The sequence below is a fragment of the Aquirufa sp. Wall-65K1 genome, assembly GCF_054558475.1.
Genome location: NZ_JBPXKD010000005.1, coordinates 1 through 57671, shown reverse-complemented (window position 1 = coordinate 57671; position 57671 = coordinate 1). Strand labels below are relative to the sequence as shown.

48 protein-coding genes are annotated in these 57671 nt (G+C 37.8%); 26 read left to right on the top strand and 22 right to left on the bottom strand.

The features are described 5' to 3' along the window. The first annotated feature begins 110 nt into the window (after positions 1-110). Positions 111-2558 carry a TonB-dependent receptor gene (locus ACST15_RS09425; RefSeq protein WP_459454404.1) on the top strand — a complete coding sequence of 816 codons (2448 nt, stop codon included), beginning with the start codon at positions 111-113 and terminating at the stop codon, positions 2556-2558. A 353-nt stretch (positions 2559-2911) separates the two neighbouring features. On the opposite strand, the gene ACST15_RS09420 is transcribed toward ACST15_RS09425, so the two are convergent. Next, entirely contained in the window at positions 2912-4060 is a 1149-nt protein-coding gene (locus tag ACST15_RS09420; protein WP_459454403.1) for a formylglycine-generating enzyme family protein, read from the bottom strand. A gap of 251 nt (positions 4061-4311) precedes the next feature. Here ACST15_RS09420 and ACST15_RS09415 point away from each other — a divergent pair, with 251 nt between their 5' ends. The 6 genes from ACST15_RS09415 to ACST15_RS09390 all read left to right on the top strand — a co-directional run bounded on the left by ACST15_RS09415 (position 4312) and on the right by ACST15_RS09390 (position 10888). Further along, on the top strand, positions 4312-4746 hold the full coding sequence (locus ACST15_RS09415; RefSeq protein WP_459454402.1) for a QcrA and Rieske domain-containing protein: 435 nt from the start codon (positions 4312-4314) through the stop codon (positions 4744-4746). A gap of 88 nt (positions 4747-4834) precedes the next feature. Next, entirely contained in the window at positions 4835-5302 is a 468-nt protein-coding gene (locus ACST15_RS09410) for a QcrA and Rieske domain-containing protein (protein WP_459454401.1), read from the top strand. Between the two features lie 13 nt (positions 5303-5315). Then, positions 5316-6251, top strand: a complete 936-nt coding sequence (locus ACST15_RS09405) for a DUF5777 family beta-barrel protein (RefSeq protein WP_459454400.1) — start codon at positions 5316-5318, stop codon at positions 6249-6251. 21 nt (positions 6252-6272) lie between these two features. After that, the gene (locus ACST15_RS09400; RefSeq protein WP_459454399.1) at positions 6273-6809 is read left to right on the top strand and encodes a YceI family protein; all 537 of its coding nucleotides are present in this window, start codon (positions 6273-6275) and stop codon (positions 6807-6809) included. Continuing rightward, positions 6810-7889, top strand: a complete 1080-nt coding sequence (locus ACST15_RS09395; protein WP_459454398.1) for a hypothetical protein — start codon at positions 6810-6812, stop codon at positions 7887-7889. Positions 7890-8044: 155 nt separating this feature from the next. After that, a complete protein-coding gene (locus ACST15_RS09390; RefSeq protein WP_459454397.1) occupies positions 8045-10888 on the top strand; it encodes a sulfatase-like hydrolase/transferase in 2844 nt (947 codons plus the stop codon). 100 nt (positions 10889-10988) lie between these two features. Here ACST15_RS09390 and ACST15_RS09385 read toward each other — a convergent pair whose 3' ends face one another. Beyond that, positions 10989-12593, bottom strand: a complete 1605-nt coding sequence (locus ACST15_RS09385; protein ID WP_459454396.1) for a beta-N-acetylhexosaminidase — start codon at positions 12591-12593, stop codon at positions 10989-10991. Positions 12594-12871: 278 nt separating this feature from the next. Here ACST15_RS09385 and ACST15_RS09380 point away from each other — a divergent pair, with 278 nt between their 5' ends. From ACST15_RS09380 to ACST15_RS09360, 5 genes are read left to right on the top strand one after another with little or no spacing between them, the layout of a single operon-like run. Further along, positions 12872-13795, top strand: a complete 924-nt coding sequence (locus ACST15_RS09380) for a bile acid:sodium symporter family protein (RefSeq protein ID WP_459454395.1) — start codon at positions 12872-12874, stop codon at positions 13793-13795. A 2-nt stretch (positions 13796-13797) separates the two neighbouring features. Beyond that, entirely contained in the window at positions 13798-14568 is a 771-nt protein-coding gene (locus ACST15_RS09375; protein WP_459454394.1) for a sialate O-acetylesterase, read from the top strand. Positions 14569-14585: 17 nt separating this feature from the next. Then, positions 14586-14912 (top strand): cupin domain-containing protein, encoded by a 327-nt coding sequence (locus ACST15_RS09370; protein ID WP_459454393.1) that lies wholly within the window; start codon positions 14586-14588, stop codon positions 14910-14912. Between the two features lie 54 nt (positions 14913-14966). Then, a complete protein-coding gene (locus ACST15_RS09365; RefSeq protein ID WP_459454392.1) occupies positions 14967-16790 on the top strand; it encodes a family 16 glycoside hydrolase in 1824 nt (607 codons plus the stop codon). 18 nt (positions 16791-16808) lie between these two features. After that, positions 16809-18761 (top strand): c-type cytochrome, encoded by a 1953-nt coding sequence (locus ACST15_RS09360; protein ID WP_459454391.1) that lies wholly within the window; start codon positions 16809-16811, stop codon positions 18759-18761. A 34-nt stretch (positions 18762-18795) separates the two neighbouring features. Here the strand turns inward: ACST15_RS09360 and ACST15_RS09355 are convergent, their stop codons facing one another. After that, entirely contained in the window at positions 18796-19833 is a 1038-nt protein-coding gene (locus tag ACST15_RS09355) for a sodium:calcium antiporter (RefSeq protein WP_459454390.1), read from the bottom strand. Positions 19834-20009: 176 nt separating this feature from the next. Here ACST15_RS09355 and ACST15_RS09350 point away from each other — a divergent pair, with 176 nt between their 5' ends. From ACST15_RS09350 to ACST15_RS09340, 3 genes are read left to right on the top strand one after another with little or no spacing between them, the layout of a single operon-like run. After that, positions 20010-20840, top strand: a complete 831-nt coding sequence (locus ACST15_RS09350) for a ThuA domain-containing protein (protein ID WP_459454497.1) — start codon at positions 20010-20012, stop codon at positions 20838-20840. Positions 20841-20870: 30 nt separating this feature from the next. Continuing rightward, positions 20871-21704, top strand: coding sequence for a sugar phosphate isomerase/epimerase family protein (locus ACST15_RS09345; protein WP_459454389.1), 834 nt, complete (start codon positions 20871-20873; stop codon positions 21702-21704). 1 nt (position 21705) lies between these two features. Beyond that, complete coding sequence (locus ACST15_RS09340; protein WP_459454388.1) at positions 21706-22869, top strand: CPBP family glutamic-type intramembrane protease; 1164 nt, start codon at positions 21706-21708, stop codon at positions 22867-22869. Positions 22870-23231: 362 nt separating this feature from the next. Here the strand turns inward: ACST15_RS09340 and ACST15_RS09335 are convergent, their stop codons facing one another. Continuing rightward, positions 23232-24095: a bile acid:sodium symporter family protein gene (locus ACST15_RS09335; RefSeq protein ID WP_459454387.1), complete on the bottom strand. Its 864-nt coding sequence runs from the start codon at positions 24093-24095 to the stop codon at positions 23232-23234. Positions 24096-24257: 162 nt separating this feature from the next. Here ACST15_RS09335 and ACST15_RS09330 point away from each other — a divergent pair, with 162 nt between their 5' ends. Together ACST15_RS09330 and ACST15_RS09325 are read left to right on the top strand one after the other, a co-directional pair. After that, positions 24258-25547 carry a purple acid phosphatase family protein gene (locus ACST15_RS09330; RefSeq protein WP_459454386.1) on the top strand — a complete coding sequence of 430 codons (1290 nt, stop codon included), beginning with the start codon at positions 24258-24260 and terminating at the stop codon, positions 25545-25547. Between the two features lie 161 nt (positions 25548-25708). Then, positions 25709-27070 (top strand): Gfo/Idh/MocA family protein, encoded by a 1362-nt coding sequence (locus ACST15_RS09325; RefSeq protein ID WP_459454385.1) that lies wholly within the window; start codon positions 25709-25711, stop codon positions 27068-27070. Positions 27071-27213: 143 nt separating this feature from the next. On the opposite strand, the gene ACST15_RS09320 is transcribed toward ACST15_RS09325, so the two are convergent. Beyond that, positions 27214-28776 carry a RagB/SusD family nutrient uptake outer membrane protein gene (locus tag ACST15_RS09320; protein ID WP_459454384.1) on the bottom strand — a complete coding sequence of 521 codons (1563 nt, stop codon included), beginning with the start codon at positions 28774-28776 and terminating at the stop codon, positions 27214-27216. A gap of 29 nt (positions 28777-28805) precedes the next feature. Then, a complete protein-coding gene (locus ACST15_RS09315; protein ID WP_459454496.1) occupies positions 28806-31937 on the bottom strand; it encodes a SusC/RagA family TonB-linked outer membrane protein in 3132 nt (1043 codons plus the stop codon). A 500-nt stretch (positions 31938-32437) separates the two neighbouring features. On the opposite strand from ACST15_RS09315, the gene ACST15_RS09310 reads away from it, so the two are divergent. Next, positions 32438-33871 carry a Gfo/Idh/MocA family oxidoreductase gene (locus ACST15_RS09310; protein WP_459454383.1) on the top strand — a complete coding sequence of 478 codons (1434 nt, stop codon included), beginning with the start codon at positions 32438-32440 and terminating at the stop codon, positions 33869-33871. 290 nt (positions 33872-34161) lie between these two features. On the opposite strand, the gene ACST15_RS09305 is transcribed toward ACST15_RS09310, so the two are convergent. Together ACST15_RS09305 and ACST15_RS09300 are read right to left on the bottom strand one after the other, a co-directional pair. Then, a complete protein-coding gene (locus ACST15_RS09305) occupies positions 34162-35385 on the bottom strand; it encodes a L,D-transpeptidase family protein (RefSeq protein WP_459454382.1) in 1224 nt (407 codons plus the stop codon). Positions 35386-35498: 113 nt separating this feature from the next. After that, on the bottom strand, positions 35499-36236 hold the full coding sequence (locus ACST15_RS09300) for a sulfite exporter TauE/SafE family protein (RefSeq protein WP_459454381.1): 738 nt from the start codon (positions 36234-36236) through the stop codon (positions 35499-35501). Between the two features lie 140 nt (positions 36237-36376). Here ACST15_RS09300 and ACST15_RS09295 point away from each other — a divergent pair, with 140 nt between their 5' ends. After that, positions 36377-37264: a DUF4382 domain-containing protein gene (locus tag ACST15_RS09295; RefSeq protein WP_459454380.1), complete on the top strand. Its 888-nt coding sequence runs from the start codon at positions 36377-36379 to the stop codon at positions 37262-37264. 64 nt (positions 37265-37328) lie between these two features. Here the strand turns inward: ACST15_RS09295 and ACST15_RS09290 are convergent, their stop codons facing one another. The 3 genes from ACST15_RS09290 to ACST15_RS09280 form a co-directional block, all read right to left on the bottom strand. Continuing rightward, a complete protein-coding gene (locus ACST15_RS09290) occupies positions 37329-40637 on the bottom strand; it encodes a glycosyl hydrolase (RefSeq protein WP_459454379.1) in 3309 nt (1102 codons plus the stop codon). A 149-nt stretch (positions 40638-40786) separates the two neighbouring features. Further along, a complete protein-coding gene (locus ACST15_RS09285) occupies positions 40787-42058 on the bottom strand; it encodes a purple acid phosphatase family protein (protein WP_459454378.1) in 1272 nt (423 codons plus the stop codon). Between the two features lie 74 nt (positions 42059-42132). Further along, positions 42133-43377 (bottom strand): serine hydrolase domain-containing protein, encoded by a 1245-nt coding sequence (locus tag ACST15_RS09280; protein WP_459454377.1) that lies wholly within the window; start codon positions 43375-43377, stop codon positions 42133-42135. A gap of 155 nt (positions 43378-43532) precedes the next feature. On the opposite strand from ACST15_RS09280, the gene ACST15_RS09275 reads away from it, so the two are divergent. Then, entirely contained in the window at positions 43533-44930 is a 1398-nt protein-coding gene (locus ACST15_RS09275) for an aminopeptidase P family protein (RefSeq protein ID WP_459454376.1), read from the top strand. 6 nt (positions 44931-44936) lie between these two features. Continuing rightward, positions 44937-45302, top strand: coding sequence for a DUF1304 domain-containing protein (locus tag ACST15_RS09270; protein WP_459454375.1), 366 nt, complete (start codon positions 44937-44939; stop codon positions 45300-45302). A gap of 81 nt (positions 45303-45383) precedes the next feature. On the opposite strand, the gene ACST15_RS09265 is transcribed toward ACST15_RS09270, so the two are convergent. Further along, a complete protein-coding gene (locus tag ACST15_RS09265; protein ID WP_459454374.1) occupies positions 45384-45761 on the bottom strand; it encodes a hypothetical protein in 378 nt (125 codons plus the stop codon). Between the two features lie 219 nt (positions 45762-45980). Here ACST15_RS09265 and ACST15_RS09260 point away from each other — a divergent pair, with 219 nt between their 5' ends. Beyond that, positions 45981-46709, top strand: coding sequence for an NUDIX hydrolase (locus tag ACST15_RS09260; protein WP_459454373.1), 729 nt, complete (start codon positions 45981-45983; stop codon positions 46707-46709). Between the two features lie 2 nt (positions 46710-46711). Here ACST15_RS09260 and ACST15_RS09255 read toward each other — a convergent pair whose 3' ends face one another. The 3 genes from ACST15_RS09255 to ACST15_RS09245 all read right to left on the bottom strand — a co-directional run bounded on the left by ACST15_RS09255 (position 46712) and on the right by ACST15_RS09245 (position 49721). After that, positions 46712-47773, bottom strand: coding sequence for a hypothetical protein (locus ACST15_RS09255; RefSeq protein WP_459454372.1), 1062 nt, complete (start codon positions 47771-47773; stop codon positions 46712-46714). Positions 47774-48162: 389 nt separating this feature from the next. Then, positions 48163-48750 carry a hypothetical protein gene (locus ACST15_RS09250; RefSeq protein ID WP_459454371.1) on the bottom strand — a complete coding sequence of 196 codons (588 nt, stop codon included), beginning with the start codon at positions 48748-48750 and terminating at the stop codon, positions 48163-48165. After that, positions 48750-49721: a YHYH protein gene (locus ACST15_RS09245; protein ID WP_459454370.1), complete on the bottom strand. Its 972-nt coding sequence runs from the start codon at positions 49719-49721 to the stop codon at positions 48750-48752. Before ACST15_RS09245 ends, ACST15_RS09250 begins: the two co-directional genes overlap by 1 nt. A gap of 106 nt (positions 49722-49827) precedes the next feature. On the opposite strand from ACST15_RS09245, the gene ACST15_RS09240 reads away from it, so the two are divergent. The 3 genes from ACST15_RS09240 to ACST15_RS09230 are packed head-to-tail and all read left to right on the top strand — an operon-like array spanning position 49828 to position 51086. Then, the gene (locus ACST15_RS09240) at positions 49828-50370 is read left to right on the top strand and encodes an RNA polymerase sigma factor (RefSeq protein ID WP_459454369.1); all 543 of its coding nucleotides are present in this window, start codon (positions 49828-49830) and stop codon (positions 50368-50370) included. Next, entirely contained in the window at positions 50367-50633 is a 267-nt protein-coding gene (locus tag ACST15_RS09235) for a hypothetical protein (protein ID WP_459454368.1), read from the top strand. Before ACST15_RS09240 ends, ACST15_RS09235 begins: the two co-directional genes overlap by 4 nt. Before the next feature lie 3 nt (positions 50634-50636). Continuing rightward, positions 50637-51086, top strand: coding sequence for a hypothetical protein (locus tag ACST15_RS09230; RefSeq protein ID WP_459454367.1), 450 nt, complete (start codon positions 50637-50639; stop codon positions 51084-51086). 625 nt (positions 51087-51711) lie between these two features. Here the strand turns inward: ACST15_RS09230 and ACST15_RS09225 are convergent. Next, positions 51712-51966, bottom strand: coding sequence for a hypothetical protein (locus ACST15_RS09225; protein ID WP_459454366.1), 255 nt, complete (start codon positions 51964-51966; stop codon positions 51712-51714). Between the two features lie 97 nt (positions 51967-52063). Next, complete coding sequence (locus ACST15_RS09220) at positions 52064-52618, bottom strand: hypothetical protein (RefSeq protein ID WP_459454365.1); 555 nt, start codon at positions 52616-52618, stop codon at positions 52064-52066. 409 nt (positions 52619-53027) lie between these two features. Here ACST15_RS09220 and ACST15_RS09215 point away from each other — a divergent pair, with 409 nt between their 5' ends. Then, positions 53028-53180 carry a hypothetical protein gene (locus tag ACST15_RS09215; RefSeq protein WP_459454364.1) on the top strand — a complete coding sequence of 51 codons (153 nt, stop codon included), beginning with the start codon at positions 53028-53030 and terminating at the stop codon, positions 53178-53180. Between the two features lie 39 nt (positions 53181-53219). On the opposite strand, the gene ACST15_RS09210 is transcribed toward ACST15_RS09215, so the two are convergent. From ACST15_RS09210 to ACST15_RS09190, 5 genes are all read right to left on the bottom strand, one after another. Then, positions 53220-53666, bottom strand: coding sequence for a hypothetical protein (locus ACST15_RS09210; protein WP_459454363.1), 447 nt, complete (start codon positions 53664-53666; stop codon positions 53220-53222). Positions 53667-54522: 856 nt separating this feature from the next. After that, complete coding sequence (locus ACST15_RS09205) at positions 54523-55206, bottom strand: S1 family peptidase (protein WP_459454362.1); 684 nt, start codon at positions 55204-55206, stop codon at positions 54523-54525. A gap of 208 nt (positions 55207-55414) precedes the next feature. Continuing rightward, complete coding sequence (locus ACST15_RS09200) at positions 55415-56227, bottom strand: LamG-like jellyroll fold domain-containing protein (protein WP_459454361.1); 813 nt, start codon at positions 56225-56227, stop codon at positions 55415-55417. Between the two features lie 26 nt (positions 56228-56253). Continuing rightward, the gene (locus tag ACST15_RS09195; protein ID WP_459454360.1) at positions 56254-56598 is read right to left on the bottom strand and encodes a hypothetical protein; all 345 of its coding nucleotides are present in this window, start codon (positions 56596-56598) and stop codon (positions 56254-56256) included. A gap of 73 nt (positions 56599-56671) precedes the next feature. After that, positions 56672-57004: a hypothetical protein gene (locus tag ACST15_RS09190; RefSeq protein WP_459454359.1), complete on the bottom strand. Its 333-nt coding sequence runs from the start codon at positions 57002-57004 to the stop codon at positions 56672-56674. Positions 57005-57671 lie beyond the last annotated feature (667 nt).

Below are 57671 nucleotides of genomic sequence, written 5' to 3'. Positions count from 1 at the left end.
GTACCGGATTTAGTTTTGCATTGTCAAAGAGAGACATGCAACCCTTTTAATCTTGCATGCATCTACGACTCGTTCTCTGTTAACAACCAAAAAATAATTCAATCCGCCTAATGAAAACTTTTATTTTATCAAGCTTTTTAAGCATCATTGCCCCCCTCATTGCCTTTGCTGACAACGGACTTTCAGCAAAAATCCGAGATGAAAAAAACCAGCCTGTTCCATTTGCCTCAGTCCTATTAAGAAAAGCAAGTGACTCTACCGTAGTAAAAGGATTCATCACCGATGAAAATGGTGAATTGAAAGTTTCTGCACTTCCACAAGGCAATTTCACGCTAAAAATCCAATTCACGGGTTACAAAGCTTTTTCCAAAAAAATAGGAGAAGTAAATGCCAATACCCAATTGGATTTAGGAGTTATCACCTTAGAACCAATTTCAACGCAACTAAATGAAGTTGTGGTGAAAGCCACCAAACCCTTCATAGAAAGACAATTAGACAAGACCGTGGTCAATGTAGAAAACTCTGTGATGGCCGCAGGAAACTCAGCCATGGAAGTTTTAGAACGCTCGCCTGGAGTAATTGTTGATAAAGATGGAAATATCAGCTTAAGAGGTAAGCAAGGTGTTAAGGTGATGATCGACGGTAAAATATCCTATTTATCTGGAAATGACTTAAGTAATTTTTTACGTAACCTTTCAGCGGATCAAATATCCCAATTAGAGATAATGACTAATCCTTCATCTAAATATGATGCGGCCGGAACGGCGGGAATTATCAATATCAAAATGAAAAAAAATGTGAATATGGGTATGAATGGGTCGGTTAATGGGACCATTGGTCAAGGTGTTTATACCCGTTCAAGTGCCGGTCTAAACTTAAACTACCGAAATAAAGGTTGGAATATCTTTGGGAATGCCTCGTATTTTGGCCGTAATAATTTGCAGCAAAACAATATCACCCGTTATTTCCGAGCACAAAATGAAGTCTGGAACTCTACAACCGATTTCCCTTTCAATGGAACATATACTTCCATGAAGGTAGGTGCAGACTGGACGGTCAACAAAAAAACGACAATTGGTATACTATTTTCTGGAGGTTTGAATCAGACTAGCTTAAACAACGGATTAAATCAATCTATTCAACGCAATCTGACAACGAATGCCGTCATGAGTAGATTAGATACTTACAATACGATGGATAATCCCTTTCATAATTTTGCCAATAACATCAACTTCAAGCATACGTTTGATAGTACCGGCAAAGAATTAACCATCGATTTGGATTATGCCCGTTACGTAGATAAAAACCAGAATGATTATTTAACACAGTGGTATGGTTCTGAGTTTAAAAAAATCAAAAATGATTCCCTTTTACGTACAGGTGCATTTTCTAATATTGATCAATACTCCTTCAAATCAGATTATGTATTACCCATCAGCAAAACTAGCAAGTGGGGAATGGGGCTAAAATCCAGTTATGTAAAAACAGATAATGACCTTCAGTTTAGAGGTAAAACAGCCAGTGATGTTGATTATACCTTTCTTAACAAGCAAAGTAACCGCTTTATATACGAAGAACAAATCCATGCATTGTATCTAAATACAGAACGTAAATTAGGCAAATGGAGCTATCAAATTGGTTTGAGAGGAGAATGGACAATAGCTGATGGAAAATCCATGGCTTATGGAAATACAGCACCTGATTCTTCTTTCCACCGCGATTACAAACAATTGTTTCCAAGTGCTTTTGTCCAATACGAAGCCAGCAAAGATCACACCTTGGGTTTAAATTATAGCCGTAGAATTAATCGCCCTGGATATTCTGACTTAAATCCATTCGTATTCTTTCTAGACAATTATACTTACCAAGTGGGAAATCCAATGTTGATGCCACAATTAACCAATTCATTTGAATTAACGCATACTTTTAAAGGAGCATTCAATACCACCTTGGGATATAGCCATACGGATGATGTCATTACACAGTTATTAAGACAAGATACTGAAGCTCGAAAGACATACCAGACATCTGCGAATTTGGCTCAAAGAACATCTTATAGTGTAAGCTTCTCCTTACCAATCCCAGTAACCAAATGGTGGACCAGCAATACAGATATTCAACTTAATCGCAATGAATTATCTGGCAAAGTAGATCAAGCCCAAATTAATCCTATTGGGAATATGTTTTACATCAATACCAACCACACATTTAGCTTAAAGAATGATATTAAATTAGAGTTAGGAGGACAATACTTCTCAGGTGGATTGGAGCAAGCATTTAATTTTGGCCCAGGAGGTTCATTAAACATAGGTATTCAAAAATCAGTTTTGAATAAAAAAGGAACTATCCGTATTAATGCAAGTGATCTTCTATATACTCAAAACCCTATGGCTACCATTAAGTATAGTGATATAGATATAACGGTCAAAAATAGAAATGATACGCGCGTAGTTCGATTCAATTTCACTTATCGCTTTGGTAACTCGCAGGTTAAAGGAGCACGCAACAGAAATACGGGTTTAGATGATGAAAAAGGCCGCGTTAAAGGTGCCAGCTAATATTCAAATTATACGCTAATCAACTAATAATCAATTTTAAATTTGTTAATACTTAACAGCTTTTAACTCTTCAACCAGGATGAATCTAGATTTGTCCTGGTTTTTTTGTGTCCAGTTCCGTCAAGAATAAAGTGAAAAATGGCTAGCCTAGCATACCAAGCTCCCATTCATTTTCATTACCAAGCAATTATAGATTGAGAACCAGAAATTCTGAAATACGGGAATATCATGTATCACTTAATACAATCCACCTAATGAAAAACCTATTATTAAGCACCCTCTATCTTTTCCTTTTCCAATATTTGATGTTAAGCCTGATAAGTATAATTCCCAAGGCGATAGCCTATTAAAATCTATGGAATATCTTTTACGCAGCGAAAGCCCGTGTGCATAAGTCCTGAATCGGGGCTGGATTTCATGCGGGCAGAACTGCGATAAGAAGCACAATAGGAATCATTACATAAAAAGGACCCTCCTCTCATTACTTTTTTGGGAATACCTGGTTCATCAGGATCATAACTATTCAATGGTCCTTTGGGATTTTGTGCCAAGCTTCCCTTCTTTTTTAATGCGGCATAATAATCATGACGGTAATTGTCAAAACACCATTCCCAGACATTTCCTGCTACATCATATAAACCAAAACCATTGGGAGCAAATTGCTTCACAGGAGCTGTGGTATGTTGGTAACCATCTTTAGCTTCATCTTTGTAAGGAAATTTCCCTTGCCAGGTGTTGGCTTTAAATGGCCCAGATTCTACCGGCTCAGAACCCCAAGGAAACTCCATGCGTTGAAGACCTCCACGAGCAGCCCATTCCCACTCAGCTTCTGTAGGCAGGCGTTTCCCTGCCCATCGGGCATAGGCTTGGGCATCATCCCAGGATACCTGCACTACAGGGTGATTTTCCTTTCCTTCAATGGATGAATGTGGTCCCGCTGGATGTCTCCAATCGGCACCCCGAACAAATTGCCACCATTGACTGTAATCCGCCAAATTTACAGGACCAGTCGTGGGTACAAATACCAAAGAACTCGGAGCTAATAATGAATCAGGTGGCCTGGGTGTCCCTGCTGGCACTTGCTTTTTTAATTCCTCCCATGAAACAGCTTTTTCGGCAGTAGTGACATAACCTGTGGCAGCGACAAAAGCGGCAAATTGAGCGTTCGTTACTTCTGTTTCATCCATCCAAAATGCTTTGACTGAAACTCGATGAACAGGATATTCATCGCTTCGACCTTTTTCATCGTGGGCTCCCATTTCAAATATTCCAGCAGGAATTTTCTTCATCCCCAACCATGCAGATGGTTTTGCCTCTTTTTTTTTAATCATTTGAACTTTCACTATTCCCCTTTTAGAGGGCATAGGCACATGACAAGCTGCTAAGGAATCTTTTTGTCGCTGAGTTAATTGCGCCAAACTCATCGTAGTGGAAAAAAGTATCACCAGAATAAGTATGGGATATTTCAAACTTGGTTTAAATGCGTTTAGATCAAATAACATTTTGATGGATATGAAAGGGGGAATTTAACAGAAAGGAAAGACAATTGCCAATTAAATAACTAGATAATCTTTCACAAAACCACATTTTTAATCCTTTGCCCTCAAAGAAGAAAAATAAATAATCTCCACAAATGGCCTAATCCTAGCCATGAAGCGTTCGTTAATCGAAATCTTTTTTGATGTTGATTTTTATCAGGAAAAACATTCATTAGTTTCATTAGTTTTGAGATAATTAAACCCCTTAAAAGTATATGACTGATAAAATTAAACGTCATGAGTTCTTAAAATCCTTAGGATTTAAAGGCGCTTCTTTAGTAGCTGTTTATTGCGGAGCTTCTGCTATGAGTTCATGTAAAAATGAAACAAGTATTACACCCACTTCTTCGGTTGATTTTACATTAGATTTAAGTCAAGCTGCCTATGCTAAACTTAATACAGTAGGCTCGTATGTAGTCAATCAAAACGTGGTGGTGGCTCGGGTTTCTAGTACGACTTTTGCTGCTGTAACTCAAATTTGTTCACATGAAGGAAGAGCAGCCGTCATTTTTAGTAGTGGAGGCTTTTATTGCCCTGAGCATGGTGCGACTTTTGACACGGGTGGTAAAGGTTTAAACGCCAATGGAAACAGAGGTTTAACTACTTATAAAACAGCATTATCGGGAAATTCTCTGAGAGTTTACTCCTAAATCTATCTTTTTACTAGGATATATTATTATAATTCAAAAAGATTATTTAACATTAACCGTTTAATAACCCTTAATGTTCTATAATAATATGAAAAACAACCTTAGTAGAAATGAATTTTTGAAGTCATTGGGCTTCAAAGGAGCCTCGCTGATGGCAGTCTACTGTGCTGCATCAGGCCTAAGTTCTTGTTCAAAAGAAGAAAATGTAAGTCCAAGTTCTTCTTCCACGACCAAACCAGGGACCCCAGCAACGGGTGTAGATTTTACCCTGGATTTAACAAAAACCGATTATTCAAAACTGAATAATCCCGAAGGATTTGTCATTGCCAACCAAATCGTGATTGTTCGAGTAAACACAACCACATTTGCTGCTGTGACCCAAGTTTGTTCCCATGAGGGAAATGCTGCCATCAGTTATGCCAATGGTGGATTCAGTTGCTCCGTGCATGGTGCCAAATTTGACATTAATGGTAAAGGCTTAAATGCTGAAGGAGCCAGAGGTTTAACTACTTATAAAACAGCCCTCACCGGCACTAACCTAAGAGTATACTCTTAAAAAACAGACACATATGAAGAAATTTACCTTCCTGCTACTCTTCTTAAGTGGTATGGCTACTACCTCTATGGCTCAAGATGATTTGATGGCCATGCTTGATAAGGAAGCCTCTAAAGAAAAAGTATATACCCAAGCAACTTTCAAAGGGTCGCGCTTAATCAATGGTCAAACCATTGAAACAATTGCCAAAAAGCACCTAAATTTTTGGATTTCACACCGATTTGGTGCGGTAAATTCTGGATTTTTAGAAAACTTTTTTGGTTTAGATGAAGCTAGAATCAGACTAGGGGTAGAATATGGCATTACGGATCAATGGTTATTAGGTGCAGGTCGCTCATCCATTGAAAAAAGTTATGATTTCTATACCAAATACAAAATTTTGAGGCAATCTAACCAAATGCCCATCAGTGTTGCAGCTTATGGAAGTTTAACAATTAATACCATGCCAACAGGTTATACGATGCCTTCAGGCACGCTGATGCGGTTCTTCAATGATCAACAGCGACAAAGCTATGTGGGTCAAGTATTGATTGCTCGTAAAATGAATGAGAAGCTTTCCATACAAGTGATGCCTACTATGTTGCATAATAACCTAAGCGAGTCTCCGTTTCATGAAAATGACATGGCCTCCATTGGATTTGGTGGACGCTATAAATTGAGTAATCGATTGAGTATATCAGCTGAATATTACAAGAACTTGGTAGACAAGAATGCTTATTTAGCTAAATCAGGACAAGTTTACCCCTATCAAGATTCATTTGCCTTAGGTTTTGATATTGAAACGGGAGGTCACGTATTTCAATTGCATTTTTCTAACTCACGAGGAATGATTGAAAAACATTTTATTGGTCAAACAACCGGAACCTGGGGAAATGGAGATATTTTTTATGGATTCAATATTGCCCGAACTTTCAGTTTTGACCCAGAAGCTAAAAAAACACACAAATAATCGCATATGAAACGTCTAATTATGGCAACTTTGATCGGTTGCATCGTGGCTTTATCCTTTAGTGCTCAGGCTCAATTGTACCAAGCTCAAAACGGAGAGGTTTCCTTCTTTTCTAAAACACCTTTGGAAAATATCGACGCCGTGTCTAAAAATGTCAACAGCATCATCAATTCTGCCACGAATGAAATTGCTGTTCAAATGCGCATTAGCTCCTTTGTCTTTCCTAATAAGCTCATGCAAGAACACTTTAATGAGAATTATTTGGAAAGTGAGAAATACCCAATGGCTAGCTTTAAAGGAAAAATCAAAGAAGCGGTAGATCTTAAAAAAGCTGGCACCTACCCGGTGACAGCCTCTGGAACGGCAACCATTCATGGGGTAACGAAAGCCATTGAGATTAAAGGAACCATTATTTCTGATGGAAATCAATTGCAATTAACGAGTCAATTTGATGTTCAATTACAAGATTACCAAATAAAGATTCCCAAGATAGTATTCGCAAAAATTGCTGAAGTAATTGAAGTGAAAAGTAAAATTCTGTTTAGCCAAAAAAAATAAATGAATAGTAAAATCTTCTTAATTACCCTAGCTGCCTTATTTATGGTAGCTTGCCTAAGTGATAAAAATAGTCCATTACCTGTAACTGAAACTAACACAGGTACTAATACGGGGGTGCAATTGCCCAATTCCAATGCTTCCTGTGATACAACAAGCATCACATTTGACAAATCCGTTTGGACTATACTTCAATACAATTGCACCTCCTGCCATAGTGGTGCCACCCTTTCGGGTGGAGTGGACCTAGGTAGTTATGACAAAATTGTACCCTACATTAAAAATGGCAAACTGTATGGTTCCCTAACCCATGCTAGTGGCTATTCTCCCATGCCCAATGCCACTACAACCTTGTCTAAATGTGACATCACTACCGTCAAAAAATGGATTGTTGGCTCCTATCCGTCTGGAAATTTATTAGTGGATTTAAATCCTGTCAACCCTGTAAATCCGATTATTGCAGTAAATCCAAGCCAACCCGTCAATCCTCCTGCTGTTACCTGCGACCCAAGTTTAGTGTATTTTCAGCAAAAGATTTTACCGGTCATCATATCCAATTGTGCCATGAGCGGTTGTCATGATGCCATCAGTAAAAAGGATGGCGTACAATTAACAGATTATACCAACATCATGAAAGTGGTACGGGCAGGCGATCCAACCAACAGTAAATTGTATAAAAGCATCATTCGAACAGACAATGAACGTATGCCAGTGCCCCCGATGGCACCCCTAAGTACTGATGTTAAAACATCCATTTTCAATTGGATTAAACAAGGTGCTCTCAATAATTCTTGTGAACCAAGTGGAAGTGCCTGCATCACCAACAATGTTAGTTTCTCCATCACGGTTACATCCATCTTGAAAACCAATTGCATCGGTTGTCACAGCGGAACTGCTCCATCAGGTGGCATTGATTTAAGCACCCATGCGAATGTTCTGAAAGTAGTAAGCAACGGTAAACTATACGGATCCATCAACCATTCCGCTGGATTTAAAGCTATGCCAAATGCTAATACAAAAATCTCAAGTTGTGAAATCAGTCAAATCAAGTCTTGGATCGATGCGGGTGCATTAAACAACTAAATGATTGATGATAAAATCGTTATTGCTGAATGATAACTATTTTACTATCAATTATTTATCTTTTATAAACTCAAAAACCATAACAGATAAACAAGCATTTCGAACTTCTTACTTTATCAAATAGATTGAGTAAATTCGGGCACTAAACCTGGTTTATGAAAAAATATTTGATTTTAGCTTTCCTTACGTTATCCTCTACCCTATGGGGTATTTCCAAGCCACTTAAATCCCAAAGACCTAATGTCATTCTAATTTTAATGGATGATTTAGGCTATGGTGATTTAAGTTGTTATGGCGCCTTACAATATGAGACGCCCAACATCGACCGATTGGCACATCAAGGAATACGGTTCACCAATTACTTATCAGCCCAAGCGGTATGCAGTGCTTCACGGGCAGGAATTCTAACCGGTTGTTACCCTAATCGCCTAGGAATTTCAGGAGCTTTGTTTCCTAATGCCCCGGTAGGCCTGAATCCTGAGGAAGAAACGATTGCGGAGTTATTGAAGGACCAAGGTTATGCCACTGGGATATTTGGCAAATGGCATCTAGGTGATAAGAAAGAATTTTTACCCTTACAGCATGGTTTTGATGAGTACGTGGGGATTCCTTATTCCAATGACATGTGGCCGGTTGATTTGGAGGGTAAACCCATCACTAAGCTAGGTGCCTACAAACAAGATTTACCTATTCTTTCCATTTTTGATGGCAATGAACCAAGTATCTATTTGAGAAATCTCAAAGATCAAGAACAAATTACGCGGGTCTTAACCCAGCGTTCCATACAATTCATTGAAAAGAACAAAAACAAACCCTTTTTTGTCTACTTACCGCATTCAATGCCCCATGTGCCCATTGCTGCTTCTCCAGAATTTCAGGGAAAAAGTAAACAAGGGCTTTATGGAGACATGATGTTGGAAATAGATTGGTCAATTGGGGAAATCATCAAGACCTTGAAGAAAAATCACTTGGAAGAAAATACCTTGGTCATCTTTACAAGTGATAATGGCCCTTGGTTAAATTATGGAAATCATGCAGGTTCTACCCAAGGCTTAAGAGAAGGAAAAGGGACAACCTATGAAGGAGGCCAACGTGTTCCCTTTATTGCCTATTGGAAGGGGAAAATTCAAGCGGGACAAATATCCAATCAATTGGCTGCGGCCATGGATGTACTTCCTACTATAGCTCAAGTAACTCAATCCAAATTACCCAAAAAGAAAATAGATGGGGTGAGTCTTTGGCCCATTTTACAAGGCATTAAGCAAGCTGAGCCTAGGAAAAATTTCCTGTATTATTACCGCAAAAATAATTTAGAAGCTGTTAGAAAAGGGGATTGGAAATTAGTTTTGCCTCACCCAGGCAGAACCTATGAAGGGTTTTTACCTGGAAATAATGGCTTAGCGGGACAAGTCAATGAAAATGCTCCCATCCAGCAAGGATTGTTTGACTTAAGAAGAGATCCAGGAGAACGCTATGATGTTCAAGCGCAATATCCCGAAAAAGTTAAAGAACTCTTGTTACTTGCCGATGAAGCTAGATCGGAATTGGGAGATGATATAAAACAAATAAAAGGAAAAGAGAACCGAGAAATTGGACATATTAAAAAACCGAATGTAGTGTACATTTATGCCGATGATTTAGGATATGGCGAACTGGGTGCCTATGGACAAAAAATCATCAAAACACCTTATTTGGATGCGCTAGCCAAACAAGGAATTAAGTTTACCCAACATTACACTTCGGCTCCAGTCTGCGCTCCAGCACGCTGTATGCTATTAACCGGGAAACATGCTGGCCATGCCCAAATCCGAGGGAACCATGAGTTGGGTGGATTTACAGATGAAACAGAAAGGGGTCAAATGCCGCTGGAGGCCCAGACTTTTACCTTGGGAAATTTGATGAAAAATGCCGGATATAAAACGGCAGCAATCGGTAAATGGGGTTTAGGTATGGCTAATGGAACAGGGAATCCCAATGCCCATGGCTTCGACTATTTTTATGGATTATTAGATCAAAAACAAGCTCATAATTACTATCCAACTCATTTATGGGAAAATGGAAAATGGGACACATTAAAGAATAAATACCTAAATGTGCATGAATTCCAAGGTAAGGGAGCAGCTGCAGACGTTGATTTTCAACAATTTCAGGGCAAAGAGTACGTGGTAGACAAAATGATGGATAAAGCATTAAACTTTGTTGAGAAAAATAAAAGCAATCCATTTTTCTTATACCTGCCTTTACCCCTACCCCATTTATCATTGCAAGCACCTGAAGAAGCCGTCAAGCCCTATTTAGGGGCATTTCCAGATAGTGCTTACCTGGGAAAAAAGGGATATACCCCTAATGCACATCCTCGAGCGACCTATGCTGGGATGATCAGTTATTTAGATAAGCAAGTAGGACGCTTAGTAGCATCATTGAAAAACCATAAAATTGATACTCAAACGATTATCTTCTTTTCTTCTGACAATGGAGCCACCTTTGATGTAGGCGGAGTGGATACTGAATTTTTCAACAGCACGGCAGGTTTGAGAGGCAGAAAGCAAGATGTATATGAAGGAGGAATTCGAGAGCCACTCATTGTTTCTTGGCCAGGGGTAATTCCAGGAGGACAAGTAAGCCATTTACCTTCTGTCCAATATGACATGATGGCCACCTTAGCCGAATTAACCGGTCAAAAAGTGGCCGATACAGATGGGGTCTCCTTTTTGCCAACCATTCTAAAAAAAGGCGAACAAAAACAGCGCCCATTTATTTATTTTGAGTTCCCAGAAAAAACAGGACAAGTAGCCATTAGAATTCAACAATGGAAGGGAGTTAAGTCCAATCTGAAGAAAAACAGACAGGCCCCATGGGAAATATATGATTTAGAAAAGGACCCATTTGAAGCGAAAAATGTGGCCGACCAACATCCTGAATTAATTCCACAATTGGATGCGATCCTTAAACGAGAACACAACGCAGCCAAAATACCTTCTTGGGAAATTATCAATTAGTTGAGAAATAAATGTCACATTTCATTCGTTGGTTTTGCAACGCTGGCAAGGTTTGGAACCTTGACAGCGTTAAGCAAAAAACCAAGCTTTAGTTGGGACATTATTTCAACCCAACTGGACAATAATTGATTTTTAAAGCATCCATGCCCGGCAAAATCCCTTTAACCCTGCGTAGGAAATCATCATAATCTTTTGCTTGCTTGGGTGACCAAGAGATTTCTGATAAGGCCAATGCACGCGGAAAGGTCATGTATTCTGCATAAGCTGGTGTGCTGATGTATTCAGTCCAAACATTTGCCTGAATACCTACAATATGTTTAGCTTCTTCTGCACTCAATTCAGGAAGATCTGGTTCAAATGAATAGCATTTTGACAAAGGTAAATTTCCGCCAATGGCTAAAGGCTGAGTTTTAGGATCAGCTTGGTAATAATCCAAATAGAAATAATTATTAGGAGACATCACCACATCATGGTTTTGTTTGGCAGCTTCTATTCCACCTTTTGTACCTCTCCATGACATCACCATGGCATTGGGAGATAAACCTCCCTCTAAAATCTCATCCCAACCCAATAATTTCTTCCCTTTGGAAGTAACAAATTTATCTATCCGTCGAATAAAATAACTTTGTAACTCATGCTCATCTTTCAAGCCTAATTTTTTAATTAAATCTTGACAAAAACGGCTTTCCTTCCACTGTTTTTTAGGACATTCATCTCCACCGATGTGGATATATTGGCCTGGAAATAATGCCATTACCTCCGTCAAGACGTTCTCCATAAAAGTAAAAGTCTCCTCCCTCGGGCATAAAACATCTTCAGAAATGCCCCATTTAGTTGCTACTTGATAAATTTTATCTGGATTACAACCCAATTCAGGATATGCTGCCAAAACAGCTTGAGAGTGCCCAGGCATTTCTATCTCAGGTATGATGTTGATGAACTTCTTAGATGCATAGGCAATCACCTCCTTAATTTCTTCCTGCGTGTAAAATCCTCCGTAGGGTTTATTATCATATTTTTGATCACGGTAATGCCCAACCATGGTCTCCTTGCGGATGGAGCTAACACTGGTCAACTTAGGATATTGTTTAATTTCAATTCTCCAACCTTGGTCTTCTGTTAAATGCCAATGAAAAGTGTTCAATTTATAAACAGCCATCAAATCCAAAAAACGCTTGATAAAACTGACTGGAAAATAATAGCGACCCACGTCTAGCATCATACCCCGATAGGCAAATCTGGGCGCGTCTTCAATCTGGCAAGCCAAAGCTGTCATTTCCTGATTAGAAGTGATATTGGAATAAATTTGAGCAGGCATTAATTGGAAAAGTGTTTGCAAAGCATAAAACGCTCCTCTGCCTGATTTCGCTTGAATCTCAATCTTTTTGGTTGAAACGTTTAATCGATAAGCTTCGTCTCCCAAGGTTGAATTTTGAACAAAAACAATGCCCTTGGTACTAGAAGCGCCTGATTTAATAGTAAGATTCAATCCGGTGGACAAGTAGATTTGGTCTTTCAGCATGCTTGCCACCGCATTAAAACTTTCATCCTGAGTACTCAAGGTTATTGGTGTATTTTTTTGAAAAATAAATTTCCCCGGTATAGCAGTTAATTTAGCCGGTTTGGGAATCAAATTGTATGTTTCCTGTGCGGTTAGTTGGAAACAAAGTAAAAAGGCGCAAAGGCCCCAAAAAAATCTTTTCATATAGATAGGTTGTTTGGAAGGAAGCAAAGATAACTTTTCATTTTAAAATGAAAAGTGTTTGACTATATTTTAGATTTTCACAGCCTGGGTGAATATTTTGGAATTAATTTTTCTCCGAATAAAAATCAAGTACTTGATTATGTAACTGGTAGTTAAAATAATAAATAAATCTCATTCGTTCTAACGCTGGCAAGGTTTGGAACCTTGACAGCGTTGAAAAAAATGCCACTTTTATTCATTCGAGGAAATCGTATATTTGCCTAGGTAATTAACCTACTATGAAAAAATTTATCAGTGGCATATCCTTTTCTTTTTGGATAATCATAGCTGTCATCATCACCTTAATTTATCCCACTCCATTCCTAGGTGCGGGTGGAATTCAATTCAAAATATTCATTATTCCCTTACTCCAGCTGATCATGTTTGGTATGGGTTCTACCATGGGAATTCACGATTTTCAAGAAATATTGAAGTCGCCAAAAGCTGTATTTCTTGGTATATTTTTTCAATTTAGCATTATGCCTTTGGTCGGCTGGGGACTGACTAAAGCTTTTGATTTCCCATCAGAAATTGCTGCAGGAATCATTTTAGTGGGTTGTATGCCCTGCGGACTGGCCTCCAATGTCATGTCATATTTGGCTAAAGCCAACGTTGCTTTATCTTTAACCTTAACATCCATTGCTACCTTTCTAGCTCCCATTCTTACACCGCTTCTCATGAAAACCCTAGCGGGTCAATTAATCGAAATAGATTTTTGGGATATGGTGTGGGAAATTTCTAAACTCATTTTAATTCCCATCCTATTGGGGGTTATTTACAATAAAATCATAGGACAAAGGTGGCCTTGGTTTCAAAAGCAATTACCGCTTATTTCCATGCTTAGCATTGCCTTTATCATTATCATCATCACAGCAAACGGAAGGAATTCTTTAATTTCTGTAGGCCCCTTGTTGGTACTGGCTTGCTTCCTCCATAACATCCTTGGTTTTATTTTAGGGTATTGGGGTGGTCGAGCAACAGGTTTACCGGAAAAAGATTGCCGTACCATCGCCATCGAAGTAGGTTTACAAAATGCAGGTTTGGCCTCAGGTTTAGCTATGGCCATGGGAAAAGTGGCTACCGTAGGATTACCCGCCGCAATATTCGGGCCTTTAATGAATATCAATGGGTCCACTTTAGCCAATTATTGGAAAAATAAATAGGCATGAAATACCTTTTCACTTTACTATTTGCTCTTCTAAATTTTCCATCTTGGAGTCAATCATCTACTGATCCCAATTTCCATATTTATATCCTTATGGGGCAATCCAATATGGCCGGACGTGGAGAAATGCTTGAACCCTATCTGTCCCAACAACACGAAAGGGTATTTATGTTGAATGCTCAAAATGAATTTGTTCCGGCGAAACATCCCATGCATTTCGATAAACCCAGTATCGTGGGTGTAGGTCCAGGTTTAAGCTTTGGCATCGAAATGGCAAAAAATTCCCCCAACATAAAAATTGGCTTAGTCCCATGTGCTGTGGGAGGCTCTTCTATCCTTGCCTGGCAAACAAACGCTTTAGATGAAGCTACCAAAACCCACCCTTGGGATGATGCAAAAAAAAGAATTTTGGCAGCACAACAAAAAGGTGTGATCAAAGGCGTTCTTTGGCATCAAGGTGAAAGTGATTCCGAGCCAAGCAAACGGGTAGTTTATATGGAAAAACTACAAGGACTTATTGCAGAGGTACGGGCGATTAGCCAACAGGCTCATTTGCCTTTTGTAGTAGGGGAATTAGGCTATTTCAATCAAAATTACCAGGAGTTCAACCAGATTTTACGTTCCTTACATGCCCCAAATGAAGGGACTACCTGTGTTTCTGCTGAGGGATTAACGCCCAAAAGCGATAATATACATTTTGATAGTAAATCCGCTACCGAATTAGGTAAACGGTATGCACAGGTTTTACAACAAATGAGCCCTAAAAAATAAACTACACAAAAACACATATGCCCTCACTTATTGAAGATCAGGACATTCCATGGGTAAACATTGAGCCTGGAATACAACGAAAAGTCATGGCTCATAATGAACACATGATGCTGGTCAAGGTACAATTTTCTCAAGGGGCTGTTGGCACCTTACACCATCATCCCCATACACAAGCATCTTACGTATCTAAAGGTAAATTTGAAGTCAGTATATCTGATTCAAAAAAAATTCTTCAAGCAGGTGATGTATATTTTGTACCAAGTCATGAAGTTCATGGAGTAATCTGCTTAGAAGATGGAGAACTTATCGATGTTTTCAATCCAGCTAGAGAGGATTTCCTTTAAAATAATTCATTTATAACTACCTTTATCATTCTATTTTTAAGCCAACATTTTACTATGAAACAAAACACTTTTTTCTCAAGGCTCTTGGGAATAGGCAGCATATTCATCCACTTTGGAATGCTTGCTCAAAAAGAACCCATTTCTTTTCAAGATTTAAGTTTTTGGAAAGCCAATGGAAAAGCCAATTGGCAAATTGCAGGTCAAGTAGCTGCCGATTTGACCAAGAAAGAATTCATGAGTACCCAGCCTGGTCAGGGGATTTTAGTTAATTTACCCGAACCTCAAAACCGAGCCAATTTAATTTCAGTCAAAGAATATGGAGACATGGATGTGGAGTTTGACTTCATGATGGCTACTCACTCGAACTCAGGATTCTATTTACAAGGTCGATATGAAGTCCAATTAATGGATAGCTGGGGCGTACAAAACCCAAGTACGGGCGATTGCGGAGGAATTTACAAAAGAAGAAAATTCATTCCTCAAGAATACCTGTACGAAGGCCATGCACCCCGCGTCAATGCTTGCTTAGCTCCTGGCTTATGGCAACACATGGAAATATCTTTCCAAGCTCCAAGATTTGATGCTCAGGGTAACAAGATCAGTCCTGCCAAAGTCTTATTTATCAAGTTAAATGGATATACTTTACATGAAAATGTAGAGCTGGGAGGCCCAACCGGTGGACCTATTTCTGAAAAAGAAGTAGCCCGTGGCCCCATCATGATTCAAGGAGATCATGGTGCCGTGGCATTCAAAAACTTAAAGATTAAGGATTTTGATGGCCAAGCAGCTAGTCTAAGTCCTGTTAATTACCAAGTGTATTATGGCAAATTCAAGTCGCCCAAGGACTTTATTTCTAAAAAACCCATTGCCAGCGGTAGTCAGGCTTTATTAGCTTGGAATGCCAGCAAAATCAACGATGAATTTGCGGGCATTTTTACGGCCAATTTGAACGTCCCTAAAGCAGGTAAGCACCAGTTAGAATTAACGTATGCAGGAAATTACACCCTCCATGTGAACGGTCAAATGGTCGCATCGGACACCGTCAATTCCAATAGAAGAAAGAAAAATGTAGAAGTGGATTTACCTGCTGGAAATTCTGCCGTCAAAATCACTTACTATAAAAACGATGCAGATATGAGTCCGATGTTAGGTTTTGGCATAGAAGGACCTAATTTTCGAATGGTCAATTTTCAGCATCCTTCCTCAACCCTACTCCTAGGTAATGGTCCTTCGGATATCATCTTATTGGATGCCCCTAAGCCTACCATGTTACGTTCCTTTGTGGATATCCAACAAAATGGAACTCGTAAACGACTAGTGCATTCGGTGAATGTAGGCAATCCAGCTCATTTGCATTATACCTATGATTTGGATAACGGAGCCATCGCCCAAATTTGGAAAGGAGACTTTTTAGACACGACACCCATGTGGGACAATCGTGGAGATGGGTCATCTAGACCAAGAGGTCCGGTTTTGAATTTAGGTAGCAGCCCGCTATTGGTTAAGAATGTCGATCTAGAAAAAGGGAATGATAGTATGCCTGAAACAGCAGGATTTAAAATACTTGGTTACGAAATAGATGAGCAGGAATTACCAACGTTCCAATATGAAATTTTCGGTTCGCAAGTTCAGGATGAAATCAGGGTTATGGATAATAAATACCTTCAACGAGTAATAAAAATTAAAAACCCAAGCTCTGATGCTTCTTTAAAACTGGTTTCAGCTAAATCAATCCAATCATTAGGAAATGATTTATATGGCATTAATGGACAAAGCTATTATATCCAAGCGCCACAGGCAAGCATTAAGAACATGGCAGATGGACAAGTTTTAATAATTCCTACTGCTGAAAAAATCACTTATTCCATTCTTTGGTAATCATTCTGAATATACGTCATGAATATACATAACATCACCTTAAACATTAAAGCCAGCATTGTCCTATTAGGACTTTGTTGTCAAACGGTACTGGCCCAGAAAGCTCCTACCGAAAATGATTATTATAAAATAGTTCGAATGGCAATTCCTGAAGGAATTACCTTGGAAGTTGGCGGATTAGTTAGCCTTCCTAATGGAGACGTAGCCGTTTCAACGCGCCGCGGAGATGTCTACATCATTGAAAATTATTTATCTCCTAGACCCACTTATCGGAAATTTGCGAGCGGATTGCATGAAATTCTAGGTCTTGCCTACAAGGATGGCTATTTATATTGTGCTCAACGGGGAGAACTGACCAAATTGATAGATAAAAATGGAGATGGGAAAGCAGATAAATATCAAACCGTTTACTCTTGGCCTATCTCTGGACATTACCATGAATATTCCTTTGGACCTAAAATTGGACCAGATGGATCATTCTATGTTACGGGAAACGTAGGCTTCGGAAATAGCGACTGGTGGGCAGGAAAATCATTGGTGCCTTGGAGAGGATGGACGATGAAAATTTCGCCAGATGGTAAAATGGAGCCTTTTGCGGCTGGAATGCGTTCCCCATGTGGTATTGGTATGGTAGATGGTGAATTTTTTTATGGGGATAACCAAGGAGATTGGCAAGGCTCAGGCTTTATTTCACATGTAGAGAAAGGCGATTTCTTAGGTCATCCAGCCTCGCTAAAATGGGCTGACCGTCCGGAATCTCCTGTCAAAATGAGAAAGGAATTAGTCTTTGCACAGGTAGACCCCAAAGATAATCCATTTGTAAAACCTGAATATGTCAAGGATGAGGCCATGACCACCATTTATGAATTGGGGAAAAAGACATATCCTAATATGGGTATCAAGTCTCCTGCAGTATGGTTACCGCATGGAATCATGGGTGTTTCAACCTCCGAAATCATCACTGATGATACCAAAGGTGAATTTGGACCATTTGCTGGTCAAGTTTTTGTAGGTGATCAAGGTATGTCCAAAATCGCGCGTGTGTTTTTAGAAAAGATCAATGGGAAATACCAAGGTGCAAGTTTTGAATTCCGCTCAGGTTTCCGTTCAGGTGTATTACGTATGGCTTGGGGAAAGGACAATCAACTGTTAGTCGGTGGAACTAACCGGGGTTGGGGTTCTGTTGGCTCAGAAGACTTTGGTTTAGAACGTTTGGTATATACAGGTAAAATACCTTTTGAGATGAAAGCCATTCGTGCGATGGTTGATGGTTTTGAAATTGAATTTACACAAGCAGCCAATAAAAAATTGGCAGAAGATGTAAACAATTATGAAGTCTTTAATTATACCTATAAATATCATCCTGTTTATGGTAGCCCCATGGTAAACCGCAAGGACAATGCCGTGAGAGGTGCCAAATTAAGCGAAGATGGATTACGTGTTAGACTTGTGGTAGATGGAATGCGGGAAGGATATGTACATGCCATTAAGCCTGATGGAGTATTGTCTGCTCAAGAAAATATTCCCTTATTGCATGTAAGCGGATATTATACGTTGAACCAAATTCCAGCTGGGGAAAAGGCGCAAATTCCATTGGTAACACCAAAGCGTAAGCCTTCTAAAGATGTAATTGATGCGGGAGATAAAGCCAATACTCCTGATAACCAAACAAAAGAAGCAGGACCTAAGAAAAGCGCAGCTAAACAAATCGTTACGGATAAAGAAGCAATGGCCCTATTAACTAAAAATACTTGCTTGGCTTGTCATAAGGTCAATGAAAGGGCCGTTGGACCAGCCTACACGGAAATTGCTAAAAGAAAATACAGTGTAGCTCAAATAATCGCTTTGATCAAGGAACCAAAACCGCAGAATTGGCCAGACTTTGCCACACCCATGGCACCCATGAGTCATGTCCCTCAGAAAGATTTGGAAAAAATAGCCACTTGGATACAGGCTTTGGGAAATAAATAGTTTATAAAAAAGAGGTGCTCGAGCACCTCTTTTTTTATGCCATTGCCCAAAGACCCAATAATCCCAATAAATAAGTAAGGAGTACACATAGTGAATCTATGCCCATTTGGAAGACTTGTCGCCTCGAGTGCAATACCATTCCCACCATATAAATACAAGTCAAAAGAATCCCTAAACCTGTTAAATACATATCAGACTGACTCAAGGTAGTGATGACCGCTTCACCACTGATCAAGGAAGCTATCAAAAATAAAACAGGCAAAAACGCATTTCCCCCAAAAATATCACTTACTGCCATATTGTAATCCCGTAGTTTGGCCGAGGCAATGCCCGTTGAAATTTCAGGTAAAGCCGTGGCAAGGGCCAATATGGTACCTCCAAAAAGTACACCGCTTATGTTCCAACGTTTAGACAATATTTCTCCTGAATATTCCAATGCCCAACCTGCTAATAAGGTTAATATAGCCCCAATAGCCAGCACCCAAATGGCTGATTGAATGCCCCCACGAAAAGGAGATTTAGGATGCCTCAAAGTAGACAATTTAGTTCCATCATCCACGGGGCGTCCTTCCATTTTGGCCAACCTAGAAATGGAAAAAACGGAGCCTAACCAAATTAACAAAATGAGCCATTCCAAAGGAGTAGATCTAAAAAATACCATTTGAGAAGGAAATTGCTTGGCCATCATGACCAATGTCAAAATCATGATCAATGCTACACCTTCTAAAATTAACACCCGGGAATGACCTTTTAATGTCAAGGGGGCTGATCTTCCTACCCCAAAAACATCTATCAAAACCAAAACTACTGTTTGAATAGCTACCCCACCCAATAAATTACTGATGGCGATATCATAGTCCTTATGATACGCTGCGACCGAGGTTATCGCGATTTCTGGCAAATTGGTAACGATGGCCAAAAATACCATACCTCCAAACGCTTCTCCCAAATTAAAATAGGTAGTTATGGCATCCACAGCCCGGGTAATTTTGACGCCTGCCACCCAAATAATTAGGGTACAGGCTAAAAAAATTACGACCAATGTTATGGAGGAAAATATACTAAAGTCCATGAAATCCTAGATAAATTTTAGCTAAAGTATTCATTGTTTTGTTAAAAAACATTTAGTTTTGAATAATACACAAACCTATACAGGTGATTGTTCAAAGAATCACCTATTAAATTGTTACTATGAAATTCAACCTTCGCCTCGGGCTACTTGTATTGCTACAAATAGGCCTTTTTTCTATGTATAGCTGGGGAATCGCCCCTAACCTAAAAGAAAAATCAAAAGCTAAAAAACCGCTGATTGTATTTGTGGCAGGAGACCATGAATATAGCGGAGAAAGCACTTTGCCTTTGTTGGCCGATATTTTAGAAAAAAATTATGGATTTCGCACGAAAGTTCTAAAATCATATCCAGATCAAAATGCAGAGAAAAATATTCCGGGACTAGAAGCTCTGGCTGAAGCTGACTTAGCTGTATTTTTTCTTCGTTGGAGATTATTACCAGCAGATCAAATAGCGATGATTGATGCCTATGTGAAATCTGGAAAACCCGTGATGGGCTTTAGAACCACAACGCACTCCTTCAATTATCCCAAAGGAGATCCTCTAGAATCCTACAATGCATGGGCTGAATCTACCTTTGGAGCGCCTCCAGGATGGGGAGGAAAATCCAAGCATACGCACTACGGACACAATGCTAGTACAGATGCTACCGTAATTCCTTCGGCCAGTAAACATCCCATTTTAACGGGTGTAGCGCCTAGCTTCCATGTCCGCTCTTGGTTATACCGTGTTCTACCTGATTATCCTGTCAAAGGAAGCGAATGGTTAGTTATGGGTAAGGCCGTTAACCCAGATAAAGCAGCTGAAGACCAACCTATCGCTTGGACATGGGTAAACCCATATAAGGGCCGCGTATTCTTTACCACCATGGGGCACCCAGAAGACTTTTCCGTAGAGCCTTTTCAACGATTAATTGTCAATGCAATCCATTGGGAATTAGGCAAAAAAGTACCGAAAAATTGGGCAGGTAAACTTGACATTAACGTTCCATACCGAGGAATGAAATAATAATTTAACGCATAAAATCACTCATTATTTATGAAATATCCCGTTGCGATGAACATGTTGGTTTATGGACCAGACATGAATGAATCACTAATACCTCATTTATCATACATCAAAGAAGTGGGTTATACAGGCGTTGAAATCCCCATATTTGAGACGGATTTAGCCTATTGGAAACCTTGGAAGGAAGAAATAGACCGACTAGGATTGGAAGTATTTACTGTTACCTTTTTAGGGGCTGATCGTAATACTATTTCATCTGACCCTGCTGTTCGAAAAAATGGTATTGACTTCCTTAAAAAAGCAGTTGATGTTACCGCTTATTTAGGCGCAACCTGGTTATCAGGTCCATATCATTCAGCGCTTGGTGTATTTTCAGGAGCTGCTCCTACCCAACAGGAATTAGATTGGTCCAAGGAAAGTATGTTGGATGTAGCGGAGCATGCTCAAAAAATGAAGGTCATCCTAGGTTTAGAATACCTAAACCGATTTGAAAACTATGTCGTGAGCTCGGCAGATCAATTATACAGTTTGGTCAAGGCTATCAATCACCCGAATGTCAAAATCATGTTTGACACTTTTCATGCGCATATTGAGGAGTTCAATACGGGAGAAGCGATGATTCGGATTGCTGATGAGATAGGCCATTTCCAATTATCAGAAAATACCCGTGCTACCTTAGGTGAAGGACAAGTACATTGGGCCAATGTATTTGAGAGTTTGGATAAAATGAACTACAAAGGTTGGTTGGTAGTGGAAGCCTTTACACCGCTACTTCCAGCTGCCTGCATCTGGCGTAAAAATTATAGCACCGAAGAAGAGTTGATACTGAAAAGCTATCAACATATTCAAAAATTCATTGGCTAATATGAATAGCTACGCAAAATCAGTGCAACAAGGGGGCATCATGACAGCGATTGTCTTTGCCATTTTTTTATATTTAAACCAAGATGTCCCCGGCCAAGAATTACTGATTTCTAGTGGCTATTTCTTTATTTTGTACGCCCTATTGTTTACTATAGGTAGGCCGGCAGTCATTGATAAACTACAAGATATCATTCAGGATAAAAAAGAGAGGGCGCTGTTAGTTCCTCTCTTTTTATTTTTTGTACTTATCAGCCATTACCTATTTCATGGCATTAATCCATTTATTGGAAGCTCAGGCCTGTACTTCTTTTTATGCCTTTTCCCTACCCTGGCTTTTCTAGCTTTTCCTCGAGTAGAAGCCTCATGGTCCGATTTAATTATTCTTTTATTGGTATTAATACCTTCTACCATCATTCACTTTCCAGGCAATAGCGATATACCCTGGGATACTGACGGTTTTAGTTCCGTTCAAAAAATCACCTTGATTTTAGGAGCTGCCTATTCATTTACTGCGATAAGAAAATTGCCCGATGTAGGCTTCTATCCAAGTTGGAATTGGGCCAATCTAAGCGTGGCCTTAGGTTCTTGGTTATCATTCCTTGGATTTGTGTACATCATGGGAATAATATGGAACTTCAATATCTCTCAACCTTTTGAAAATTTTGCTTGGATATTGATTCCGGCAGCCATTCGTGAACTCATTCGAGTTTATATTGGAACAGCCCTTTTTGAGGAATTATTTTTTAGAGGCTTAATTCAAAATATTTTGGCTAAGAAAATTGGCCTAAAATCCAATTGGAAGGCTTATTGGACTTGGTCTGCTATACTTTTTGCCATATTAAGTTGCATCACAGGATTTGCCATGTACAAAGATTTGTTCTGGTTTCCTGGACTAATCAGTATTGCGCTTTTTGCTGGAGCTTATTTCTTAGAAAAAAATCAGGTGGCCAAAACAGGGACATACACTTCCTTAGCCATTACAAGTATGTTTTTTGGTTTAGTACACTTCCATGCTGGATCCGTCATTTTTGTAGGCTTAGCAAGCGTGGCAGGTTGGGCCTATGGCTATACCTACATCAAAACCAAGAATGTTTTTTATGCCGCATTAGTACATTGCCTAGTCAATTGTTCTGAGTTCTTATTTTCTTTGCATAGTATCAAATAAGCCAAAAAAATCAGGGCGAACATCTTTCGACATCCGCCCTGACTAGTTTTCATAGGTTAGAGGTTTATTATAAAATCGTAAAGGTGGTTATCATTTTATTCCTCCAATTTAATAGGAAGACAATCCATAAATAAGCTGTGCTGAACCCAAGTAGGAAGAATCAAAAACCTACAATAAGACACATGCACATGTTGAACACAAGAACTTTATGTAATCTCTAGCGAAATTTTCGATTTTTGAGCAGAAATAAATTTCATATCGAATAGTTCGGTGAAACACGATACAAAATAAGAGCATAAATCAACTGAAGAAGTTAATTATACTTTCCAAAAAGTAAACTATTCTAGCAAAATCAAGGAAAATTACGCTTCTTTTCTGCCAATATTGACCAGATATCCAAATATTGCCGCGGTAAAAAACATCAAAAGACTGTAAATCACCGGCGGGATACTCATGGTACTATTTCCTATCACGGTCAGGGCTATGAAAATGGCTAATGTGCCATTATGAATCCCAATTTCCATTCCAATAGCAATGGCTTGTTTTTTACCTAACTGAAAAAACAAAGGCACATAATAACCAATGGCCATGCTAGCTATATTTAAGGTCAAGGTAGCAAAACCCACCGCTTTAAAATCATCCATGATGTGGCTTTTTTCCTTTAGAATGGTCAATACTATAACCAAGATTAAAAAGATAGCTGAAGCTATTTTAACAGGCTTATCGAGCGCTGCGGCTACTTTGGAAAACTTGGATCGAACAAGCATGCCAATAGAAACGGGTAAAAGTACGATCATGACCACTTCCATCACCTTGGAAAATTGGAGTGGCACATATTGATCCGACTTCATGAATTGCTTCATGGCAAAATTCACTATAAGGGTGATGGAAAATACTGAAATTAAACTATTTAGGGCTGTCAAGGTCACATTCAACGCAACATCACCCTTAGAAATATGCGAATATAAATTAGCTGTTGGTCCACCCGGAGAGGCCGACAATAACATTAATCCCACCGCCAGTTCGGGTGAAAGCCCAAAGCCCAAGGCAATAAAATAACAGATTATAGGAAGTAAAATCATTTGACAGAACAAACCAAGCACAACTGCTTTAGGGAAAGTAACTACTCGTTTAAAATCCTCTATTTGTAAGGAAAGTCCTAATCCCATCATAATGATGGCAAGGGCGAGAGGAAGAAGAACTGTGGATAAAAAATTGGCTTGCATGGCTTTATAGGTTTAGAATATTGAACTAATATAATAAATTTTTGCATTGAATTAATATGACTTAGCTTATAGCATCTCAAGATTAAGCAAAATTTAACCTTGACATCATCTCACTTGGATATAAATCGGTAATATTGTGTATACAAAAACCTATTACATAACATGAAAAAACAAGTTTTTTATTTATTGCCTCTGCTTTTTTCCTTAATTTTTTGTTCCGCCTCCGCACAAATTGTCCGAGGCCCCTACCTTCAAAGTATTAGCCCTAATCAAGGTATAATCCGATGGAGAACAGAGCAAGCCACAGACAGTAAGGTCATCTATGGCGAGAACCCTCAAGAACTGAATAAAGTGGTGGCCGATAAGCAAGCCGTAGTGGACCATGAAGTCATCATTAAAGGCTTGAAGCCCAATAAAAAATACTATTATACCATTGGAGATTCTAAAAACATGGAACCAGGATCAGCTAAAAGGTTTATCCTGACTGCTCCAAAATTAGGTTCTACCCAAGCGGTAAGAATTTGGGCTCTGGGTGATTTTGGTTCTGGTTCAAAAAACCAATTGGAAGTAAAAAATGCGGTAATCAATTATACCAAAAACCACCGTCCTGAGGCTTGGATTTGGTTGGGAGATAATGCCTATAGCAAAGGATTGGATGAAGAATACCAAAAGAAAGTATTTCCTATTTATCAAGAGGACTTTTTTCAAAATTTAAATTTATATCCAGCACCGGGTAATCATGATTATGCGGGAAAGCATGATCCTTCAGAGCCGCCATATTTCAAGATATTCAATATGCCCGTACAGGGTGAATTGGGAGGAGTCCCATCCGGAAATGAGTCCTACTATTCGGTCAATTATGGACAAGTGCATTTGGTGTCTATTGATTCTGAATTAATGGAGCCATCTGGTTTACAGGTCATGGATGGAAAAGGTGCTCAATTTGAGTGGCTGGAAAAGGATTTGGCAGCGAATAAATTACCTTGGACTATTGTCTACTTCCATAAACCACCCTATTCTAAAGGTTCCCATGATTCAGATACAGAAAAAGACATGGTGAAAATGAGAGAACATGTAAACCCTCTATTTGAAAAATACAAGGTGGATATCGTGATGGCAGGACACAGCCATGTCTATGAACGTACTTATCCTATGCGAGGACATTATGGCATCAATGCTACTTTTGACCCCGCCAAGCATATTGTGGAAAAAACCATAGCTCCTAACCAGTATGTGGTAGGTAAAGAAGGCCAAGGCGTTATATACATCGTGAATGGCTCCGGCGGACAGTTAGGCGGTCAAAGAGATGGTTATCCTTTAAAATCGGCCATTTACTCCAACAATAAGATAGGTGGCTCGATGATTTTAGATATCACGAAGACCAAATTAGAGGCTGTTTGGTTGGGTGCAGATGGGGAAATTCATGATCAATTTTCCATTACAAAAAAATAATGTGAAACGGGGATAAATTAAAGGATTACCTCCTTGCCAATTTATCCCCGTTTAATAAAAACACCAGAAATACTCACAGAAAAGTATAAATTATTCCTCTTTTTTTTCTATTATTAGAGATATGAAAATTTCTTAAGAAAGGAATTAAAATCTCTAAACGAATGAAAAACAAAAATCAATTAGATTCTAGAAGACGCTTTCTTCTAAAGGCCGCCACGGCCGCTATGGCCGCTCCTGTTTTATTAGGACAGCCCCTAAGAGCCGCTTCTGCTAGCGGTCGTTTGCAGCATGCTTGTATTGGAGTTGGTGGAATGGGTTGGGGCGATCTCCAAAATTTTAAAAAACATGGCAATGTCGATATTGTAGCGATATGTGATGTGGATGAACGAAATTTAAAAAAGGCGGCCGATTTATTACCCAATGCACGTACGTATACAGATTGGCGTGAAATGTTCAAACAAGAAAGTGACAAAATAGATTCGGTCAATGTCTCTGTTCCCGACCATAACCATTTTGTTATTGCGATTGAAGCCATTCGTAGACGCAAGCATGTTTATTGCCAAAAACCTATGTGTCATGATGTAGCTGAAGTTAGAATATTAACATTAGAAGCCACAAAAGCAGGTGTAGTGACACAATTGGGTACCCAGGTGGCATCCACCTCTGGAGATCGTACAGGAGTGGAAATTTTAAAATCAGGAATTATTGGTAAAGTAAAGCATGCTTATTTATGCTCCAATAGACCAGGAGCGGTGGCCAAATACCGGCATGTAGGTCCACGCCCAACTGAAGGAATTGAAAACCCACCAAGCCACTTGCATTGGGATAAGTGGATAGGCACAGCACCGATGCGTCCTTACGTGCCAAACATCTACCACCAAGCGATTTGGAGAACCTGGCAAGACTTTGGTACTGGCTGGTCGGGAGATATTGGTTGTCACATTTTTGATGCTGTTTGGAAAGGTTTAGGGATGAAAAATCCTATTTCTGTGGTGGCTGAAGTACAAAAATCTTGGCAGGAATCACCTGCAAGAAGAGCAGATACGTGGCCACAGGGAAATCACATCACTTGGACGTTTCCTGGAAATGAGAAAACAGAATCAGATACATTAACCGTAGAATGGTTTGATGGTGAATTTTATCCTCCAAAGGAAATTAGAGCATTATTTTCAGAGACTGATTATCCAGCTGAATCGGCTATGATTATAGGAACGGAAGGGGCTTTATTAATTCCGCATCAAAAAATGCCGGTATTGTTACCAGAAGCAAAATTCAAATCCTATACCCCACCCATCAAACCAGATAGAAACCATTACCATCATTTTGTAGATGCTTGTCTAGGAGGAGAAAAAACAGAATCTCATTTTGCTCAATCTGGCCCTATGACAGAAGCCGTTTTATTAGGAACTGTAGCTATCCGTGTACCTGATCAATTATTGGTTTGGGACGCCAAAAAAATGAAATTTCCTAATTACCCAGAGGCCAACAAATACATTCAAAGAAAGTACAGAAAAGGCTGGTAAAACTGAGTAAACAGTTCAAATTAAAAGCGTAATGCCACCCGGTATTGCGCTTTTTTTATTCTATGAATACAGGCTATACATCCCATTAAATAAAAAAAAGAGGGCAATGTTGCCCTCTTTTTAATGACTCAAATCTAAATTAACTATTGTGGATAGCCCGGGTTTTGAGGTTTCAAATTCGGGTTATTCAACATTTCTTGCTTTCCTAAAGGAAGCAATAAGTGTTTTTCTTGTAAAGGTTGGTTTGAGCTCAAGTTAATATGACCAACAAAATTGTCAAATTTATTTGTTTTCTCATTGTATACTTTACGTAAACGAACCATGTCAAACCAAGTAATTTGCTCATAACATAATTCATGCCAACGCTCAATCCATACAGCTTCTCTAAAACTAGCGGTAGTATAACTTCCTAAACCAGGAGTTTCTAAAGTCGCACGATCACGGATTCTCTTGAATGCGTCATAAGCAGCTTGAGTTGGACCACCAACTTCATTTTGCGCCTCTGCATAATTCAATAAAACTTCTGCGTAACGAATTTGAGGAACATTTAGGTTATCTAAACGAGTACCTGCTACACCAGCAGAACCATTCGCTTTCTGATTAAAATGTTTGAAAACATAAGGAGCTCCTAATTCAAATGGTGCACCATTACCATTGGTGAAATAGCTGGTGTAGAAATAACCATCTTGATTCTTAGCTCTTAAATCTCCTTTTTCATATGAGTTATAAAAAGCAATGGTAGGAACTGAACTACCCGTTCCTCCAGGGCCAGCAAAGGTTACTGGCTTAAAGTTAGGGAAGAAATTACCCATGAAATTACCTGCAACTAAGGTATTGCATTGAATCATGAATAAATGCTCTACTCTGTTTTTCAAACCTTCGGTGTGAACATCCTTGTAGGTTGGGAACAAATTGATTACTGATGGATTTGCGTTGGCATAAGTGATTACCTCCAAAGACTTATCAGCAGACAATTTGTAATAAGCCGCTCCTTTGTTCAATGGAAAACCAGCCATAGTTAAGTACACTTTTCCTAACTGGGCTTTAACCGCAGCCATACATACTCTTCCACTGACATCCATCCAAGGCAAACCAGATTTCTCTGCTTCTAATAAGTCATCTACGATCAACTTATATACGCTTTCTGTGGAAGCTCTTGAAGGTAAGAAATCTTCTGAACCAGCCGTTTGTGGTTTGGTGATTAAAGGAATATCTCCCCATAATCTCACCGCTTGGAAATAGGCCCAAGATCTTAAAAAACGTGCTTCACCTAAGATTTTCTTCTTTTGGTTTTCATCCATCGGAGTGATCGGTGGCACTTTCTCTAAAACTTGGTTTGCTTGAGCAATCACCTTGTATAAACCATTCCAGTAGTTCACTACGTGAATCGTGTTAGGGTCATGAACCAATCCGTACAAGTTATTTAAGTCAGAGTTTTGAGCTGTCTCCGTAGTAGAAGTACCTGTCAAAGCTTCTAATAACTGCCAGTTAGATGAAAATATACCTGCACCACCACCCATGAATCGAGTATCGGCATACACAGAAGCTAAGGCAGCTTCAGCATGATCAGGAATTTGATAAAAAGCATCTGGTGTTAGATTGGATGGTGCTTTTTCCACCAAGAAATCTGAACAACCAAACTGCCCCAATAAAAGCACCCCACCTAGGGCTACCTTCTTTATTTTGGAATTTATTTTGAATTTCATAATACGTTTCATTTTTAAATTTTCCTTCATTAAAATGCTACCTGTAATCCTAACATGTAAATCGTAGGCTTAGGATAGTTGTGCCAAATCATACCTTGTGAGAATGCTGAGTTTCCACCACCTTGGTTGGTAGGAGTAACCTCAGGATCGCCAACAATCGGATCTTTTACTAAAAGGAAGAAGTTTTGAGCAGTTGCATATACTCTCAAACGACTCAAATTCAATTTGCTTGCTACATTACTTGGTACGTTATAACCTAGCATTAAGTTTCTACCACGTAAGAATGAACCATCTTTGATCCACCAAGTATCTACGTTAGTCACGTAACCAGCACGTGTATCGCGAATCTCAGCAATCATGGTATTTTGGTTCGTTGGAGTCCAAGCATTTAATACAGAAGTGTAACTATTGGCTAATGCTTGACGGTCTTCACTTGGGTGAAGGTTCATCAACATAACTTCATTTCCATAGTTAAACTGCATCTCAAGGGTTAAATCAAAGCTCTTATATTTGAATGAGTTTGAAATAGCTCCCCAGAAATCAGGACTACCATTTCCAATAATCGAACGGTCAGCATCTGTAATAGCACGGTCTCCGTTGAAGTCCTTGTACTTGATATCACCAGGTAAAATTTTCAAACCATTTCTATAAGAAGTCCATTTAGCAGCTTCTTCAGCTTCTGCTGTACCCCAAATACCTAAACGAGTTAAACCCCAGAAAGAACCTACTGGCTCACCAATACGAATGATGTTCGTTGGGTTAGTAAAGTTAGGTCCACCCACGTTGAAGATATCAGATGGAGTCGCTAAGGTTAACACTTTGTTGCGGTTGAAAGAAATATTAAACTGGGTATTCCACTGGAAATCTTTGGACTTGATGTTTGTTGAATTGATCGAGAATTCAAATCCACGGTTCTCCATAGAACCCACATTTCTACGAATAGTAGCATAACCTGATGTTTGAGGCACTGGAGCATCTAACAACATGTCGGTAGTCAAACGGTAATAGTAGTCCGCCTCGATATTAACTCGTCCACCCCATAAACCCAACTCGATACCGAAGTCAGTCTGTGCCGTTTTCTCCCATTTTAAGTCTGGGTTAGCTAATCTAGAAATACCTGTTCCAGATACACGACCATCATTGTAAACAGCAGAGTAGTTCGAACTCAATAAAGAAAGAGATGAGTAAGCCGGGATTTCAGAGTTACCTGTTAAACCGTAACTAGTTCTGATTTTCAAATTTGAAATGGTTGAATTTCCTTTTAAGAAATCTTCCTCAGATACTCTCCATGCTAATGCTCCTGATGGGAAAATAGCAAATTTGTAGTTCTCTCCAAATTTAGACGAACCATCCGCACGAGCAGTACCAGTTACTAAATACTTATTCTTAAATGTGTAATTAACACGTCCGAAATAAGAGTTAAATGCAAATCTAGAAGCACCTGATCCTACTGTTGGATTCACAGCTCCGGCACCTAAGTTATTGAAACCAAAATAATCCGTAGCAAATCCATTCACACTTGCTCCAATGTTGAAGAAGTCTGTTTGCTGCCATGAAAGACCCAATAAAGCGTTCAATGAATGATTTTCGTTGAAATCTTTGGTATAAGTCAAATAGTTCTCTAAAGACCAAAACGTTTCTGTTTGGTTAGTAGCTGAAGCATTTCCTTGTCCACCGATATTCAAGGTTCTTGTTTGAGATTGATTATTTTCTTGAGTCATGATGTTGGCTCCTAAAATAGTTTTCATCTCCAAACCTTTCATGAAGGTAATGTTAGAATAAACACTTCCTGTAGTTGTTTGCGTATTTAAGATATACTTACGTCCCATTAAACGGTGAACTGAACTCATCGTTCCTTCCGCAAAAGGGAAATCACGGTTGTTAGCATAAGTACCATCCGCATATTTTACAGGAAGGAAAGGGAAATCTTCCACAATCTGTCTTGAAACCGCATCATTTACGTCAGATAGGTTTTCCGTTTGGTTATTGTATGACAAGGTTCCTCCTACTTTCAACCATCTTTTGATTTGATCATCAATGGTAAATCGACCAGAATAACGCTTCAAATAGGTTGTTTTTATTAAACCTTGATCATCACGATATCCCAATGAAAAGGAATATTGAGTACGGTCATTACCACCGCTAAATCCTAATTGATGATTTTGAGATAATTTGTTTTGAGTTGATTCCTCAAACCAATCTGTATCAAATAATGGGTTACCACTCGCATCAAATACACGTGGATCTGTTCTTCTCAATCTTGGATTTAAATAAGCCCAACGACCTGCAGCCCAACCAGCTGGGTCATATTTAGCCATATTTGCCCACGCTAAATCCTCCACTGCCATGTATTGTTTTGCATTCAATACCTGTGGCTTGTTAGGACCTGCTACATTGACACTGAAGTCAGCATTATAAGTAACGCTTCCTTCACCTGATTTACCTTTTTTAGTTGTTACTAAGATTACCCCATTGGCTCCTCTAGCTCCATAAATCGCTGTTGAAGAAGCATCTTTCAATACCTCCACGGAAACGATATCGTTTGGATTCAAGTAATCAATCGCCGAAGTAAACTGGTTCATGTTACCTTGTGGCAACATCACACCATCAACCACATACAATGGGTTATTGGATGAGTTGATGGAACTAAATCCACGTACACGAACCGTGGTACGACCACCAGGACGACCTGAGTTAGTACTAACTTGAACACCCGCCATTCTACCAGAAAGTGCTTGGTTTAAGGAAGTAGCTGGGCGCTCCATCAATTGATCTGTTTTGATAGAACTTACAGAACCCGTTAAATCCGATTTTTTCTGAGTACCATATCCAATCACGACAATCTCGTCCAAATATTTGTTATCCGGCTTCAAATTAACGTTAATAGATGACTGGTTTCCAACAGTTATTTCTTGTTGGGTATATCCAATTGCGGAGAATATCAACACCGATCTGGAATCACTTACAACAATCTTAAAATTACCACTGGCGTCGGTCATGACTCCTTTGGTAGTTCCTTTGACAACTACGTTAACTCCTGGAATTCCAGAGTTAGTTTCGTCTGTCACTTTACCCGTAACAGTGATATCTGCTACCTTAACATTTTTAATTTCGCTTAGCCTTCCTACCCTCTCTGATAGGGCCGCCTTCGCTGGCAACATACTGAAGCAAGTCAGTGCAATACCCAACATGGGCAAAGCGCTTTTCATGCTCAATTGTCGATACGACATGAGTATTTTTTTTTGCATAGTTAGACCATTTTACTGGTTATTTAGGATTAGTTAATCTGCAATGTTATTAACCAAATACAATTTTTCCTAAAAAAAATGATTAAACGAATGTTAATTTTGTGATGAAAAATTTAAATTACCTGTCAAGTAAAATTCAATAACGAGCTTCTATTTCGAATTTTATTTATTTAACGGCTTGGCATATACGTAAGGTGTAAAAAATCCCCTCTTAAGAATTTTCCATTTTTTTGGTATTTTATTAAAAAACTTGTCAAAAATCAAAAATTCATACATACCCTATCGTCAAATTTTGAAAGAAAAATGAGTAGATTCTCTCGCTAAATTGCTTGAAAAGATAATTACCTAAAATAGCCTGTTAACTCGGCAAGGGTATTACATAATAAATAATATATTTGGACAAAAAAGCCATTATGAAAGCCAACCAAGACCGTCGAACCTTCCTGAAAAATACAGGACTACTTACCGCTGCTTCTGCATTTCCGTATATCTGGACTAACTCAGAAAAGCATTCTTCTTTTATACCCAGCAAAAAAGTGGGTGATAAAGTTAATTTAGCCTGTATCGGTATAGGAAACCAAGGTGGCTCGGATGTAATGTCTTTCCATAAAACTGGTTTGGCCAATTTTGTGGCCTTTTGTGACGTCGACATGGGTGCTCCTCAAACTTTAGAAGTACTTAAGAAATTCCCTGATGTTCCTAGATTTCAGGATTTCCGTACTATGTTCGACAAAATGGGAAACCAAATGGATGCTGTAGCCATTGGTGTACCTGACCATGCCCACTTTGCTATCACCATGATGGCCTTGGGTTTAGGTAAACATGTCTATGTAGAAAAACCCATGGCCAGAACATTCAACGAGGTGGAGTTGATGATGAAAGCCGCTAAGAAACATTCCAAATTGGTTACTCAAATGGGAAACCAAGGACATTCAGAGGCCAATTATTTTCAGTTCAAAGCCTATAAAGATGCAGGAATTATCAAAGATGTTACAGCCATTACAGCCCACATGAACTCGGCCCGCAGGTGGCATGGATGGGATACTAAAATCAAAAGCTTCCCTTCTGCCGAGGCTGTTCCAAGTACCTTGGATTGGGATATTTGGATGGGAGTAACCCAGCCTCATGATTATAATAAGGACTTTGTAAATGGACAGTGGCGCTGTTGGTTTGATTATGGTTTAGGTGCTTTGGGCGACTGGGGTGCACATATCATTGACACAGCCCACCAATTCTTAGATTTGGGTCTGCCAACTGAAATTAACATGCTAAGAGCAGATGGACATAATCCATATTTCTATCCGCAATCCTCTACCATCTTATTTAAGTTCCCAGAAAGAGCTAACATGCCGGCTGTGGATATTACCTGGTATGATGGTGTCAACAACCTTCCTCCTGTACCACAGGGTTATGGAGTAACCGAGTTAGATCCTAACATTCCACCGGCAAGTAATGGAAAGATTCAACCAGCCAAATTGAATCCGGGTAAAATCATTTATTCCAAAGATCTAACCTTCAAAGGTGGTTCGCATGGAAGTACTTTATCCATCATCCCGCCTGAACAAGCTAAAGATATGGCTTCTAAATTACCAGAAGTGCCAAAAAGCCCTTCTAATCACTATGCCAACTTCTTGAAAGCTTGTATGGGACAAGAGGAAACTCGTTCTCCTTTTGCCATTGCTGGTCCTTTAAGTCAAGTATTCTCCCTAGGCTGTATGGCTCAGAAATTGAATACAAAATTGATTTTTGATCCTAAAACCAAGCAAATCACCAATAATAAATTAGCCAATTCTTTACTGAAAGGTGCCGCTCCAAGAAAAGGTTGGGAACAGTATTATAAGGTTTAGTTATTAGGGATTAGGGATTAGTGTTTAGGGTTTAGTGATTAGGGTTTAGTGAGAATATATTAGTGAGAATATATTAGTGATTAGGGAATAGGCAGAATTGTCTTGTCCTGAAAAAGGTTGACAGTTAGGTATATTAATAATAAAAAACACTAATTACTAAAACACTAAACACTAATCACTAAACCCTAAACACTAATCCCTAATCCCTAATCCCTAATCCCTAATCCCTAATCCCTAAATCCTAATCAATAAACACTAATCCCTAATCACTAAACCCTAAACCCTAATCCCTATTTATATATATTTTCCAAAAACACCACCTCTCCTTTTTCGTCAAAATCAATAAGGTTGTACCATATAATCAAAGGGGCAATTTTATTGACTTTAATCCACTTGGAGGGAATGTTGTAATAAGGGCCTTCCAACTTCAAAGTATCCATGGCCTTGGAATTGGTTCCCAAGAGTAATTTTCCATATCGAATGGGGTCTTCTAAACGGATGCAACCATGGCTATAAAATCGCTTGGAAGAAGCAAAAAGCTTTTTTTCTGAGGTATCATGAAGATATAATCGATAAGGATTTTCAAAGGGTATTTTCAGTATGCCCAAGGTATTCCAAACACCCGTTTTTTGTCGGAAGGAATAAGGGAAATAATTCTTACTTAAAGCTTTCCAATTAACTGTTTTAGCATCTACAAGCTGATTATTTTTATCCAAAAGGTCCAAATGACTCGCATAGAAATAACGTATGTTCTTTTGTATCTCTGGCAATAACTCCTCCGTGGCAATACTTCGGGGTACATACCAATTGGGATTAATAATCAGGTTTTTAATTTGAGCAGTTAAAACCCTGGTTGGCCTAGCAGGCCTACCAAGCACCACCTTCATCTTTAATGCCGTCTGGTTTCCCTGATACACCTTCATCTGAGCTGCTGGTATATTCACAACAGTTAGCAAAAGGTTTTTTCTCACATGGTGCAGCCAGCGATAATGATTGGCTGAAAGCGTTAATTGGGCTATTTTGGCTCGATCAGGCACTAGGCTATCCTGTTCAGCTTGTAGCCTAGTCAAAATAGTCTTTACCTCTGCAGATGAATTATTTAGATAGTTAACTAAATTTGCAATTGATTGTTTTTTCAAATAAGCATCAAGCAAAATGCTCACCTCATTTTTCCTTAATTCGAATACATAACCCTGAAACTTAAAATTAGGTCTAGGATTACCAAAACTGAGGTCTTCAAAGAAGGATTGAGCCAAATTTTGAATTTTATTCTCTAGCAACAAGGAATCTTCTGTACTTCTCCAGCCATGTGGCTGCTGGGCCAAGGTATCTAAGAATCCGTGGGCATAGAATTCTGTTTTTAGGGCGAATTGAGGTGAAAGATGCACTAAACTATCCAAACTTTTAATCGCATGGGGTCTACTTAACCAAGGATAGGGTCTTTGTGCATGAAGTCCCAGGGCAATGAACATCAAAGTCCCAAAGAAAAAAATACGTGATCGACTTAAATGCATAAATAAGAATTATTAGCCCACAAAAGGCTAGCAATTTACGTGTTTTTGAATCAGCAAGACCTTTTTTTCAGCAAGGGAGTAAAAGCTATTGATTCTACCCTTCAGCACAAGCTTTAGGTGAATATTAGCTTGGCACTGGCTATCACAAGACCTATGGCTAGCAAATATCGTAAAGTAGGTACATTAAACTTTTGACTACCATAATATGATCCTAAAAGTCCTCCAACTATGGTAGCAGCCACTGACCATTGAAAATCATCACTTACTTGAATTCCTCCCTTTTGGATTTGACCATATAAACCTGAAAGGGAATTAACAAAGATAAACAGAGCAGAAACAGCGGCTGTTTGCTTTAAGCTAGCCCAACGCATTAGTAACATCAAAGGGCTCAAAATGATACCACCTCCAATGCCAATCATGCCCGATAACAAGCCAATAGATCCACCAGAAAGAATACCTGCGAAACTTGAAATAGGCCTTATTTCCTCTTCCTTTTGTCGAAATTGAAAGACTAGGCGGGCAATGGAAATAAGAATGCATAATGCCAAAATCTTCTTGTAAATCGAATCCGACAGCGTCATAGTTCCACCCAAATAAGCCATAGGAACCGAGGCTAGTGCAAAAGGCAAAAACAATTTTAGCTTAAAATGGCCAGCCCGATAAAAGCCAATGAATGAAAATAGTGATACCGCCAAATTCATCACCAAAGCAGAGGGCTTCATGATAGCCGGGGTAACCCCCATGATAGCCATGACCGCCAAATAACCACTTGCCCCTCCATGTCCGACCGATGAATAAAGAAATGCGATTATTGCTAAGAATAGGAGTAAAACGACTAAAGAACTCATCATGACTTTGACTACGACAAATTAGGTGATTAAAGAGGCTTTTGTGTCTTCAAAAGAGCCATTAAAAGGACAATTTAGCATTTTTTTAATGAAATTTAACAGGCCATTTTGCGTTACAGAACAAATTTTAAACATATAAAAAAATGAAACTCTCTAATCAACTCTCAACACTTTTAATCATTTCTGCCTTATTTGTTTCCTGCAAAAGCGACGAACTCTCCGATGGTACGGGGAAGCTTGCCCTCTCTGTGACCGATGCACCCATTGATGCCAGCAATGTCAAGGCGGTTTATGTCACATTTACAGGCCTAGAATACCAAAACAGCGGCGGCTCATGGGAAACAGCCACCGACTTCACTAGTCCCCAAGTGGTAAATATCCTAGACCTGCAAAATGGAAAAACGTCTTTATTAGGTAATTATACCTTGAAGGCTGGAAACTACACAGGTTTACGTTTCAAACTGGATGCTCCTACGAAAGGCAGCAATAATCCCAGTAATCCTGGATGTTATGTAGAAATTAGCACAGGAGAAAAAAAGCCCCTATTTGTACCAAGTGGTTCACAGTCGGGTTATAAAGCCAATGGAAACTTTTCTGTTCCTATCAATGGAGTCGTGGAGGTAACGGCTGACTTTGACCTAAGAAAATCCATTGTTGTTACGGGATCAGGGAGTACCTATATTCTAAATCCAACCATCAAAATTGCCGTAAATAATCAATCTGGAACAATTTCAGGCTTGGTAAGTAATTTGACTAGCGACAAAAAATATGTCATTTATGCCTACGAAAAGGATAAATACAGCCCAAGTGAGAGTAATGAACCCACAGGTGAAAATGCGCGCTTTGCCAATGCCATTTCAAGTACCAAGTTAAGTGCTTCTGGCGCTTATACTTTGGCTTTCCTAGCTGCTGGAAGCTATGATTTAATTCTGGTTTCAGAGACCTCAGCTGGATTGGTGACGGTCGAGAAACAAGTGAGCGCCATTGTAGTCCAAAGTCAAAAGACCACTTCCTTGAATATCGCCCTGTAAAGGCATTTTTTAGCAAAAAAAATCCCCGGTATTTCCGGGGATTTTTAAGCAATCGTTTATCATTTTATTTGTAAATCAATACTTTAACAGGTCCTAACAATCCGGATTCTTCCGTCTGACTGTTGGGCCGTATTAAAGGAAAAGAGGTAAATGTAATCTTATTAGCTCCTGGCTGAGCATCCCCTACTAAGCGATTAACCCAGGAATTAATTACTTTTATTTCGATGGTATTTTTACCCATTTTTAATGGCGATGTGATATCAACTACATAAGGTTTTTTCCAAAGAGTACTAACTTTGGTTCCGTTGACATATACTTCTGCCAAATTTTTCACATCCCCCAGGTCTAGCTTAATACTCTCTCCTCGAGCAATACTCAACAATTCATACTTATTACTGTAGGTAGCCACTCCAGAAAAATACTTAACACCTTCATTCTCATGCTTATTCCATGAGATTAGGGAATTCAACGTAATTTCAGCAGGAGCGCTTCTGTCTTTTTGGAATTGAACCTTCCACGGACCCTCTATCCCTTGCGTTTTGACAACTTGAGGCTTAGGGTAACCCATTTTTAAGGCCTTAGCTTTTTCATCAAAAACAACAAAATAAGCATCCCATGGACTAAACTCTAGGTTCAATAGGGTTCTTCCTCCTTTGATTTCATATCCAACCTTACTTATTTCTCCCGTTTCAGGGTTCCATATAGCAGGCACTTTACCCGATACTCGAAATGAAATTTGTGCTGAATTTGCCTGATCCGAACGACTATTCAACCAATAAATCTCCTTATCCGCCAATGAGCGATGCACATACAATATCTCCGCCTTTTGATTCGAAATTTGGACATCCTCAGCCACTTGTATTTGTGCTAAAATCTGCTTCAAATTCTTCCCAAAATGTACATTTGGCAATTTTTTCAATTGGGCCAATAGACTTGTAAATTCTTGTTCATTATCCGCTAAACTAGGACTGTAGGCTGGAGCTTGTCCAGCAATAGGCACTCCAGCTTGGGCAAATTTCAAGATACTCTTCAAAACAGATAAGGTCATTTGCTGAGCTGTAGGATCTAATACCAATAGCGAATATTGACCGCCTTGTGGATTGACCAATTTCCTATTACTGGATGAAATGACACTTTTTAGTGCCGTAGCATTCACAAAATCATATTCATAACCGGCCGGAATCTCTGGCAATGATTTGGTGAAATTGGAGGTAATATTGGTATTCTCTCCATAGTAATACAAGATATCAGCCACAAACTTGCCTTGCTGTAACATATACGAACTTCGTCCCAAATATTCACCCCAAACATGTGCTTGATCAGCCCAAGTTTCTTGACGAGTGAACCATTGCCCAAATGGCCCTAAGGTGAATCCAGGAAATAAATTATCCAAAGGCTGATGCACCGAAGTATGTATGACAAATCGGTTTAAGCCAGAAGCCATTTCAACATCAGCCGTTCTTTTCAAAGTCCCTGGGTGTGGTTTAAATGGATTTCCTACCGTAGTCATGGATTCTGCAGCCACAATATTCTGCCCATAGATATGAGCCACTGAGGCCGATTCTCGAATGTCTGCTCTACTTCTAATCTCCTCGTCAGCTCCTGGCACCAAAGCCCCCGGCTGCCACATAGCAGACATGGGAATATCTGATTTCCTCTTCACATCCATACCATCCGCTAAAAAGATACGTCCCGTTTCATGGGATTCTGTGTAACGTTTCATACCTCTTTGTGCCAAAACTTCTCCAATCAGCTCGTAATGATTTTCAACGATCATTTCACCAATGGTCTTGCGAAAATCCCAAAGAAATTTTTCACTTGATGTTAAATCCTGTACGATTTGACCAACTAAAACAGGTAACCAGGGCTTCATGTCATATCCACGCTTGGATTTAAAAACCTCCATCATAGCGGGTGTCCATGTCATATGACCTGCCTCATAACTATCCAATACCATGTGTGTCAAACCTTGCTTCCCCATCAAATCAGCACCTGTTGCATCTTTATATTGATCCAAGTAATTATTCAAATACCTACTTACCGCTTCTTTATCTATTTTATCCACTTCTAAGCCCGTAGCTTCTGGAGAAGCGGGATGGTTTTTCTTACCTGTCAAAGAATATCCAAATCGATAAATAAGCCACTCACCGGCTGGTGCATTCCAACTAAGGCTTCCATCTGACTTCATTTGGCTTGTCAAATCAATGACCTGCTGGGTAGTAGGTCCGCTGGGATTATAGGACATAGGTCCAGGGCTTTCCACCCAAGCTTGAAAACCAGCTTTACCTTCAAATAAATGCACTTTAGGGCTAACATGTACCCTAAATTCAGAGACTTTCGTGCCCTTAGGAGTCATATCAGGACTAGCACCGAATGCGGCCATAAAACCAGGTTCAGGCGCTAATACCTGATACACTAAACGTATAAACTTAGCCTTGATTGGACTGAAAGACAAGGTGGTTTGTGCCGTAATGGTGCCAGGAATGGCTAGTATTTGTTTAAAATTAATACCATCCATGCTGTATTGAAGAAACCTATTTTCTGGTCCACCCCTAAAAACAGCCAGTTCTCCGTATCCTTCATTGGCAATGGTAACCGCCGCAATTTCCTGAGCCTCTGGAAATTCGTATTGAATCCAAGTTTCCTCCCCCACCTTTTTAGGAGGTAGTAGACTGAAATTATGCAAATCTCCATCATTCAATTGTGCCAATGAAAAATTGCCTCCACTACTCGTTATGGTGGCATTCATACTTTCCCAAGCTTTATCCTTGGAGGGCACAGGATAAGCAATTACCGCAAAATCTTGATAATATTCAGGTACTGCAGGCGCTGGTTCAGGAGCCGGACCACCAAATCCTCCGGTTTCCACGGGTGTATTTTGCATAGGGCCTGTGACAGAAGAAGGGGCTGGAATTTTTCCTGAAAAGAGTTTTCCTCCACTGATTCGAGTCTCTGACCATACGTACTTTTTCATAGCATCCGAAGGCTTCACCCAAGGCCCACCCGTGACACTCCATCCAGGAGAGCCCGCTATGGCCATTTCCAAATTCTTCTTCTTCGCTAAATCAGCCGTAAACTTAAAGGCATCCTTCCAAGCGGGATTCATGAAGCTTAATTTTTCTTTCACTATGACTGGGGTCATTAAACTAGCATCAAAATTCTGAAACCCACCAATTCCCGTTTTCTCCATCCATTCTAAATCCTTTTGAATTCCTTCCTTACTGATATTCCCATTCATCCAATGCCACCAAACTCGCGGTTTAGCTGAATTAGGCGGGGTCATAAATTCTGACTTCATCGCGTCCTGGGCGATGCTTCCCCAACTCAACAAGAATAATGAAAGTAGGAGTAAAAAATTTCTAGGCTTTACCATGAATAATTCAGTTTTATAGAGGCAAAATACCAAAGTATGTTAGACTAACTATCATTATCCGTCCTAGGGATAATTCCACAAAATCAATCATTTTATTCAAATTGACAATTTACACGATTAATTTCATCGAAAAAATCATCGATTTCACCCTATTTTTGAATACTAAATTCATCATGAACTTTTCCATCAGAGCCTATCCACTTTCCCACCAATAAATTAGCCTCGATATCCAAGATCAAAGACCCACCCAAAGCTACTGTGGAAAATGCGGAGGATTTTAAGGGAAAGTCTCCTTGGCTTTTTCCCAATTGTCCACCTGAACCAGCTACTATGTATATTGTCCCTAATGGTGAAGTTTTATTCACCACATACCGATTAGGTTTTATTTCTTTGGCCAACACATGTTTCAAGGGGTCAAAGCTTGCGTTGGGGCCCAAATGACCTCGAATTGGCATAGTTCTTTCATAAGAATGGCTATGACCTGCCAAAACCAAATCCACCTGATATTGATCAAAAATTGGAACAATCTGTTGACGCACTTTAGTCATTTCCTCATCTGAATCTGTATTATGCGAACCTTTGGAATAAGGCGGCTCATGAAAATAAACAATAGTCCAAGGTAATTTATTCGCTGCCAAATCGCGTTTTAGCCATTGAGCTTGTTGACCCGTGCTGTCTGTTATGCTCGTTCCATCTTCAGAGGTCTCTTCGGAATTTATGGAAACGAAATGCACGTTTCCATAATTAAATGAATAATAAGCTTCCGTTCCCGACTTTAATCCTCCGGCCTCTCCTTGTGTTGGCATAGTGAAGTTCTGAAAATAGGCTAGTTTTTTAGATTCAGGATGGTCCTTATAATCATGATTACCTGGGTTAGGCCATAATTTGGTATTTGGAAAAAAATCTTCTTGATAAACCTCAAACACATTTTTTTGATACTCTACATCTTTTCCACTGCCATAGGCATTGTCACCCAACCAAATCCATGCATCAATTGGCTTACCTTTAACTAAATTTTTGATGGCATCTCGTACAAGTAGTTGATTCCTCGAACCCGTTCCAAAGTCTCCCAATGCCCAAATTCTTATGGCTTGCTTACTTCCTTTTTTCGGTAAAGTTTTAAACTTTTGTTTCCTCGTTGGTTGAACGGGTGAAATTGTATAAAAATACTCCTGATTGGGAACTAATCCACTTATTTTCAACTCATGTTCAGTACTTAAAACAGGATCATACGTTGATTTTATCTGTTTAGTGAATTCTTTCCCATAAATAACCCGACTATCAGTTGGAATATCCGTCCTCCAACGAATCACACCTGAAGTGCTAGTAAAGTTTTGTAAATAAGGCCCTCGAACAATTTTGGCATTTTGCGCCCATGAAGGAATGAACCCTAGTATAAACAGGATGAATAGGTTTTTCATAAAATAGGTTTAAAAACCTAGGCCAAGGCCTTATTAGCTTTGGCATAGGTAAAATCATAAAAATGCAAAGAACCTTAATCTACAATGGCCTGATGGATCAATTGACGCATTTTAGTGTGGTAATAAATAGTATGCGGATCCTTTTGAGTCAACATAATCGCAATTAATTTCTCTTTAGGGTTAATAAAAAAGTGGGTATTGTTGGCCCCAGACCAAAAATACAAGCCTTTATCTCCCAAAACTTGACTATCGGATACACTTTCTAAAACCGCAAAACCTAAACCAAATCCCTCTCCCTTACGATCTGGAATTCTTTTTTCGTACATATCTCCTACGTGATTAGAAACCATCAATTCTAAGGTCTTTTTACTTAGGAATTGTTTCCCTTTCCATTGACCGTCATTCAATAACATTTGGCAAAACTCCATATAATCTTTGGCTGTAGAAAACAGGCTATGGGTACCAAACCAAATGACATTTCCGGATGTCTTAGGTTGATTAGAAGTCAAAATTAAAGAGCCATCGGGCGAATTACGATGAACTTTTACGACGCGGGCAGCCTGCGCATCTGTTAAATTATAGCCCGTATTCGTCATTCCGAGTGGTTTAAACAACCTTTCCTGTAAAAAATCATGGGTACTCATGCCCGAAAACTTCTCAATCAAAGCCGACAAAACATCCGGACTTGCACTATAATTCCACTGTTTTCCAGGCTGACCAACCAAGGGTATTTTGGTGGCTTTGATGACTAATTCTTGGATATTTTTAGGGAAAGGCATTCCATAATATTTCATTCTAAAATCCCTATCAAGGGCAGTTGTTGCCAAACCGTGCGTCATTCCCGAAGTATGACTCAAAATTTGAGCGATGGTGATTTGACTCATCAATGAGTCCGTTTCTCCATTGGCTCCCTTATTCACATCTTTCGCTACCCGCATATTTTTAAATTCTGGGATGTATTTAGATACGGGGTCTGTCAAAAGAAAATGACCTTCTTCATAAAGCATCATAAAGGCTACGGTAATGATGGGCTTTGTCATGGATTGCATATAGAAAAGATCGTCCGTTTTCATGGCTACTTTTTCAACCGCATTGCTATAGCCAAATGCCCGATGTTCAACAAGCTTTCCATCTTTTACAATCATACTCACGGCTCCAGGGAGAATATGGTCATCAACTTCTTTTTGCAAAAAGGCATGGTATCGTTGTAATCGTTCCAGCGACATCCCCGCCACTAATTTGTCGGAGGACTGAGCTAAATTGAGGGAATTAAAGCTTATGCTAAGAATAAAAAGTAAAAGAATTTTAATTGCTTTCATGCTAGGTATAAATATGGAAGTGGAATAAGGTATGAAACTAATAAATATTTGGGGGAAATTCGATAAGCGCCACTCATCAAAATAAGGGAATGAAGTCCTAATTAATGAAATGAAATTGATACATTTAGTCTTCAGATCACCTTCACAGCATTATTATGAAAAATAAATTACTATTAATTTGGACTTTAGCCCTAGTAAATTCTTTTGGATTGATGGCTCAATCGTCCCCATTATATCCCACAGATTATTTAAGTCCGGAATTCCATGCCAACAGAAGAACGGCCTTGAAGGAGAAACTTACAGATAAAGGGATGGCCGTATTTTTTGCTGCTCAGGTACGAGTTCGTAATAATGACATCACCTATCAATATGCACAAAATAAAAACTTTTATTACCTGACTGGTTTAGATGAGCCCAATGCCGTTTTGTTCCTTTTCAAAAATCCGGTAACTGTATTAGGTAAAACAGGAACTGAATTTATCTTCCTTCAAAACCGTGATCCATTCAAAGAATTATGGACAGGGAAAATTTTAGGCGTGGAAGGCTACAAAGAAAAAAGTAAGATGGAGCATGTTTTCACAAATGATAAACTTAGCCCTACTACCTTACCTCTTGCGCAAGTTGACTCTGTTTATTCACTTTACAGAACTGGGGGAATTTTTGGGAAATATGAAAGAAGAGAAGAGCCATTAACGCGCATGGCAAATATGTTGGACAGTTTGGTGCTAGCTCAAAACAAAGCCATTGCTCAGCGATCTACCATGGCCATCATGAGCCAGTTAAGAGGAATAAAACAAGCCGAGGAGATTGCTTTGATTAAAAAAGCAGCGGAAATCAGTGTTTTAGGACATAATGATGTGATGCGCGCCATCAAGCCAGGTATGAAGGAGTTTCAAGCACAAGCCATTATGGAATACCATTTCAAAAACCAAGGTTCTGAATATACGGGATACCCAAGTATCAATGGCGCCGCAGGTAATGCCTGTGTCTTGCATTATATAACGAATTTGAAAGAGATTCAATCAGGCGAATTATTACTTAGTGATTGTGCAGCCGAATACCATGGGTATAGCGCCGATGTCACCCGAACAGTACCTGCCAATGGAAAATTCTCTGAGGCTCAGAAACAGATTTATGAAATTGTTTTACAAGCTCAAGATGCAGGAATAGCAGCCTGCAAAGCTGGTTTACCATTCTCTGGAGTGGATGCTGCTTCAAGAGCCGTGGTCAATGAGGGCTTAATCAAATTAGGTATTGCTGCCAATGAAAAAGAGGCTAGGAAATATTTTCCTCATGGAACATCCCATCATTTAGGATTAGATGTACATGATTTAGGCCCTAGAGTGCTAGCAGCTGGGGTGGTATTAACGGTAGAACCAGGTATTTATATTCCTGCGGGAAGTAATTGTGATAAAAAATGGTGGGATATCGGAGTGCGAATTGAGGATGATATTTTAGTGACTCAAGATGCCCCTATCAATCTTTCCGCTGGCTCTCCAAGGTCCGTAGTAGAGATTGAAAAAATGACCAAAGGAAAAAGTATTTTTAAATAAGATCCCATGGAAATAGTCTCCAAAATATTGATTGGATTGGTAGCCTTAGAGCACATGAACATCTTATATTTAGAAATGTTTGCTTGGGAAACCTTAGGCAAAAAAACATTTAAAGGGGCATTAGCTCCAGAATTATTTAAACCTACCAAAGGACTAGCCGCCAACCAGGGACTATACAATGGCTTTTTAGCCGCAGGTTTACTTTGGTCTTTTTGCATTTCAGACCCCATTTGGTCGAAAAACATTGCCTTGTTTTTCTTAGGCTGCGTGTCGGTAGCTGGACTTTTCGGAGCGATGTATAGTAAGGCGATTTTTTTCAAACAAGCATTACCAGCTTTTATTAGCCTAGTTTGTGTCTATTTTTTTCTTTAAAATCTAGGATAGCATAGTCAAAGCATATTCAATTAAAAAGGGGGCATTGCCCCCTTTTTACGAATAAGATATTAACGTAAATTATTCTTTGATGCGTTTGGCTTTCGCTTCAAACATCCCACTCAAAATATCTCCTTTTAAATTGTCTTCATCCACTTTGTTTAAAGTCATGGTAATATCCATTCCTTGCGCCTGGAAAAATACCTGAATCTGATTTTCTTTTTCCTCTACACTGGCATTCATGTCCGGATTTTGACCTTTAGGATCTTTCAATACTGCTGTCAATTTACCCTCTACACGCTTAATTTCACTGATCATTTTAGCATCTCCATTGGGAGTTCCAACGATGACCAATTCCCACTTCCCAGCAAAAAAATCTGGGGCTAATGTCGACTTAGAAAAACTTTGAAAGCTTAGCAATAAAGCGATCATGGCAAACAACATACTTACTTTTTTCATGGTTTGGATTATTTAGATGTACTATTTGGTGACTGTTAATTTCATTGACCCATCCTATTTGAATTAATTCTTATCTGCCTTTTTAGCATCAAAATCTAAAATAATCCCATCCTGAACAAGATCAATAGTTGTATTTAGCGTTCAAATATAGAAACAAAAACCATATTGTCTATTTTTTAGACAATAAATTTCTACTTTTGGGAAATAAGATGTAAACCTATGTCGGAAAGTTATAAAGGAATCAGTACTCAGAATTACATAGCTCAATTATCCATTGATTGTGTCATTTTTGGATATCAACACGGCACCTTGAAGGTTTTGGTTCCCAAATTGAATTTTCAAGTCGATTTCTGGGGACTTCCTAGTGGATTTATATACCAACATGAGGATGTGGACCAGGCAGCTAAGAGAATTTTGGAAGAAAGAACCCAAATCAAAGATATTTATTTAGAGCAATTTCATGTGTTTGGTAAAGCCGATAGAAACAATGCTGATTTCATGAATTCCCTATTGGCCCAAAACCCGCAACTTCAAGGTGCCCAAGAAGAATATGACTGGTTTATTCGTCGATTTATTTCCATAGGCTACTATGCCTTAGTCGATATTAAAAAAGTAAAACCGCAAGCGACCGCCATTGATGAAAAAATGGAATGGGTGGACATCAAGCAGCTTCCTAACCTGATTTTAGACGGGAAGGAGATCATAGCTAAAGCACTTCAAGCCTTGCGAATGAATTTTGATGATCACTTGGTTGGATATCAGCTGCTACCAGAAACCTTCACCATGAAGGAGCTTCAACAATTATATGAAACCATATTTGATAAGCCTTATCGAAGAAATAATTTCCAAAAAATGATGTTGGATTTAAACATCTTAGACCGACTAGAAAAACAATTTACGGGTGCCGCCCATAAGGCTCCCTATTTGTATAAGTTTAAGGAGATTTGATTTTAAATAAATGGTACAACATTACCATCCCTCATGTGTAAAATTTCGTATTCATAATCATGCTTACGTTTAATTTTATGTAATAAATCAAAGATTTCCAACTTATTTTCTATGGAAATATTATTCCCTAAAGTTATTTTTTTGATTTCTACTTGTGGAATAACTTCCAACATTTCTTTTTTCCTTAAATCAGAAACTTCCCTGTTTTCAAAAAAAGGATTTCTTTCTTTTAAGAATAATTTTGCAAAATATCTGACTTCTTGACAAGAATTGAAATCTTCATAAATAAAATAATTATCATGGACTTCCCATTGTGCTTTATAACTTTCCCAAAACAATCTCACTTCTTTTTCTGATTTGAAATGCGCCTCCTTATGAAAGACTAAAATTACAGTCATTAATTGCACAAAATTACTTGGACAAATCCCCCGGTTTGAAGACAAATAACTTCGATAATTGAGCATGACCTTTTTTATTAAATCTAGATTCTCAATACCATAAAGTATATTTCCAAACAAATAATTATGTACATCAATATTGGAAAATTCATATTCAATTGACACTCCTTTTCCTTCATCTCCATAAAAATTCCATAGATGGTGATCTGTTCTGTTTTCATGTGATGCATCACAAGCCGATAAACAAAATAAATTCGATTTATTTGAGTCAACATCACCTTTAAAAAAATTAGGAAAATCAATATCAAACACTTCACTAGCGGCAAATAATAGTTCATTTTTATCAGATAAGTTTCTGAATTCAGACATTCTTAACCAACCACAATCTAAAATTGAATTTAAGCTATTCAATGAAGTAAAATGAAGAAATTGATCTGTACCAGTATATTGATAAGGTGTTTCTTCAAAAATTGCACTTTTAGAAGCTTTTCCTACAAATGTATTTGCCTTGGTATTAACCCCTTTAAAGGTCATTCTAGAACTCAAATTCAATTTTGGAAACAGTGGCCTTAGTACCTCATTTACAAAATTCTGTATTTCCTCATTTTCCATTTCTTGGTATTTATCCAATTCATTTCCCAAATTCTGATTTTCTCTTAAATTCATTGCAAAAAACGTTTAAAGAAAGCAACATCGCTTTCATAATTAATAAACGTGAATTGTAAAAATCGTTTTATTTTCAAATAAATTTTAATTCAGAATACCATTAATTATGAGCTAAATTGAGCCATAATAATTAAATTGAATAATGAAATTTAGAAATTTTCATTTAGCATCTTTTCTTATAAACTTGTCATCAAAACACACATAAATCCTGCAGGATTATGGAGGAAAAGTGTTCAGCTATGGCGAGATATGGAAATTTCCCCAAATGAAAGAGGGGTACTTTGTTGTAATTCAAGAACTGATATTTGTGGGGATTTAAATGCCTTTTTTTAAGCTAAAATAAGGGCTCATGGCTTTTCATCTTGTTAAAACATATCATAAAAGAAAGGCTACTGTTTCCATAAAGCTTTTCGTTTGAGATAATAAATGCCTAATAAAACAATTGGGATAAATAATACAAGATATAAATATGTAAAATGGGGGTTTGCTTCAACGAAAATGCCACTAGACTTAAGCTGTACATTTGCTGTAAAATCATTCATAGAAGCTAACACCAATTGATTTGATTCACTTTTAGGAAAAATCACTTTAAAAACCATAAAATGATCCTTCAATAATTTAAAGCTTTGATTTTCTACCATGAAGGATTGGATATGCTTCGGAATTCCTTGAACTTTAAACTTTATATCCGTATGATGTCCTACATGAATTTGCCCATCTGTCAATACAATTGGATTCAAAAATCCAGCAGATATACGAATCGAATGGCTAGTGTATTGAATCAAGGCTCGCTCAAATTCATTTATCGAGTTCCATTTTTTATTTAACAAAACTGTTTGAAAAGCGTCAGATGACGCACTCAAGTGGGCAGTCCATCTCCCCTTTTCATCTTTTACCAATGCAAAAGTTGAAATTTGGGGTGAGTGCCCGTAAGTGTAAATTGAAATAAATAAAAATAGTAAAAATATGGGCTTCATTAATTTGCAGTTACTTCAACGCTACCTTGGGCACCAAGAAAACAACCTATAAAACTATTACTTCCTGCCTTGGCAACATGATAATGGTAACCACGGGTTGTATCATAATGTCCGCGACATGCATCTAGATTTGCCGGCTCTTTATTTAATTTATCCAGTAGTTCATACATACCAAAGCCGTCCATAGCGTAGCCAATCATAGCCGCATGGCCATCTGCTTGTTCAATTTTTTTGCTTTTGCCTGTAGCAGCATGATAATGATAGCCCGTTGCACCATTCACATGACCACCAGCATCGTCCATGGGTGCTAAGGTATATGCCCCTAAAATCGCTTGAGTTGGAGCAGGGGGATCAAAGTTTACACCATTGAAAGCAATCCCTATTACGGAAGCTCCCGCACCACCTCCTGATATCGAAGTAGAGGAATTTAACTTAATTGGCTTAACTGGAATATAATAAGTCATTTTGATATTAGAAAAATAGCTAGGCTGACATTCCACACAATAATTATTATACAGAGGATCTACATTGGGTCTAGCGGCTGCTTGGCAAGCTTCTTTGGTATTAGTTACCCGTATACTACCATCTGTATTGTACAATTTCCATTTGGCATCATTATAAAAAGTAGCCAAGTTTTTAACAAATGCCCCATCCACATCATACAAATTCCCTTTTTCAAACCAAACACCACCCTTAGTTGCGTCATCTGTCAAATTCGTAGGACACCAGGGACCCATCGCATGGTCAGAGGGGATTTTAGTTGTTGTAATTTTATAACATGTAGTAGTTGTACCATTGGAAAGCGTTTTTTCTACTTTGGTAATTGTTCCAACAATTCCAGCAGGAAGAAATAAGGTTGGGTCCACTTCTAAAATGACATCTGTCGAATTAGAAGGACTGATGTCATCTGATTGAGAACAAGCTCCGAATAAAATACATCCCCAAAAAATTAGAAGCGTTTGTTTGAGCATAGAAAATATATGTTTTCTCTTTTGACGTTTCAAATCATAAATTCCTTCGCGAAAAAAAAATTAATTTAGAGCGAAGAAAATAGGAAGCTCATTCATCTAAAATATAATGACCGATTTAGTAGAAGATTTAATTTCGGGGGATGAGTTCGCTTTTAAGGTATTGGTCAAAGATCACCAAAGCCGAGTATTTCATCATGCGATGCAAATCTTACGAAACCGAGAGGAAGCCGAGGATGTATGTCAAGAAACCTTTATTCAAGTGTATGAATCCATTCAATCCTTCAAAGGTCATTCTAGTTTAAGTACCTGGATAATACGAATTGCCATTAATAAGGCTTTAGAAAAACTAAGAAAAGAAAAAAGACGAAACCAGTTGAGAGAATTACTTCCATGGTGGATGCCTGAGGAATCTAAAAGTATGAGTTCGACAGAAATGCATCCTGGAATTCAATTAGAAAATAAGGAAAAAGCGACAGCGCTTTACAAGGCAATAGATTCCTTAAATCCCAATCAGCGAGTGGCGTTTACATTAATTAAAATTGAGGAGATCTCTTACGCCGAAGCAAGTGTACTAATGAACCTAAGCATAAAAGCAGTAGAATCCTTGGTTAGTCGAGCAAAAGAAAATATTAAAAAAGAATTAAGATGAAGGATGATCAGCAATTTGAGGAATACCTAAAGCTTATTAAAGACTTAGAAAAATGGGAGCTTTCAAGCAGCTTTCAAGATGAATTATTTACTAGAATGAAGGAGAGTGAACAAAAAAAATCCATTCGCTGGATGGCTGCAGCCAGCATTTTGGCACTACTTTTTTCCAGTATCATACTTATAGCTAATGAAAAAAACAAACAAAAAGTAGCCATCATACAACTGGAACAAATTTCGAAAACCTATGCAACAATAACTTTTTAGACCATGAAAAATCAATCCATTAAATGGTGGCCATGGGTGGTCGCTTTTATTTTACTCATCAATGTGGGAACATTGGTTATTTTTTGGATGAACGAGCGTAGATTAATGAATGGCCCTACACCTAAAGAACTAATTGCCAAAGAACTACAATTCGACGAAAAACAAAGAAAAGCCTTTGATATCATTGTTAAATCCCATCAAGATCAATCTGCTTTGATCCGACAAGAAATTACGAAAGCCAAAAAAATCTATTACCAAGTAGGTCCTAGCCATTCTAAAGCTATCAAAGACCTAACATTGGCATATGTAAAATTAGAAGAATTGAATTACCACCATTTTCAACAAATACGTCAAGTATGTAATAAGGACCAAAGGAAAATCTTTGATGAATTATTAGTTAAGATGATATCAGGAAGTAATTTTGGAATGATGGGACCTAGATCTAAACCATAAATATGATGTCGATGTTATCAGTTTTTAAAGTAGAGTTTTTTACATAGAAAAAATACTAAATCACTCAATCATCCTACAAACAAAAAAAGCTTCAGATTTCTCTGAAGCTTTTTCTTTGTTGGCGGTCCGGAAGGTGGAAATATAACGAATCTGACTGAACTCAAATTAAAGAAAAACGTCAAAATGTAATAGTACAGGTATCATATTGGTTAATCTAACTGAATCGATATTGTATCAAATAAGATGGTTCTGCTTCGGTTTTAGCGCCACCCTAAGCTACTTTATATGGTTTTAATTTAATGCAACCTGCATCTTAGGTGCCGGAAACATACATTATTATAAAGTATGTGTTTATTGGGTTTATTGACCATATTTAGTTCTTTTTGTGTAGCACACATCTTACTTTTTTGGTGTTCTGCTTCACAAAAGCTGCACAAATTTCAATTGGTAAAACTTCCTCTAGATTAAACGAAGTTAGGGGCAATTCTATAATACATTATTGTTTCTACAATAGTTAATTGTCTGTTATTCAGAGATACTTACAATAGCATTTCATGAAAAATGATTTCAAAATCAATTACAATAATAACCCTAGAAATTATTAAAATTGGCCTTATAAAGAATTTCAAAATTCTTTTTTAATATTCACTAAGCAAACATCTTCTATGTCCTTTCCTCTTTCTAAAAGAAAAGCCATAGGTTGGTCAACATTTATATTATGTTGGCAGCGATAAAACACTCCAAACTCATCTAAAACAGAATATTTATCGGATTCTTCATAATAGACAACTTTAAAAGTTCCACCAATTGCAATCTTAAATTGAGATACTTTAATAAATAAATGGTTATCACTAGATTTAAATTTGGATAATACTCTCATATTTTATTACAATTAAGGAGTTAAAATTGTAAATAAAGTTCTTTTTTTAACGGCATCTTTTTTTGATTTAATCGAAATCATGTTGAAAAGTTTAAGTTTACATCCACAGTTTGTGTGGGCTTTTGATTAACTCTTCATATTTTGAACCATTGCACCGAAAACAAGTTCCAGATTGAACATGTTTGTATTCCGGAAAGACTCCAGCACCATTACATCTTTTACAGGGGTGATATTCCAATATTACATACTCATACTCTTGTCTTGAATAAATTGGTACACTCTCATTTTGATGAAACTCCCAATGACACCAATTGCAAAAAGTTATTAATGCATTATCATCATAATTCCACGGCAATGTGCCTAATACATAATAATTATGATGGATTTGTAAATATCTAGACTTATCGTCAACAATTACCTTATCAGCAAAAATTAAATTCCCATCTAATTCAAATTCCAACAATTGATTTTTATCATAACAATACAATTCATTCTCATAAAAAAATGATTTTGACTTTCCACAATTTGAACAATAATGTCTATCACGATTTAAAATTTGATTACGCCTTAGATTCCATTCTGTAGTACTTAATAATTGTGAATATGTTGGTGGTACTTCGTCCAGGGTCTCTAATAATTCGAATAAATACATATAAAATTCATAAAATGGGTTTATTGACCAATTTTTATTAAAACCAATTAATGATTTGAACCCTTTAAAATAACTAATTAAAATAATTTAAGAATAAATTGACCTCATTATTTTCAGTTACTTAATGGACTGAATTTTGAGTGTCCCCAAAAAATACTAGTTAGAATTGCTACTATCTTCGTTTAATTTGGGGGAAGTTAAATCTCATCCTAATGACTGAAGCAAATTTTGAACTAGACCAATTCCCACAGGTAGGAAACCGGAGTGTTATCATAATGATCCCTACCAAGTTATTTTTAGATTGGTTTAACTACGTTTCAGATGATACCCAGCCTAACACATTAGGTAGATTGGAGTCAATTTCTTTCTTAACGATACCATATTAGTAAATCAAACAGCTAGAAGGACCTTGGCTACACTTTTGGTGGATGCTGGTCTCCCCTACCATCAAGTGATGAAAATCACAGGTCATAAGAAGTTGACTACCCTTCGAAAATATATTAAAAGTGAGGCTGATGTGGATGGGATGTTGGAGGTTGGTAATGGGTTGTTGAATTATTAATTTTTGATTTGTTCAAATAATTTATAATTAGTTAGTTTTTTAAAAGCCATGCAAATCTCCGTTACCATTTGATATATCCCTCATAATTATACTTTCTTCATCTATGTCATCATAGCTATTTATGTGTCTCTTTCTAAATGCGGTTGGAATTTTTTCTCTTGAAGATTCGATTATGTTTTTTATACGAGCAAGTTGTTCTTCTTCATAAATTCTGATTTCTTCTTGGGACATATATTTCCACCTTAGGTAACTCTCACGTGTCATTTTTAGTCTTGCTCTACTTTCTTCGTCTTCTTTAAACTCATTAAAGTCTAAATATTCACCTACATCGTCAAATCCAGCTTCCAAGGCTTCCTCCTTTTCCATTTTATCACGTTTATCCAACAATTCTCGACTTTCTGGGTTTAATTCAATAAGACCTAAAATTTTTAAACCTATAGGTTTGGGAGAATCATCTTTAGTATTCTGGGGTTCCTTGCTATCCATTTACGAATTTTGTCTAATCAGAATTTTGATGAATCTAACTATTAATTTTAAAAAAATCCACTGTTTAGGCATTGACTAATTCAAAAATTACCATAAGGGGGTAATTCATAAAAATAATAAAACATTGGAACAGTATTGGTTAATAAAGTCCTTTCTAATCATCATATGATTTAAATAACTCGTTTCAAAAAGTCATTTCACCTTTAAAAATATATCAAAAATAAGGCTAATGTAGAGGCCCATTTAATGTAAAAAGGATTATTGAGGCAACCATTCTATGGAAAATCCACTTTAAGCACCCCATTTTGCACCGGGCATAAAAAAAGTCTCTGAAAATCAGAGACTTAATTTTTAGTTGGCGGTCCGGACGGTGGAAATATATCGAATCTGAGTGAATCTAAATTTAACAAAATCGTCGAAATATAATAGTATAGGTATTATATTAGTTAATCTAATTGAATCGGAATTGTACCAAATTGGATGGTTCTGCTTCGGTTTTAGCACCACTCTCCCCTACTTTTTGAAGGTCTTAAGTGGATTGAAACTTCATATAAGGCACATGAAATCTACATTATGCCCCAATGGGTGTTTATTTGATTTAAAGACCATATTCAGGTCTTTTTGTGTAGCTATTTGATGGTTTTTGAATGATTTGCAATACAAGTACTGCACAAATATTAAGGTCTAAAACTTCCTCCAATTTAAACGAAGTTAGAAACCAATTCTACAATACACTTATTTTCATTAATTCTAAACCGTCTATTTTTTAGGGACACTTACACTTATAATGCATAAACGAAAAATCAAAGACAGGGATTTAATGGCAATAACGAAAAATTGCTATTGACAATAGTTTTTAACTATTGTCAATAATTTCGATGATATACTCAGATGGATAAGTAATAATAATTCCAGAATTTGTATTCGTTAAGATTTCAATTTCTTTTTCTTCTATTAATACTTTATTACTATTTCCTTGAAGATAATAACCACTAATTACGCCAATTAGGAATTGCTCCGATACCAATCCATTATGAGTAATGATTGGACCTCCTGAAAAACCTGGGTTATTATGTCCATCAAGTAAAATAGTAATTACTTTATCCTTACTTAACCTTCCAGACACAATTGCCTTTTTTACTAATGCAACGTCTCCAATTGAAGTTGAAGAACGTAAAAAATCATAAAGAGGGAATCCTAAAAAAATACATTCTTGACCAATATGAAAAGAACTTGAAGTTTTAAGTGATAGAACTTCTCCAAAGTGTATTTGTTCAATTTCTAATACAGCAATATCAACAATGTCAATATTATGAAATAAAATCTTTGCCTTTAAAGTCCTATTAATTGATGCCCCGGTTACCTTAATATCAACTATGTCTTTGTTAATAGAATTTGGAAATATGTGTTTCGCACTTATTAAATATTGCTTTGAATTATGATTAATTATAAAGCATGTACCCGAACTTTCTTTATGAAAAATTTTTAAAGTTGTTTCAAATATTGTTCTATTGGGAAGGAGCGGTTCTTTTAAATTCATTTTAGAATAAATTATAGATGGCTTTATTAAGTTATCAAACTCTGCTAAAATTACGGCTAATTAGCAAATATCAAAAAGACCTTGTGTATTCATCCCATTTGGATATTCTATCGAAGGTTTGTCTCGTTTTTACTATATTGACGTGCTACCTGACTTGTTACCAAAAACTGTCTAATTTTTAGAGACACATACAATTTTTAATAAAGAGTTATTTTTTCAAAAACAATCTCACAATCTCATCATCGGTCAGCAATCTAGACCAGATACCAATATCATCTATCTTGCCCTCTATACCCTTAGTACTATTGATTAGAGGATCTCCTCCTAATTTTAGTGTTTCAGTTACTTCTGGGGCATTGATAGCAAATGGGTCAACATCCTGTTTGTAAATCAACATCCCATTCCGATATACTTTAAATGTAGGGAAGGGGTAAGAAATGGTTCCTTCTATGACAGATACGGCAAAGAAATCCCATTGATTGGGAGTGTAGGGGATTTTGATGGAAATACCCTGACTAAATCCCATTTTATACTCAATCGTATAGTTATTGTCAATCCCTAAGGTATAGATCTTGATACCATACGTGGCATCTTTGGTTACTCCAGCAGTTTTTTCAGGTCTAGTATAAGTATTATTCCAAATACTAAATTGTTTCAAAGGGTCTGACTTATACGCCCAAAAACAATAAGTAGCCCCTTTTTTCATCAAACTGCCGGGAAATATTGCTGGTATTTTGTAGGATTCGCTAAAAGCTAAAGCACTATTGGCTTTGCCATTTCTATCTACAACTAAATTTCCTGCTTGGGATATTGCATGATGTTGGTTACCTGATATATCTTGCCAATTACCATCAAAAGAATAAAAAGCGGTCATTCCATTTTTAGTAGAAACATCCAAAGGGTTTTCAACAACAGGTGTGGGTTCTAAGTTTGATTTTTGGCAAGATGAAATGAAACCTATACTTAATCCACCAAAGACCAATATAAGAATAAATGAAATCCAATTAGTATTATTCATCATATTGAAAAATCAAAGGAAATATTCATTTAATTCAACTCATCCATCTCTTTAATACTATCAATACTTGCCTTCACAAACTTTAATTTTAATTTATAACTTTGAAGACTTGATTTTAATAAAATCATTCTTCTTTGTTCTGCATCATATTCATTGATTATATTTTCCGAAATCGGAAGGATGACACCTGTTTTTTTTCCTTTTAATTCCTTACTACCACTTCCATAAACAATTGAAGCTGTATCAACTGAAGCTACATAAATTGCAGCTGTATCAACTGCAACTGTATCTGCATTTGCTATTTCATTCAAAATACTTTTTATACTATCGATTGAATTAGTATATCTATTTCGAATACCTATTAATTCACTCAACTTCTCTTCTCTTAAATCATATTTACTTTCACAACTCGTAAATAGTAATAAAATCAAAAAGGTCCTCAAAAACCTATTTAGGTTGCTTTGGTACATAGGTCTTATTTCCATTGCTATTGTAATAATATTGTCCTCCCCTTGGTCCAGTTTCTATTGTTTGCCCAGCTCCATAATTTTGAGCTTCATATGAATAATCTTTGGCTTTATATCCTTGCTGTTGGTTATAAGGATTGTTATTGCCCTGAGTGGAGTAATTATCCAAATTAGTATTATTGGGTGAAGTCTTGTAATAACCTTGAACTGTAGAACCGTCTCGTTTAATGTATGGATTTACATAAGTTGAACCTTGAGAAAACGAGAAGTGACTAATTAAGCCAAATAGTGCAGATAAAATGACTTTTTTCATGATTAATTTAAGTTGATGTTAAATGATATATGTTAATATTTTAAAACTCAATCTTACATGCTCTTCTCCCTTTATTTTGAGCAACCGTTAAAAGTACTTTGGCAATTTGTGTGGAACATTTATTTAGACCTTTGCAATTTTCTGATCGATGGTAAACTTTTGAATTCGGTCCGTTGCATAGAAAAACATAATCTTCAACCGGTCTAAATTTCTCTTTACTAAATGATTCCTCTGAATTAAAAATCAGGAATAGAATAAATATCAGTTTTAATAAGGATTTCAAAATTAGTTATTTATAACTTCCAAGCTAGTTTAAATCTTCTCATTAAACTATATATTATATGTATTTTTATTTAATGGTTATTGGAAATTCAAAAACTTGATTTGTAATTAATAAATTATAAGTTAATCGATTATTGTAAAACGATTAAAAAATAAATTCTTCAATTTGATTATATAATTCTTGGTTGACCTATTTGGTAAGCTTTTATTGAGTTATCTTCCTCATCTGATTCTTTTTCAATGTACCCATCTGGGTTCATTGTACTAACCCCCTAATAGACTGGACTAAATTTTAAAAAGAGTTTAGAACCAATTAAATTAGGGAAAATGAAAAGAGAAAGAAGAGTATTCAGTCCAGAAGACCGTCTAGCTATTATTCAAGAAG

Coding starts and splice junctions, on each gene's coding strand:
- ACST15_RS09255 (WP_459454372.1), bottom strand. CDS start 47,773: ATGAATTTAAGAGAAAATCAGAATTTGGGAAATGAATTGGATAAATAC.
- ACST15_RS09285 (WP_459454378.1), bottom strand. CDS start 42,058: ATGAAAAACCTATTCATCCTGTTTATACTAGGGTTCATTCCTTCATGG.
- ACST15_RS09345 (WP_459454389.1), top strand. CDS start 20,871: ATGAAATATCCCGTTGCGATGAACATGTTGGTTTATGGACCAGACATG.
- ACST15_RS09325 (WP_459454385.1), top strand. CDS start 25,709: ATGAAAAACAAAAATCAATTAGATTCTAGAAGACGCTTTCTTCTAAAG.
- ACST15_RS09260 (WP_459454373.1), top strand. CDS start 45,981: ATGTCGGAAAGTTATAAAGGAATCAGTACTCAGAATTACATAGCTCAA.
- ACST15_RS09245 (WP_459454370.1), bottom strand. CDS start 49,721: ATGCTCAAACAAACGCTTCTAATTTTTTGGGGATGTATTTTATTCGGA.
- ACST15_RS09410 (WP_459454401.1), top strand. CDS start 4,835: ATGAAAAACAACCTTAGTAGAAATGAATTTTTGAAGTCATTGGGCTTC.
- ACST15_RS09205 (WP_459454362.1), bottom strand. CDS start 55,206: ATGAATTTAAAAGAACCGCTCCTTCCCAATAGAACAATATTTGAAACA.
- ACST15_RS09295 (WP_459454380.1), top strand. CDS start 36,377: ATGAAACTCTCTAATCAACTCTCAACACTTTTAATCATTTCTGCCTTA.
- ACST15_RS09290 (WP_459454379.1), bottom strand. CDS start 40,637: ATGGTAAAGCCTAGAAATTTTTTACTCCTACTTTCATTATTCTTGTTG.
- ACST15_RS09240 (WP_459454369.1), top strand. CDS start 49,828: ATGACCGATTTAGTAGAAGATTTAATTTCGGGGGATGAGTTCGCTTTT.
- ACST15_RS09375 (WP_459454394.1), top strand. CDS start 13,798: ATGAAATACCTTTTCACTTTACTATTTGCTCTTCTAAATTTTCCATCT.
- ACST15_RS09190 (WP_459454359.1), bottom strand. CDS start 57,004: ATGAAAAAAGTCATTTTATCTGCACTATTTGGCTTAATTAGTCACTTC.
- ACST15_RS09220 (WP_459454365.1), bottom strand. CDS start 52,618: ATGTATTTATTCGAATTATTAGAGACCCTGGACGAAGTACCACCAACA.
- ACST15_RS09230 (WP_459454367.1), top strand. CDS start 50,637: ATGAAAAATCAATCCATTAAATGGTGGCCATGGGTGGTCGCTTTTATT.
- ACST15_RS09330 (WP_459454386.1), top strand. CDS start 24,258: ATGAAAAAACAAGTTTTTTATTTATTGCCTCTGCTTTTTTCCTTAATT.
- ACST15_RS09335 (WP_459454387.1), bottom strand. CDS start 24,095: ATGCAAGCCAATTTTTTATCCACAGTTCTTCTTCCTCTCGCCCTTGCC.
- ACST15_RS09420 (WP_459454403.1), bottom strand. CDS start 4,060: ATGTTATTTGATCTAAACGCATTTAAACCAAGTTTGAAATATCCCATA.
- ACST15_RS09250 (WP_459454371.1), bottom strand. CDS start 48,750: ATGAAGCCCATATTTTTACTATTTTTATTTATTTCAATTTACACTTAC.
- ACST15_RS09385 (WP_459454396.1), bottom strand. CDS start 12,593: ATGAAAAGATTTTTTTGGGGCCTTTGCGCCTTTTTACTTTGTTTCCAA.
- ACST15_RS09305 (WP_459454382.1), bottom strand. CDS start 35,385: ATGCATTTAAGTCGATCACGTATTTTTTTCTTTGGGACTTTGATGTTC.
- ACST15_RS09360 (WP_459454391.1), top strand. CDS start 16,809: ATGAATATACATAACATCACCTTAAACATTAAAGCCAGCATTGTCCTA.
- ACST15_RS09270 (WP_459454375.1), top strand. CDS start 44,937: ATGGAAATAGTCTCCAAAATATTGATTGGATTGGTAGCCTTAGAGCAC.
- ACST15_RS09370 (WP_459454393.1), top strand. CDS start 14,586: ATGCCCTCACTTATTGAAGATCAGGACATTCCATGGGTAAACATTGAG.
- ACST15_RS09415 (WP_459454402.1), top strand. CDS start 4,312: ATGACTGATAAAATTAAACGTCATGAGTTCTTAAAATCCTTAGGATTT.
- ACST15_RS09405 (WP_459454400.1), top strand. CDS start 5,316: ATGAAGAAATTTACCTTCCTGCTACTCTTCTTAAGTGGTATGGCTACT.
- ACST15_RS09315 (WP_459454496.1), bottom strand. CDS start 31,937: ATGTTGCCAGCGAAGGCGGCCCTATCAGAGAGGGTAGGAAGGCTAAGC.
- ACST15_RS09200 (WP_459454361.1), bottom strand. CDS start 56,227: ATGATGAATAATACTAATTGGATTTCATTTATTCTTATATTGGTCTTT.
- ACST15_RS09275 (WP_459454376.1), top strand. CDS start 43,533: ATGAAAAATAAATTACTATTAATTTGGACTTTAGCCCTAGTAAATTCT.
- ACST15_RS09400 (WP_459454399.1), top strand. CDS start 6,273: ATGGCAACTTTGATCGGTTGCATCGTGGCTTTATCCTTTAGTGCTCAG.
- ACST15_RS09390 (WP_459454397.1), top strand. CDS start 8,045: ATGAAAAAATATTTGATTTTAGCTTTCCTTACGTTATCCTCTACCCTA.
- ACST15_RS09300 (WP_459454381.1), bottom strand. CDS start 36,236: ATGATGAGTTCTTTAGTCGTTTTACTCCTATTCTTAGCAATAATCGCA.
- ACST15_RS09380 (WP_459454395.1), top strand. CDS start 12,872: ATGAAAAAATTTATCAGTGGCATATCCTTTTCTTTTTGGATAATCATA.
- ACST15_RS09395 (WP_459454398.1), top strand. CDS start 6,810: ATGAATAGTAAAATCTTCTTAATTACCCTAGCTGCCTTATTTATGGTA.
- ACST15_RS09425 (WP_459454404.1), top strand. CDS start 111: ATGAAAACTTTTATTTTATCAAGCTTTTTAAGCATCATTGCCCCCCTC.
- ACST15_RS09225 (WP_459454366.1), bottom strand. CDS start 51,966: ATGAGAGTATTATCCAAATTTAAATCTAGTGATAACCATTTATTTATT.
- ACST15_RS09365 (WP_459454392.1), top strand. CDS start 14,967: ATGAAACAAAACACTTTTTTCTCAAGGCTCTTGGGAATAGGCAGCATA.
- ACST15_RS09265 (WP_459454374.1), bottom strand. CDS start 45,761: ATGAAAAAAGTAAGTATGTTGTTTGCCATGATCGCTTTATTGCTAAGC.
- ACST15_RS09340 (WP_459454388.1), top strand. CDS start 21,706: ATGAATAGCTACGCAAAATCAGTGCAACAAGGGGGCATCATGACAGCG.
- ACST15_RS09210 (WP_459454363.1), bottom strand. CDS start 53,666: ATGGATAGCAAGGAACCCCAGAATACTAAAGATGATTCTCCCAAACCT.
- ACST15_RS09280 (WP_459454377.1), bottom strand. CDS start 43,377: ATGAAAGCAATTAAAATTCTTTTACTTTTTATTCTTAGCATAAGCTTT.
- ACST15_RS09350 (WP_459454497.1), top strand. CDS start 20,010: ATGTATAGCTGGGGAATCGCCCCTAACCTAAAAGAAAAATCAAAAGCT.
- ACST15_RS09310 (WP_459454383.1), top strand. CDS start 32,438: ATGAAAGCCAACCAAGACCGTCGAACCTTCCTGAAAAATACAGGACTA.
- ACST15_RS09355 (WP_459454390.1), bottom strand. CDS start 19,833: ATGGACTTTAGTATATTTTCCTCCATAACATTGGTCGTAATTTTTTTA.
- ACST15_RS09320 (WP_459454384.1), bottom strand. CDS start 28,776: ATGAAATTCAAAATAAATTCCAAAATAAAGAAGGTAGCCCTAGGTGGG.
- ACST15_RS09235 (WP_459454368.1), top strand. CDS start 50,367: ATGAAGGATGATCAGCAATTTGAGGAATACCTAAAGCTTATTAAAGAC.